The organism is Lysinibacillus sp. FSL K6-0057 (assembly GCF_038630885.1).
Taxonomy (GTDB): domain Bacteria; phylum Bacillota; class Bacilli; order Bacillales_A; family Planococcaceae; genus Lysinibacillus; species Lysinibacillus fusiformis_F.
In genome coordinates this window covers 461,372-519,042 of record NZ_CP152047.1, presented here as the reverse complement: position 1 = coordinate 519,042, position 57,671 = coordinate 461,372, and the positions used below count along the sequence as shown (strand labels likewise).

Sequence of the window (57,671 nt, the reverse complement as noted above, 5' to 3'; positions counted from 1 at the left end):
CAGGCAGTTAAGAATCCTAAATGCTTGCCCGCGCAATTATGAAATAGTTTTCTCTTTTCATATCCCTGTTGAATATATTGTGTTTTAGGTTCCTCATTTAATGGATAGGATGCTGCACATATTAAATCATTTTCATTAATAGGGAGTTTTTCCAGCAAAGAGACTAATGCCTCTTGATGATAAATTTCGCCTCTTTGTGAAGCCAGAAATAATGCACTTTCATTTGAAGTAATCCCGTATTTTTCTATAAAATCAGTCATAAAAATGGGAATGGCTTGAAATGGTTTTGCTGCAGAACGAAAATACACAGGCTCATAATCTTGACCTACAGAGACGAATTCTTCCTTCGTTAGATTCACAGCACTCATTTGTCCATAATGCACATTTTCCATTAATCCTGAACGATACTCCTTTAAAAATTCTGAGTAAGCCACGAATCAACCAACCTTTCTTTAAACAGACAGCAACTGCTTTTGTGCTTGTAATGCCGCTCCTTTAACAACCCCTTCTTTTAATTGATTTGAAAACTGCAAATCAAAGTAGGGTTGTAATTCCTTCCATATATACTGTTTACACTTTTCACTAAGTAGTTTTTGAAATGACACATTATGCTCAATAATTTCCCCACTGACGATGACAGCCTCTGGTTCGTATAAACAAACTAGATTATTGATAGCAATAGCTAGAAAAGTAGCTACATCTTGTTGAATATCGATCGCCCATTGCTCTCCTTGATCAACACACTGCAAAATCTCTTCTATTGATTGAATATTAAGATTTTTAGGTGTTCTTTTTAACAGCGTAACTTCAGAAACATACATCGATAAGCATCCTCTTTTACCACAGTGACACATTTCACCAAAGGGATTAATCGTTATATGACTTATTTCTCCAGCTTTATTTTGAATGCCACGATACACTTCTCCATTTAATAATATGGATGCTCCTATTCCCGTTCCAATTCCGACTAAAATACAATTTGAATATAGTGGCGTATAGATATCACCAATTTCAGCAATGATTTGCATTTTTAATTCATTATCTACGATGACCTCACAACCAAAAACACCATTTAAATCTTCTCTTATATGGCAGTTTTCCCACTTCAATTGCTCAGAGGAAACGATAATTCCTTCCTCGTTATTGATTACTCCTGGAATCCCTATCCCAATGCCTAGTAATTTATCCTGAGCAATCTGATATTCTGTCATGATATTTTCTATAGATCGTTTTAGTAGATGTATGGCTTCTTCGTATTGATGCTTGATACTACATTTGACTTCCTGAAAGGCAATAAGCTTCCCCAAGAAATCTAGTATACCTATTCGAATAGTAAAACAGTCAATTTCTATCCCAATCGTATATAATGCATCTTCGCGCATATGAATTAACGTAGGACGTCTACCAATGGCTGTTTCTTCCGATACCCCTTCAAGAATAAAGCCTTCCGCTTCTAGCTCCTGCACAATACGAGTAATGGTCGTAGGGCTCATTTTTGTATATTTTGATAATTGAATTCTTGAAATTGGCGCCATCTGCCTTATTGCGTCAAGCACAATATATTTATTTTGTCTTCTCATTTGTACTTGATCTTGCTTTTTCAAATTAGATTCAACCCCTATTTAAACTTTTCTATGAATTGTACAGCTTCTTTGATGTCTTTTTCGGGATTTGATCTCACTTCTCGTTCAATAGTTAAATAGCCATTGTATCCGATTTCTTGTAAAGCTGAAAAGTAAAGCTCGAAATTGACATCTCCATGACCTAATGGAAGTTCTCTGAAAAACTCTCCATTTTCCACCATTTCTTCTATTTTATCATGAGATGTTCCAGAATCGTATCCTAAGTACCCGTACACATCTTTAGGATTCGTTGGCTGCAGTTGAATACCATCCTTTACATGTGTATGTACAATATACTTCTTTAATCGTTTGACTCCAGCTACAGGATCATCTTTTGTTACCATCACCATATTGGCAGGGTCAAAATTAACCGATACACCATTCGTTGAAAGCTTATCTAAAAATCCTTTTAATGTTTTACTTGTTTCTGGCCCTGTTTCAATTGCAAAATAAGCATCTAATGATGTAGCATATTGCCCTAATTCTTCGCAGGCTTCCAGCATTGTTTGATAGATTGGATCATTTTCATCTTCAGGAATAATACCAATATGGGTTGTAACGATGGATGTTCCCAGGTCCTTGGCTAATTGCAGTATTTCTTTTGATTTTTTTATTTTCCAGGCATTTTCTGTTTTGTCTTGAAAGCCATGCCCACCTAAATCTCCACATAATGCGGAAATCTCTAGACCTAACTCTGAAATGTACTGCTTCAATTCTGCTCTTTGGGCAGTATTTAAATTATCTGGGTCCAACTCACCTGAAACGGCATACATCTGTACCCCTTGTGCACCAACTTCTTTCGCTTTTAATAAACCTTCACGAATAGGCAATCGAAAGCTGTCTACTATCACGCCAATTTTATTGTCCAATTTCACCATCTTAATAAACAACTTCCTTTCCTTCAGTTGCAGAAATATAAATGCCTTCTAAGATTTTCATAATTTCTACCCCATCCTCTACAGGTGCAACAGAATCATAATGATGGAGGCAACAATCAACAAATGAATTGATTTCATTTTGAAAGGCTGTCGCAAAATCAAATGTTAAATCGTTAATTTGAGGATGAATATTTAAAATCGTATCATGCTCTTCACTTACAATTTTTAATTCAGGCTCTAGCTCTGCTCCACCATTCGTGCCATAAAGCTTAATACTTATTTCATCTTTAATGGCATGTAGTGTATAGGAAACGTCTACCATTAGCGACGCCCCATTCTCGAATGTAATGAGAGCATTTGCTAAGTCTTCTACTGTATTTTTAGTAGCATCATAGTCTGCAGCCTTGTAAAAGGATAAATTTTCAATATGGTTTCGATTTCCTAATTGATTGTAGGTATGACCTGTTATCCGCTTCACCTTTGGTCTACCCATTAAATACCAGCAAATATCAATCACATGTACGCCTAGATCAATTAAAGGCCCGCCACCAGACTTATCGATTTCTGCAAACCAGCCGCCTGGATTCCCTAATCTTCTAAGACAGGAAGCTTTGGCATAATAAATATCGCCCAATTTGTTATCGTCGATGAACCTTTTCAGTACTTTAGTATTTGTTGCAAACCGTCTTACATAGCCCACTTGAAATACTTTCTGATGCTTTTCTGCAATCTGTTGGATTTTTAGGGCCTCTGCATAAGTCATGGATAGCGGCTTTTCTATTAGAACATGTAAGTCATTTTCCAAAGCAAGAATGGCCAATTCTGCATGCGTATTATTCCATGTACAAATACTTACAGCATCCACATTTTTGTCTGCGAATAGCTCTTCTTTCGAAGAAAAAACATGCGTTGCTCCAAATTGTGCTGCTTTTGCTTTGCCTCGTTCGATGGAAGCATCATACACGCCATATAATTCAACAAATGGATTATTCTTATAGGAACCTAAGTGATAATCTGAAATAGAACCTGTGCCAATTACACAAACCTTTAACTTGTTCATGTGCTTTCCCCCTTTAGAGCTTGCATTCGTCCCATAAACGACGTACATTATCCATTCCTATTTTTGAACCAACTTGACAATCTTCCATCCCTTCAAACTCCACTGTAAGATAGCCATCATATCCACTGCCTTTTACGAGCTTAATAATTTCGCGAATATTTATATCGCCATGTCCGACAATAGCTCCTCTGATGTAATTGTTATGAACTGTACGGAACCATTCGCCCTCACCAGGATTTTCATAATAAGGACGAATATAAAAATCTTTGAAATGCACTGTAGCAGCATAAGGAATGTTTTTCATAACACCAATTAAAGGTTCTTCATCAATACATAAAAAATTCCCGACATCTAAAGTTGTTTTAAAGTTGTCTCTGTTTACCGCATGAATTAATTGTTGTACACGATCACTTGTTTGAACATTAAAGCCATGATTTTCAATCGTTGTTGTAATATTAAATTGCTTCGCGTAATCTGCAATCAACTGACAGCCTCTCACCATTTCTTCAAAGTGCTCATTGTAATAATGAATGGTTGTCTGCTCCTTTGGTAAAGTAAAGAGAGTAACATCATGGCGCATAATATTAATGCCCATATGATGTACTACATTAACATGTTTCTTTAAGCGTTCAACTTCTTCTAGAAAAGCTTCCTCCGTATCCTGAATAAAGTTAGCTGGTAACGAATAGGCCGATAGCTCTAATCCTAGCTCTGCTGCTTTTTCTTTAATTTGTGTTGCAAGTTCATAGTTATCTACAACAGTAAATTCATAGGGCACTAATTCTACATGCTGCCCTCCATTGTCTGCTACCCATTGCAAAACATCCAGAACATTCATTTCCCCCTGTCTCATTTTTTTGACCATACTATATGTGCTTAACCCTATTTTCATTTATATACACCCTCTCGATTAGTTGACAAAGTGACATGCGACACTTTGCTCTTCGTTAATTTTTTTCATTTCCGGAATAGCTTGCTTACATATATCTGATGCAAAGGGGCACCTTGTGTGGAAGGTACAACCACTTGGCGGATTTTTAGGATTCGGAATATCACCAGTTAAAACGATCTTCTTTTTTCGTAATGTTGGATCTGCTATCGGCACGGAAGCAATAAGCGCCTGTGTATAAGGGTGCTTTGGTTCATTAAATATGGTTTCTTTCCGCCCGATTTCTACAATGGAACCTAAATACATGACACCTATATAATGGCTAATATGTTCTACAACACTTAAATCGTGAGAAATAAAGAGATAAGATATTTTATATTCTTGCTGCAATTGCTTTAATAGATTCAATATTTGCGATTGTATAGATACATCCAACGCAGACACAGGCTCATCAGCAATAATTAATTTTGGTTTTGTTATTAAAGCACGTGCAATACCTAAACGCTGTCTTTGTCCACCACTGAACTCATGCGCATAGCGATCGGCATGTTCAGCATTTAATCCAACGACTTCCAGCATTTCAAGCACTAGTTTTTCACGCTCAGCTTTCGAAAGTTTTGTATGAATTTCTAAAGGCTCACCAACAAGCTCCTTTACCTTCATTCTCGGATTCAATGAGGCATATGGGTCTTGAAAAATCATTTGAACATTTTGCCTTAAATGCTTTAATTCAGATTGCTTTGCAGTTGCAACTTCTTTTCCATCCACAACGATACTTCCATTTGTTGGTGCTATTAATCTAGTGATTAACCGGCCAGTAGTAGATTTGCCACAACCACTTTCGCCAACTAAACTAAATGTCGTACCTTCTTCTATTTCAAAGGAAACATCTATGACCGCATTAACATATTGCTTTTTTTGAAATAACCCACCCGCTATTTGAAAGCTTTTTTTTAAGTTTTCCACTTTTAAAATACTGTTAGGCATTTACTTCCACATCCTTTTTCGCATATAGCCAGCAGCTACATTGCCGTGTAGCTGAAATTTTCACTGTCGGTGGACTCTCCTGATGGCATATAGACATCGCTTGATTACATCGTGGAGCAAATTTACAACCATTCGGCATATTTTGCGGGGATGGCACTTGACCATTGATAGAATCTAATACTTCTTTGTTATCACCAATTTTCGGTACAGATGCAATTAAACCTTTTGTATAGGGATGCTTTGGGCTAGCAAATAACTCAAAGACATCTGCTTCCTCTACAACCTGCCCTGCATACATCACAACTACCCTATCGCACATTTCAGCAACAACACCTAAATCATGTGTGATTAATAAAATAGCTGTCTCATTTTCTTCCTTTAGCTTTTTCATTAGCTCTAAAATTTGAGCTTGTATCGTGACATCAAGCGCAGTGGTTGGTTCGTCAGCAATGAGTAAATTAGGATGGCAGGCCATAGCCATGGCAATCATTACTCGCTGACGCATTCCTCCTGATAGCTGATGTGGATATTCATAAATGATTTCCTCGGCTCTTCCTATGCCCACACTTTTTAACATTTGGATTGCATGATGCTTACTTTCGTTCTTCGGCAGCTTCAAATGCATCTCAATTGCTTCCATTAATTGCTTGCCTATTTTTAAGACAGGATTTAAAGAAGTCATAGGTTCTTGAAAAATCATGGCCATTTGCTTGCCACGAATCTTCCGAATTTCTGATTCGGGCATTTTCGTCAAGTCATCTCCATTAAAATGTATAGAGCCATTGACGATTTTGCCTGTAGTGCCATGGAATAATTGCATGATGGATAGTGATGTTAAGCTTTTTCCACTACCCGATTCTCCCACTAAGCCTAATATCTCTCCTTTACGGATGGAAAAATTGACACCTCTTAAAATCTTGATTTCCTTTTTATCACGCGTAAAGGACGTTTCTAAGTCACTTACTCGCAATACATGTTCTGGCATAGGCATTCTCCTTAATTATTTTTTATTTTTGGATCTAATACATCTCGTAATCCATCACCTATTAAGTTAAATGCTAGTACGGTTAAAAATATTGCAATGCCTGGCATGATGACTACGTGCGAAGATGTTCCTAAATAGTCACGCCCACTACTTAGCATTACTCCCCACTCAGGCATTTCAGGGCTTGCACCTAAGCCTAAAAAACTTAAACCAGAAGCTGCTAAAATGGCTGTTCCTATACGCATTGTGACAAAGATGATTAATTCACTAATGGTTTCAGGGAAAATATGTTTCCACAGCACTCTAACATGCGAAGCTCCCATTGATTGTGCTGCCTCTACGTATACATTCTCTTTCGCATTCAATGTAGCACCTCTGACTAAACGTGCAAAAGATGGCACACTAAAGATCATCACAGCAATGATGACATTATTAATACCAGGACCCAATAAGGCTACAATGGCAATCGCTAACAATAAATCAGGGAATGAAAACAGTACATCACAGCTACGCATGATGATTTTGTCAATCCACCCACCAAAGTAACCGCTAATTAAACCTAAAATAGTTCCTAGTATTAGGCCTAAAAATACGGCACTGAAACTCACCATCAAGGATATTTTTGCGCCTACTATCAAACGACTAAAAATGTCTCGACCATACTCGTCCGTTCCTGCCAAATGACTTGCACTTGGTCCCTCTAATAAAGCATCATAATTGGGTTCAAAAGGATCGTACGGTGCGATATAAGGTCCAATAAAAGCGACTACAATTAACAATCCTATAAAGATACTTGCTACCAAAGCAGCCTTTTGTTTTTTAAAAGACTTCCAAAATTCTTTAAGAGGAGAGTATTTTTTTTGTGTATTTTGCACTTGGCTATTTTGCACAGTAGTTGGTGAAGTCATTTTGTTCCCTCCCTTAAGAATTTAATTGGATTTTTGGATTTAACACGGTATAAAGCACATCAACAATTAAATTGACTAAAATAAATTCAAATGCAAATAACAGCAGTGCAGACTGAATGACGGGATAATCTCGAAATGCGATCGAATCGATTAGAAGTCGTCCCATTCCTGGAAAACTAAAGACTGTCTCCACTACCACTGATCCTCCTAAGAGAAATCCAAATTGTAAGCCTGCTACTGTTACCACAGAAATCAAGGAATTTCTTAAAGCATGGGTCACAATAACGGAGTGTTCTTTCAGTCCTTTTGCTCTCCCTGTTCTTATAAAATCTGCTTGTAACGTTTCAAGCATGGAAGAACGAGTAAATCGAGCGATCATTGACATAATGCCAGCTCCTAAGGTCAAGGAGGGTAAAATATAACTAGAAAAGCCGTCTAATCCACCTGTCGGAAATAACCCTAGCTGCACTGAAAATAATTGAATCAATAATAAGCCCAGCCAAAATCCTGGAATCGAAATGCCAGAAACAGCCGTTACCATTCCAAAATAATCAGGCCATTTGTTTTTATTGATGGCAGAAAGAACACCAATCACCAAACCCATTAATGTAGCCCAAAACATGGAAAGGAAAGTAAGATGAAGAGAAGGCATAAACCTTGTTTTAAACATATCAATGACAGGTAGTCCTGTTGTTAAAGATGTGCCAAGCTCACCCGTCATAAGATTTTTCATATAATCCACGTATTGTTTAAGAATGGGTTTATCTAAACCCAACTCATGCCGTACATTTTCAACATCTTCTAGCGTGGCATCTTTACCAGCTACTAATCGTGCAGGGTCACCTGGTATGAAATGAATGAATAAGAATGTTAATATGGAAATGACAATTAATATCGGTATCATTTCAACGGTTCTTCTTGCTATATATTTCCACACGCCGCCTTCCTCCTTTCTATTTTGTAGAAAAGGAATTGACTAGCATCAATTCCTTTTATTGTGTTTTACTCCACTTTTGCATTTTTCACATCTAGTCCACCTGTCGGGTTTACTAGTACACCGCTGACATTTGAACGTACACCATATACAACCTCATCTACCCCTAAGAAAATCCAAGGTGTATCTTGATAAACGACTTCCTGTAATTTTTCATATAGTTCAGCTTGGCGATCTACATCTGAAATGGAATTAGCTTCATCCATTAATTGATCTGCCTCCGTATTATGATAGTAAGCTGTATTTGCACCATTTGGTGGGAATGATACGCTATGGAAAAGAGGCTTTGTCGCATTCGTTATATCCGAAGCATAGGCTGACCAACTCACATACCACATTTGTAATTTCGCATCATCTGGTGTTTGTGCACCATAGATTTCGTCTGATAAAGTGCCTTCTTCCATTGATTTAATTTCTACTTTTACACCGATTTGACCTAACTGTTGTTGAATAAACTGCATGCCTTTCATCGTATCCGAGTTTGTGTTCCCCCAGATTTCAATATCGAAGCCATCAGGATAGCCTGCCTCAGCTAACAATTCCTTTGCCTTTTCAATATTGTGTTCATACATTTTTTGTTGCTTATAATAAACGGTTTTGGAAGGAATAATGGAGTCTAATGGTACACCCAGCCCTGCATTCACCACTTTTAAATAAGCATCCTTGTCCACCGCATAGTTAAAGGCTTGTCGAACTTTAATATCATCCAAAGGTTTTTTATAGGTATTTAAGGAAACATAGTGTGCAATTGTAGAAGGAACCTTATTAACTTCTACATCTTTACTATTAGAAAGCTCATCAATATTTTGAGCTGGCACTGGATAGATAACCTGTGCATCACCCGCTTTTAGCATCGCTACGCGAGATCCGTTTTCTGGCACTGGTTTATAGGTGATTTTAGCAACACGTTCTCCACCATCCCAATAGCCATCAAAGTTTTCAATTGTTAAATGGTCTCCTTGTACCCATTCCACAAATTTATAAGGACCTGTACCAACAGGTTTTTTAGGTATATCTGCTGAATTTTCTTTAATCATTTTTGGACTAATCATTTTGGCAACTCCGAATCGAGTAATCATTGGTCCATATGGTTCTTTTAAAGTAACTTTAATTTCATAGTCGCCTAGAATTTCAACATTGCTGATTAAGCTAAAGCCACGAGAATATAAGCGTAAGCTTTCATCATTCATGATTCGTTCAATATTGGCCTTTACAGCCTCAGCATTAAACTGTTCCCCGTCATGGAAGGTAACCCCTTCTTTAAGTTTGAACGTATAGACAAGAGCGTCTTCACTAATTGAATAATCATCTGCTAAAACCTTAATAATTTGTCCATCTGCATCGAAGCCTAGCAAACCTTCTAGCATTGTCTCCTGTACAGAACTCGAATTAGTATCCCCTGTGTTATGCGGATCCATTGAAATAAAATTTTCATTTACAGCGATGACAAGTTCATTTTTAGAACTAGCTGTACCTGATTCTGTAGTAGACTTATCCCCAGTATTTGATGCGTTAGAATTGTCTTTCTCTGCGCATGCTGCTAAAAGCAACGTACATAGAATTACAAAAACCAATTTTTTAACATAATTCATCTCATCTACTCCCTTTGTAAAAATATATAAAAATATTTCTTATAATTTAATTTAAGAAATATAATTACCAAAAAACATTTATTTTCTCCACTGCTGAAAATAAGTAGGTAAAAAATTAACTATATTTTCTTATGATTAGACAATTCAATTCAGGCAAGACATCGCTTCCTCAACTATCACAATTGCTTTTAATCAGAAAGTATAGTTCAAATTACAAGATGTATTTATTCCACTGCTGAAAATAAGTGATTAAAAAAATATACCCTATCAGGACATTTCTTAAAATTTTTATCAGAAAATTAATTATTTTTTAACAACTATAAACTATGAAATCTAATATTTCCAGTATTATTTTAATAAATTTCTGAATTTTATAATTATTTTTATTGAGCTATAATAAATATCCCTATAGCTCATTTATGCTCCAAAGTACTACAATAAAAGCTCTAAAAGCCTTTATTACCCGGCTTTTAGAACTTTTATGAATAGTCACTATAGCGTATTTAAACTATTCACAACCACATTTAGTATACGGTCAAGATCTTCTTGTGCAATATTAAGTGGTGGTGATAACGTTAAGACATTATTAAACCCTGCTACGGTAGCTCCATTTTTCCCAATGATGACCCCTTGCCCTTTACATGCTGCAATGACAGCATTCACTTTCTCCACTGGTAAAGGTTCTTTCGAAACTTTATCTACTACTAATTCAATTCCAATCAATAAACCTTTGCCTCGTACATCCCCTACATTTGGGTGATGCTGTAATTCTTGTTGCAATGTTTCAAGTGTTGCAGCACCAATTTCCTTAGAACGGTCAAATAACGCCTCTTGCTCAAGAATCTCAATATTTTTTAATGCGACTGCACATGCCACTGGTGAGCCACCAAATGTATTTACATGGCGGAAATAGCCGTATGCATCTGAGCCTGTAAATGCCTCATATATTTCTCGCTTTACCGCTGTAGCTGATAGTGGTAAATAAGCACTTGTAATTCCTTTCGCCATCGTAATAATATCAGGCTTTACACCATAATTCATAAATCCAAAGGGCTTACCTGTTCGACCAAAACCACAAATAACCTCATCCACAATCATTAAAGCGCCGTGTTTTTTACATACTTCCTCAATACCTTTTAAATAGTTTTCTGGAGGCATAATGACACCACCACCTGTAATAATAGGCTCTAAAATCATCGCTGCAATCGTGTCGCTCAGTTCCCATGTCATGGTTTTATCTACAGCCTTTACACTTGCTAAATCTAATGGCGCGCTCGTATCACTTTCATGTTCACGATATTGATCAGGTGGTGCAACATGGATAAAACCTGGTGACAGTGGCTCATATTTATATTTACGTTCTGCCTGCCCTGTTGCCGCTAATGCCCCAAAGGAGTTACCATGATACGCACGGTAACGAGAGACAACTTTATAGCGAGAACTTTGCCCTTTTTGCTGATGATATTGTCGCGCTATTTTAAATGCTGTTTCATTTGCCTCTGACCCACTATTAGAGAAGAAAATAACGTAATCGCCACCAAGCATTTCATTTAGCTTTTCAGCTAATTCTACTGCAGGCAAATGTCCCTGAGATAAAGGTGCATATGCATTTTTCATCATTTGTTCATGTGCCGCATCCGCTAATTCTTTACGACCATAACCAACGTTGACACACCATAGCCCAGCCATCGCATCAATATATTCTACACCATCTGTATCAATGATTCTTGCACCATCAGATTTCTCCACCACATACGTAGCCTGCGGATTATAAGGTTTCATGGAATGCCATACATATTGCTCATCCTTTGCTAATACATCACTTTTAAGATTAATCTGCGTCATCGCCAAACACCCCTTACTATTATTTTTCTTACATTAGTTTTTCGCATCGTCATTACTTGGGAACGCAAAGGAGCTTGCTGTATCCTCTGTCTCATCGGGCCAACGTTCAGAAATCGTTTTTGCCTTTGTAAAGAATCTCGCCTGATCGGGGCCAAACATATGCCCTTCACCAAACTTAGATCGTTTCCATCCACCAAAGTTGTGATAGCCAACTGGGATTGGGATTGGCACATTAACCCCTACCATGCCCACTTCTATTTCTTCTTGGAATTTACGCGCCGCCGCTCCACTGCTTGTAAACATTGTGACACCATTACCAAGCTCATGATCATTTATTAAATCGATAGCCTTTTGTAGAGAGTCCACCCCCACTACAATACGTGCTGGACCAAAGACCTCCTCTTTGAAGATCGTCATTTCTGGTGTGACATGATTAAGTAAAGTGGGACCAAGATAAAAACCATTAGACGTTTCACATACTTTTGGATTTCTTCCGTCGATGACAAGATTTGCCCCTTCACTGACTGCCCCATCGATATAGCGTATAATTGTATCCTTGGACTGTTTAGTGATGACTGGACCAAAATCGACGTCTTGCTCTGTATAAGGCCCAACCTTTAGTTGAGAAATTTTATTTTTCAATATTTCCGTAAAACGTTGCTCCGTATCCTTGCCTACAACAAGTGCACCGGAAATAGCCATACAGCGCTGAGATGCTGCGCCATATGCTGCTCCTAAAAAGGCATTTGCTGTTTGTTCTAAATTGGCGTCTGGCATAACAATCATGAAATTCTTCCCACCACCAAATGCTGCCACACGTTTATTGTGCTTTGTCCCAGTTTGATAAATATATTCAGCAACAGGCGTGGAACCAACAAATGAGATAGCTTGAATCTCTTTGTTTTCTAGCAATTCATCCACTGCCTCTTTGTCACCATTGACAACTGTCCAAATACCGTCTGGCAGACCTGCCTCTTTCCATAATTGGCTCAAGTATAATGCTGAGATAGGTACACGTTCAGATGGCTTTAGAATAACGGCATTCCCCACTGCAACAGCCATACTTGTAATTGCGAGAGGTACCATAACAGGGAAATTAAATGGTGCGATCGTAGCCACTACGCCAAGTGGCGACTTGGCAGAAAAGGCATTAATATTACCACCCACATTAACGGAGTACTCCCCTTTTAGCATTTGTGGGGCACTGATTGCCATATCCACTGATTCAATCCCCCGAACAATTTCACCCTTCGCGTCTTCCTTTGTTTTCCCACTTTCCTGGCAAATCACAGCGATAAGCTCTTCCTGCTTTTCTACTAACAGCTGACGGAATCGATGTAATACTTCTACCCGCTTACCAATGGATGTTTTTTTCCATGCTGGAAAGACTTCTTTTGCAAGCCGAATAGCATGCTTTACCTCGTCTCTAGAAGCAAGCGGTACTCTTGCAATGACCTCACCTGTTGATGGATTATATACTTCTGAGAATCTGTTACTTGTACCTGCTACCTCTTCTCCTTTGATAAAATGTGTTAGCGTTTTCATTTCTTGTTGAACTGTCATAATGGATCACTCCTTCATCGTCTTATTGTTCAAAATCAAACTCGTCTTTTGTGAAAAGGGAACTTGATTCATCGGCTTGTTTAATCACCTTTTTCTTTTGAGTAAGCATATAGAAAATCATCACAATGGCCACAATAACACATGTAAATAAAATTTGTGAGCGCATTGACTCTATAAAGAACATCGCAATGAGTAATGCTGTTGTTGCTAGTATTGTGAAATACGTTAAATACGGGAATAGCCACATCTTCACCTTTAATAGCTCTGGATTTTCTTGTTCAATCTTTCGTCGCATTCTTAATTGTGAAAAGGCAATGATTAAATAAAGAATTAACGTAATAGCACTACAAGAACTTAATAAAAACATAAATACTTTATCTGGCGAAACATAATTCATTATGACCGCAATATACGAGAAAAATGTTGCGGCAAGTATGGCATTGACAGGTGCACCATTTTTGTTTAATTTTAAAAACGCTTTTGGTGCTTCTCCTTTTTCCGCTAAAGAAAACACCATTCGTGATGTAGCATAAAGTGCTGAATTTAGGCACGATAATACTGCAGTTAAAACAACAAAATTCATAATTTGTGCAGCAGCAGGAATACCAATATAGTCAAGTACCGCTACATAAGGACTTGTTAAAATATCTGAGGAATGCCAAGGTAATAGCGTCACAACAACTGCTATAGAACCCACATAGAAAATTAAAATACGCCAAGTAATAGAATTGGTAGCTTTCGTAACAGCTGCTAAAGGTTCATCCGATTCACCAGCAGCAATGGCCACGATCTCTGTCCCCATAAAAGAAAAGATAACTATGACGACACCCATTAGAACAGCGCCAAAACCGTTTGGTAAAAAACCTCCCTGTTCAACTAAGTTGGTCATACCTACAGCATTAAAGTTGGGGGCGATACCAAAAATAATAAATGCACCAAGACCAAGAAAAACGACTATACTTGCAACCTTAATAAGAGAGAACCAATACTCAAACTCACCAAAAGCTTTGACAGAAAGAACATTTGTTAAAGTAAGTGCTACGGTTAATAACAGACTTACTAGCCATAAAGGAATCCCGTCATACCAATATTGAATAATGGCTGCTGCCGCTGTTGCCTCTAAAGCAATCGCAATCACCCAGAAAAACCAGTACAGCCATCCAATCATAAAACCTGCCCACGGACCAATGGCTTCATGTGCATAGTGTGCAAACGACCCACTCGTTGGATTGACAGCCGCCATCTCACCTAACATACGCATAACTAATACAACGATAATTCCTGCAAATATATACGATAAAATTGCCCCTGGGCCAGCTAAGTTTATGACCGAGCCACTTCCCATAAATAGACCAGCACCGATTACTCCGGCAATCGCAATCATCGTCATATGCCGCTTTTTTAATCCTCTTTGCAAATGCGTTTGTTGCCCCATATCTGTCACCTCTTTTAGTAAATTGCTTGATCGCTTACAAAAATCTTACATCTTTCATAACGTTGAAGTAATAGACAAACTGTAAAATTCTATACTTTTGTTTTATACATAATGTAAAATAGACTAAATATTCTTAAAATAATTTAAAAACGATTTTCTAAGATAATTTGTAGCACTAAGCAGAAATAATCAAATTTAACCTAAAGGTAAGTATGTCGAAAGGAGGGGCAAAATTGAGCCCATTTCAACTAAAAGTACTAGATGTTTTGAACAATAAATATTTTCAAAAGGCAGAGGTAGTAGCAGGTCATGAGGGATTAACAAGAATCGTCAAATGGGCACATGTTCTAGAAATCATACATGTTGATAATTTTTTAGTTGGTGAAGAGTTAGTATTAACAACGGGGATAAGTCTCCAACATAGCATTGAGGACTTTACTGCATTTATAGAAGCCATTATTCAAAAAAATTGTGCCGCTCTTTGTATTGAATATGGCTCCTCTATTCAAGCAGTTCCTGAAGCAATATTGGCACTAGCTAACCGTCATCAGTTTCCTATTATCGTTTTTCATGAAGCGGTTCCTTTTGTTCGTATTACACAGGATTTACATAGCCAAATTATCAATCAGCAATATCTATTGATCTCTTCGCTAGAATCTTACTCACAAGCTTTGAACAAAAATGCAGTCTTAGGACAAAATACAGAGGATATTTTACAAAATATGTATAATGAGTTGAAAACACAAATCATGTTTTCCATTAAGGGACGGGCGCCTATCTTTTTTCCGATTATGGCACACAAAAAGCGTCAGCAATTACTAGCATTGCACAAGTCTACTCAGCAGTTTAAACATGAGCCTATTTTTATTTTTGATCAACATTATGCCGATTTAACACTTTATCGAGAAGATGGGCTTTTCTCAGAGTTTGAGTTATTAATATTGGATCGTACAGCAACAGCGTTAGCACAGCTTTTAATGCGAGAGTTTTATATTGAGGAAAAAAAGAATATTGAGGATGCTTCGATTTTAGCCGATTGGATTGATCAAAAACTATCTAAGGAGGAAATCTATAAATTTATCGTTACACATTACGCTAACTACACACAATCTAGTGGTGCTGTCTTTATTTTAGCCTCTCCTCATACTTTGACAAAGACACAAGAGGATATTGTCTATAGTAAGCTTTATTATCGTAATCTCTTTGAGCAGCATGGTTTTATTCCGTTTTTATTTGAAAGAAAGAGCTATGTTATTTTTATTTTACTTCATACAAAAGATAGTAAAGCCACTCGTGATATGTTAAATAACCTGTTTTCCTCCTTACCCAAAACTGAATTTTATAAAAAGCAGCAAACACAGGGTTATCAGATAGCCGTTGGGAAAGTGGTTTGTGATGTTGATGAAATTCCTAAAAGCTATCAAACTGCCCTAGAAACCTTATATATTTGTCGAAAGGTACAAACGTCCTCGTTCTTTTATGATGATCTGCATTTATATCATTTAATCTATAAATTACAAATGCAAGTAAATTTACAGGAAGTGATATACGACTATTTACAGCCCGTTATTGAATACGATGAAAAAAACAATAGCAAGCTCCTCGAAACATTACAGGTGTATTTACAAACAAACGGCTCTAAACAGCAAACAGCGAACCAATTGTTTATTGTGCGTCAAACACTCTATCACCGCTTAAAAAAGCTTGAAAGTTTACTAGGAAAAAATTTTATGAAGGGGCATAACCGCATTACACTTGAATTTATGCTACTAGCCAATTCATTGATCGAGGATAAGAGCTAGAAAAAAAGTTGGCACGCTCAAAAGGGGATCTCCCCTCCTATGCGTGCCCCTTTATTACCCTTTCACAACTACATCCTGATACAGTCCAGGTCTGCGATCATCGTAAACAGGGATTCTTCCACGTACTTCATCGACAATCGAAAAGTCTACATCGATCACCGCTACTTCCTCGTCCTCAGCACCAACCCAAAGTACTTCTCCCCAAGGCTGAATAATCATAGATTGCCCATTAAAGTTTTCTACCTTTTTCGAAATACGATTAACTGCTATCACAAAGCATTGATTTTCAATTGCACGAGCCTGCAGCAATGTTTTCCAATGGTCAATCCTTGGAGTTGGCCACTGCGCTGGTACAAATAATACCTTTGCTCCTTGTAATGCATGGGCACGTAACCATTCTGGGAAGCGAATATCATAGCAAATAACACCAGCAGCTTCAATGTCACCTAGAGCAAAACGATTCATTTCATTCCCTGCCTCTAAGTAAAGATGCTCGTCCATTAAACGGAAAAGATGTGCCTTGCTATATTCCCCTACAAGCTCTCCATTACGATCAAAGGTATACATCGTATTATAAAATTTGTCGCCTTTCTTTGTTGAAACAGAGCCACCTACAATATGTACATCTAGTTCCTTAGCTAGTTTAGCTAAAAAGGCTTTTGTCCGCCCCCCATCGCTATCCGCTAGCTCAGGCAGTTTTTCCAAAGCATAGCCTGTATTCCACATTTCAGGTAACACAATGATTTCTGCCCCTTGTTTTGCAGCTTCTCGAATCTTATCCTCAGCACGTGCAAAATTTTCTTCAACTTTGCCAAAGCCTACATTTAATTGAATACAACCGATTTTCATATCTATTCCTCCTCTAGACAATTAACAGAAAAAGTAATACTATTTGCTTCATATTCTTCAATAATAATTATTATATTCTGAAAAAGGTGATTATGCATGGAATTCTCTAAAAAACTACAGCAACTACCCACTCAATTTTTTGCAGCACTCGTTCAAAAAGTAAACACGGCCTTAGAAGAAGGACGTGATGTCATTAACCTTGGGCAAGGAAATCCCGACCAACCCACGCCTCCTCACATCATTCAAGCATTACAGGAGGCGGCTGAAAACCCACAAAACCATAAATATTCACCGTTTCGAGGTATCGCTGAATTACGCCAAGCAGCTGCCGACTTTTATCAACGTGAATATCATGTGGAACTAAATCCTGACACAGAGGTAGCGATTCTTGGTGGGACAAAAATCGGTCTAGTTGAACTACCTTTAGCTGTGTTAAACCCTGGCGACACGATGCTCTTACCAGACCCTGGCTATCCAGATTACTTATCAGGTGTCGTATTAGGGGATGTTAATTTTGAAGTGATGCCGCTTTTTGCTGAAAATGATTTCTTACCTGATTATGATGCATTATCTGATGAAGTGAAAGAAAAGGCAAAGCTACTTTACCTAAATTACCCGAACAATCCTACAGGTGGTACAGCAACACTTGCGTTTTTTGAAGAAACCGTTCGTTTTGCGAAGGAGCACAATATTATCGTATCACATGATTTTGCTTATGGAGCAATAGGATTTGACGGGAATAAACCAATTAGCTTCCTACAAGCAGAGGGTGCAAAAGAAGTTGGGATTGAAATGTATACCCTATCGAAAACCTATAATATGGCAGGCTGGCGTATAGGCTTCGCCGTTGGGAATGCGGAGATTATTGCTGCTATTAATCTTATTCAGGATCATCTGTTTTGTAGTCAATTCCCTGCTATTCAACAAGCAGCAGCAGTAGCACTGACAGCTTCCCAACAATGTGCGGATGAACTACGAGCTACTTATGAGCGTCGCCGAAATGTACTCATTGAAGAAGCTCAAAGAATCGGCTGGCATGTTACGGCTCCAAAAGGCTCCTTCTTCGCATGGCTTCCTGTACCACTAGGCTATACAAGCGAACAATTTGCCGATCTATTGCTTGAAAAAACTGATATTGCTGTGGCAGCTGGCAATGGTTTCGGTCAATATGGCGAAGGCTACGTCCGTATCGGTTTGCTGGTAAGCGAAGAACGTTTACGTGAAGCAATCCATAGAATCGAGCAATTACAATTATTTAACAAATGACAATACCATCAATAGAATATTTGTGAAAGGTGAAAAGGCCTTCCACCCCAATCCATAAAAGTGTTATCGTCTTAACAAAGGTTGTACAAATAAAATGAAGGTGTACACTACTCATTTTTATTGAGGGTTGTTGTGACTAATCATCTCTCCACATTGAAAATAAGAGCCTATCCTCTCTCTAATCATACAAATAATGAGTTATTTTGTTCACTACTACTAGTATGAAAGAGGGAAAGACATTTTTACAGAATGGTTGATTGGAGTGGAGCCAGCGTCACTCCTAGGGGGATTTAGCGTCACAGAGGAGACCCTGGAGCGAACGGAAGTGAGTGAAGCGGCTCATCGGACGCCCCCTGGAAAGGACGCTGGCGGAACGGAAATCAACCCCTCACCTTGCTAAAAGGTCTATTTCTGCTAGTGACATGATCTTTTTTCCACAACATGTGTCCTGTAGCTAACTCTAGCTACAGGATCATTATTTTTCGATTTTCCTTGGCTGCCCTAAACCATTTTCTAATGGATAAAATTGAACATGACCTGTTTCATCATCCAATTTTCGAATATGTTGAATACCTTGTACCTCAGCCAGCACGATGTCAGCAGTAATAACAGGATTTCCCCCTTTTATTAAATGCCCACCTGACACAACACCCCATTGATCGCTCATAGAACCATGGAAATGTGTTTCATATCCCCCGTCACGCTTACACACCACACCAGAGCCTTGAATAAATTCAAGTGGTCCATCTTTTTCAACCACATCACTAAAACGAACTTGAATCTGAGCTGTTGCATCTGGCACTAAATATACAAAGCTACTTTTTTGAAAGCTACCAATACAGCTAACAATCGTTGCTGACTCAATATGATTCTCTTCACAGAGCGCCTCAATTCCCTCAATGATATCTGTCCCTGTTAGAAGACGAGCACTAATAACCTTACCAAATGAACCTATACCATAATTAACTCTCACAGACATTGTTATCCCTCTTTCACGTCGAAATATTATAATTATATAAAAATTTTAAAAATTAATTATTGACTTACTATACCCTATAAATTATATTAGTTCTATCGGAATTACAAAAAAATATTATAAATCTCTTATCAAGAGTAGCTGAGGGACTGGCCCTATGAAGCTCGGCAACCTCCTTTTTAAAGGAAGGTGCTAAATCCTGCAAACGATCTTCGTTTGATAGATAAGAGAGGACATCTTTTCATGAGCCTCTCTTAGTTTGTAAGAGAGTTTTTTTATTTTCAAAAAACCGATAAAAACAATCTTGGAGGTAGTTTTCATGAAAAAGAAAAATAAATTTTTAGTAGGTTTAGCAAGTTTAACATTAGTAGCAGCGCTAGCAGGCTGTGGCTCTAAAGAAGATAGTAAAGGCCAAGCTGAGGCAATTGATGAAAAGAAAATCGTCGTAGGTGTCACTTCTGGTCCACATGAGCAAATTGCAGAAGTAGCAGCTAAAGTAGCAAAAGAAAAAGGGCTAGAAGTAGAGCTAAAATCATTTTCTGACTATGTTTTACCTAATACTTCCTTAGCTGAAGGTGATCTTGATGCGAACAGCTATCAACACGAACCTTTCCTCGATACATTTAATAAAGATCATGATACAGATTTAGTCCCAGTGGGCAAAACGATTTTGAATCCAATGGGTATCTACTCTGAAAAATATAAATCCTTTGATGACATTCCGGATGGTGCAACGTTTGGCCTACCAAATGACCCAACGAATGGAGCACGTGCCCTCTTTGTTTTACAAGAAGCTGGCTATATTAAGCTAAAAGATGGCGCAGACTTAACAGCTTCGATCCGTGATGTAGAAGAAAACAAAAAGAATTTAAAATTCATTGAATTAGAGGCAGCTCAAATTCCTAAACAGCTTAGTGAAGTAGATGTAGCAGCTATAAATACAAACTTCGCATTAGAAGCTGGCATTAACCCTAAAGACGACTCTATTTTATTGGAATCTACTGACTCTCCATACGTGAACTACATTGTCGTACGCGCTGAAAATGAAAATGACCCAACAATTAAAAAGTTCGTTGAGGCTTACCAATCTGATGAAGTACGTCAATTCATCGAAGAAGAATTCAAAGGTTCAGTAATCCCTAGCTGGTAATACATTCAGGAAGCTTCTATAAGCCGAAGAATCTGCCGAAATTCCTCTATGGGAAGACGAGCAGATTCTTGCTTTTTAGAAGGTTGAGAAAGGAGCAAACAATCGCATGATTCAATTACAAAATATCTCAAAAGAATTCAAGTCGAAAAAAGGCATCATTAAAGCTGTGGATGGGATCAATCTTCATGTAAAAAAGGGACAAATTCATGGTGTGATCGGCTATAGTGGTGCTGGTAAAAGTACACTCATTCGTTGTGTTAATCTACTAGAACGTCCTACAGCAGGAAAAGTAGTGATAGACAATGTAGACATTACGACCCTTTCTCTTCATGAATTACGTCAAACACGCCAAAAAATCGGGATGATTTTCCAACACTTTAATCTATTAAAAACAGCAACAGTTTACAATAATATTGCTGTTCCCTTAAAACTACTAGGCTATAAAGAGACGGAAGTAAAAAACCGGGTAGCTAAATATGCTGAAATTGTAGGCTTAACAGATAAACTAGATAGTTACCCAAATCAACTTTCAGGTGGTCAAAAACAACGTGTGGCTATTGCACGTGCCTTGGCACAGGAGCCAGAGATTTTGCTTAGTGACGAAGCAACAAGTGCACTTGACCCTGAGACAACGGAAGCCATTCTTGAATTGTTGTTAAAAATTAACCGTGAATTAGGCATTACGATTCTGCTCATTACACATGAAATGAATGTGATTCAAAAAATTTGCGATGAGGTTTCTGTTCTAGAATCAGGGAAAGTTGTGGAATTCGGCACAGCTATAGAACTTTTTGCAAAACCGAAGCACCCTACAACGCGAAAGTTTTTAAATACAATTTCACAACGTAATTTATCCCCTTCTCTTATTGAGCAATTAAATGTTTCAGGTAGTGTAATCCGTTTAACATTCCTTGGTGAAAGTACTGGTAAGCCATTATTAGCAGAAGTCACTAAGGTATACGATGTGCAACCAAATATTTTAACGGCTAATATTATTGAATTAAAAAACGGCATTGTCGGCAATATTGTGGTGCATCTACATGGCGAGACGCAGATTGTCCAAAAGGCGCTAACTTATTTTTCGGAAAATGGCGTGGCAGTGGAAGAATTAGGAGGTGCGTTCAATGAGTAGTATCCAAAGTTTCTTTACAGATTGGTCAGATGTTATTGGCAAAGCAATTATCGAAACATTTCAAATGGTCGGAATTTCATTGTTTTTCTCCATTCTAATTGGTATTCCATTAGGGCTATTAATCGTTTTAACACGACCAGGACAATCCTTTGAAAATAAATTTTTCTATCAGTTTTTTAATCTATTCATCAATATTGTCCGCTCTGTGCCATTTATCATTTTATTATTCTTCATCTTACCTTTTACCAAGTTAATTGTTGGTACAACAATTGGTGTTAAAGGTGTAATCGTTCCGTTAGTTGTTTACACAGCTCCTTATATTGCACGATTGATGGAATCTGCGCTTTTAGAAGTGGATTCAGGAGTGGTAGAAGCTTACACAGCCATGGGTATTAAACGTCGTCATATTATTTGGCATGTACTATTACGTGAAGCTCGTCCATCGATTATTTTAGGCTTAACGATTGCCACAATTGGATTAATTGGTGCAACGGCAATGGCAGGAATGGTTGGTGCTGGCGGATTAGGTGACCTTGCCTATCGTTATGGTCATTTACGCTATGAGGTTGATGTGATGTATGCAACTGTCTTTATCTTAATCATCCTTGTGCAAAGCATTCAATCTATCGGTAACCGCTTCGCTGCGAAATTGAAAAAAGATTAAGAGGAGAATGAAGATGACAAAGGAAATTTATGTAGAGAAAAATGGCTATATTGCAACGTTAGTATTAAATCGCCCTGATAAACGAAATTCTTTATCAAGGGCAATGTTTCAAGCTATAGTAGACCATCTTGAACAGCTACGTGTAGATTCTTCTATCAAGCTCTTAATTGTCCGTGGTGTCAATGAAGTAGCCTTTTCATCTGGTGCAGATATTAGCGAGTTTTTAGATATTCGTTATGCTGCAGACAATGCCAAAGCCTATAATGATTTGGCTTTAAAGGCAATCGATGCCCTCTATAAATTTCCGCATCCTACAATTGCTATGATTCAGGGCTTAGCAATTGGCGGTGGCTTAGAGTTAGCAAATGCTTGTGATTTTAGAATAGCAACACCTAAGAGTAAGCTAGGCATCACCGCTGCAAACATTGGTATTGTCTATAATTTAGAAAGCACGAAACGTCTCATCAATATTGTTGGTGTCGCTAAGGCAAAGGAAATTTTATACACAGCCAACATTTTTACAGCTGAAGAAGGCAAAAATATTGGTTTAATCACGGCCCTACATGAGCCAGAGGATATTGAAGATGCCACACTGCAATTCGCTGAACATCTATTAAGTAAATCATCCATTGCAAACGCAGGCATCAAAAAAATTATCCAGGCGATTGTAGATGGTGAAAATGAAGAAAGCGATGAGCTGGCACAGTTAGTTTTGGATTCATTTAGTTCAGACGATTATAACGAAGGTATTCAAGCCTTTTTAAATAAAAGAAAGCCTATTTTCAATAAATAAGTGAGGTAGTAACGATGACAAACACAACTGATGGCGATCTACTCTTAAAAAATATCACTGCACAAGCCCCCTTCCCCATTTGCTTTGCAGATTTAGAAAAGGCCGTAGCGGAAAAAATCGAAGCTGGACCTTTTGGCTACATCCGTTCAGGTGCTGGTGGTGAACAAACACTGCGCAATAATCGTGCAGCTTTTGAGAAGTATTCCATTGTTCCCCGCTTTTTAAATGATGTGTCAAACGTTGATACATCAATTCATTTGTTTGGTAAAACATATCCAACCCCTTTGCTCTTTGCTCCTGTTGGCATGAACGGAATGGTTCACGATGAAGGTGAGCTTGCCGTTGCACGTGCCGCCCAGAATTTAAATATCCCTTATATTCAAAGCACTGTTTCCACTTATGCTCTTGAAGAAGTTGCCCAAGCTGCTCCTTCTGCAACAAAGTGGTTTCAATTATATTGGTCTACTAATGAAGATATTGCTTTTAGTATGGCTGCACGTGCGGAGGCAGCGGGATTTGAAGCAATCGTTTTAACTGTCGATACCGTAATGCTTGGCTGGCGCGAAGAAGATGTCCGCAATCAATTTTCACCATTGAAGCTAGGCTATGCACGAGGCAATTATATGAATGATCCCGTTTTTACTGCCACTTTACCTGATGATTCATTTGAGTCCTATGTACAAGGTGTCTTGCAAAATGTCTTCCACCCAACACTTAATTGGGCGCATGTACGAGAATTAAAAAAGCGTACAAACCTTCCTATACTATTGAAGGGAATATTACATCCTGAAGATGCGAAGCTAGCTATCGACAATGGTATTGATGGCATTATTGTATCAAACCACGGTGGCCGTCAATTAGATGGCGTTATTGGTTCACTTGATGCCCTTCCTGCTATTGCAAAAGCTGTGAATGGACAAATTCCTATTATATTAGATAGTGGTGTATATCGTGGCATGGATGCCTTAAAAGCACTTGCTTTAGGAGCGGATGCCGTTGCAATTGGACGTCCTTTCGTTTATGGGCTAGCTCTTGAAGGTCAACAAGGTGTCGAAAAGGTGATGACCAATCTTTATGATGAATTAAAGGTTTCCATCGCATTAGCAGGTGCCACCTCTGTCAATGGATTACGCAACATCACATTAGTCAAACAGGATGGGACTGAGGTTAAATGAAACAAGCATTACAAGGATTAAAGGTTGTTGATTTATCACAAGTCTTAGCAGGCCCTTATTGCACTATGGTGTTAGCAGATATGGGTGCAGAAGTTATTAAAATTGAAAAATACCCAAATGGAGACGATACCCGTACAATGGGTCCTTTCGTTAATGAAGAAAGTCATATGTACATGATGGTTAATCGTAATAAAAAAGGTGTCTGCATCAATTTAAAAACTGCTGAGGGACTGGCTTTATTTAAAGAACTGATTCAATCTGTCGATGTATTGGTTGAAAATTATCGACCAGGTGTCACGAAAAAGCTGGGTATTGATTATGACACATTAAAAACCATCAATCCTGGCCTTATTTACTGCTCTATTTCAGGCTATGGTCAAACAGGTCCTTATAGTCAAAAGGGTGGCTATGATATTATGGCACAGGGTCTGAGCGGCTTAATGCATATGACAGGTGAAGCAGATGGCCGACCTGTAAAAGTTGGCTTTGCGGTGAATGATATTGCTGCTGCTCAAACAGCTTTACAGTCCATTTTAATGGCCTATATTTATAAGCTTCGTAGTGGCGAAGGACAATATATTGATGTTTCCTTAGTGGAGTCGGGTCTTGCATGGACTGTTTGGGAGGCTGCTGCTTATTTCGGACAAGGTGAGCTACCTGAGCGAACAGGAACAGCCCATCGTGTATCCGCGCCCTATCAAGGTTTCAAAACACAGGATGACTATATTCTAGTAGGTGCTGGCAATCAAAAGCTATGGGAGATTTTCGCGGCTAAGGTTGTCAATCGACCTGATTGGTTAGATAATCCCCTCTTTGCTACCAACTATTCACGTGCCCAACATGTGAAGGAGCTGGAAGCAGAAATTGAAAGCGAGCTAATCAAACATAAGGCTACCTACTGGCTCGAACTTTTAGATAAACACGGCGTACCATCTAGCCCAATCTATTCCTACGATCAAACATTGAATGATCCACATATTCTAGAGCGTGGCATGGTACTGTCCTATGAGCACCCAACTGCTGGACCAATGCGAACACTAGGCTTCCCAGCCAAATTCTCGCAAACACCTGGACAGCTAACAAGTGCAGCTCCTACTTTAGGGCAACATAATGAGGAAGTTTTACAGGCATTAAATATTTCGGATCCAGATATTCAACAGCTCAAGGCAGCCAAAATTATTGGCTCAAAATAAAGCGATTATCTAGTTTTAGATCGCTATCAGTTACATTTCAGCTTCTATCAGTCACTTTTTTGATTCTATCCTGCACTTTTTCATTTCTATCACGCAAAAAAGGCTTCCCCATCTATGAGGAAGCCTTTTTCTTATTGAATAACGCCTAATTCGCGACCAACCTTCTCGTAAATCGCAATTGCATTATCAAGCATTTCTTTTGTATGTGCCGCTGTTGGCATATTCCGAACGCGACCTGTACCCTTTGGAACTGTTGGGAAGACAATCGATTTTGCATAAACGCCTTCTTCAAATAAACGTTTTGAAAATTCCTGTGTCAACTTCTCATCCCCAATGATACATGGTGTAATTGGTGTCTCAGACGCACCAATATTAAAGCCAAGCTTCTCAAGTCCCGCTTTTAAATAGTTTCCATTATCCCACAGCTTATCGTGTAGCTCTGTTGAATCAATCAGCATTTGCACAGCTGCTGTAATAGCGGCAACATCACCTGGCGGTAACGCTGTTGAGAATAGGAATGGGCGTGAGCGAACTTTTAGCCAATCAATTAAATTTTTCTTACCTGCTACATAGCCACCTACTACACCAATGGCTTTTGATAATGTACCAATTTGGAAATCAATTTCTTTTTCTAATCCAAAATGCTTCACAGTTCCTTTTCCTTTACCTGTTACACCTGAACCATGTGCATCATCCACATACGTTATTAAATCAAACTCTTTAGCAATTTCCACAATTTCAGGTAATTTAGCAATATCACCATCCATTGAGAACACACCATCTGTGATAACCATGATTTTATTGTATAAGCCTGATTCCTTTGCCGCCTTTGCCTTAGCACGTAAATCATCCATATCGGAGTGATTAAACGCAATGATTTTCGCCTTTGATAAACGACAGCCGTCAATAATAGAGGCATGGTTCAATTGATCAGATAGAATGGCATCATTTTTATCCATTACAGCCGAAATAGCAGCCATATTACAATTAAAGCCAGATTGATAAGAAATAGCCGCTTCTGTTCCTTTAAATTCCGCAAGCTTTTCTTCTAATTTAACGTGCAAGTCAAGTGTGCCATTGATTGTACGAACAGCACCTGCTCCAACACCGTATTTATCAATTGTCTCTTTGGCAATACGCTTTAATTCTTCATTTGTTGCTAAACCAAGATAGTTGTTAGAGGATAAGTTAACAAGATTTTTGCCACGGACCTGAATAATCGGCCCATTTGCTCCCTCTACTGGATCGATTTCATTGTATAAGCCTTGTTCATGTAGGGCTTGTAGGTTTTCATCTAAAAATGCATTCAATACTTTAGACAAGCGTATCATCCTTTCCTAGGAAAACTGTTCTCGCTCCTAGTTTAGCACATGCAAGCCATTAGCTACATTACTTTGTTAATCTTTCGAATAGTGGCGCTGTTTTTTCTCGCCATAAAGAGGCAGATAGACAATGATCTAATAAACGCCGAACGGTATATTCAGCTTCTGCATATCGTTTGGAATGACCCATCGCATCCTGTATAGCTTCTTTGTATTGTGCTCGGACTGCCTCAATCGCAGTCTCTGCTTCCTCTGAAAGCGCACAATGTTGCCCAATATCAAAAATCTTATCCCCTAACCTACCATCCTCTGGATCAAAGATATGGGGCTCTGTGCTATCAAAGATACAGAAATTGAGCTCTGGGATAATGACCATATCCACAGATCCCGCATCTAAGCCACACCAAATAATTTGTGCATCAAGCCCTCTTGCATTTGCCTCATCCGCTAAGCTTTTCATTAATGAAGATTTACCTGTACCTGGCTTGCCTTTAATCATGAAGCGAGTCGTGATACTTTTGGTGATACTATCCACTGTATTTTCCGCACCTCTAGGAGTTAACGTTCCAAGTAAACGATGTGTCCGCATGCCCGTTTTATTCAAAACAATGGATTGGAACACTTCCGTCTTTAAATTTTCCACCTGTTCATTTAATGCCTGCCAGTTCATACAGCTTTGTGTGACAACCTCCCAGTCATCATGAAGCTTGATTGCTTGATCCAGTTTCGCTATGCATTTTTCACGCCAAGTTACCCGCTCCTGCATCGCCTCTGCAAGCTGTTCTCCAACCTTTTCAAGCTGTATGTCCTCTAAACAATCGTAAAAGGACATAACTCGATGCTTTGTACCGAGTAAAGTTGGCTCGATATTCCACTCAGAAGCCCATACAAAAAGTCTGTTACAGCCTTTTACATAAACGGCTTCTACAACCTCTTCTAATAAAGCATGCTTAAACCACTCAACAGCAAAGCCCTGTTTCACATAAAAATATCCTAGTTCTTTTAACAGTTCTGAACCTTTAAAGGTAGCGGGCCCTTGCAAAAAATAAACGAGAGCCGCTTCTTCCATCATTTCTTTATATAAATTTTTCACACCTTGCCCAGTCAATGCGTGTCCAAAATAATACGTTACATTTCCGTTCAAATGTCGTTCCTCCTTTAGCTTCTGCCCTGCATTATATGAAGGAACGCTAAAAAAAATGAAAAGCTACTTCTATCCTTTACAGATCTAAGTAGCTTCATGATTTAATAAAATGGCTTCATGCCTTCAATATGCCCAATACATTTCATTAATATTTTACGACAATACGGTAATGAATATTGCACAATATAGCCTGAAGTTAAGGCGATTAATACTGTCCCTACTCCAACTGGTCCTCCTAGTAGCCAGCCAACAATGGTTACGAGTACTTCAATTCCCATTCTTGCTGTTTTAATAGATCCGCCAAACTTTTCGACAAGTATCATCATTAAGGTATCCCTTGGTCCTGCGCCCATATTCGGTGCGATATACATCCCACAGCCAAAGCTCAAAACAAATAAACCAATAATAAAATATGTAATTTGTAAGCCATATACATCCGTTGAGGGCAACATCCAGTTAAATACATCAATGAATGAGCCGATTAGTAGCATATTGAGCCAAGTGCCTATCTTTGGCCATTGACGCAACACAATGGATGTTGAAGCAACTATAAAGAGTCCTGTTACAATAGACCAAGTACCAATACTTAAACCAAAATTTTGGAATAGACCCACATGTAAAACATCCCACGGGCTTGTCCCAACAATTTTTCCTTTTATCGACATCGTGATGCCAAGTGACATCACAATTAAGCCACCAATAAAAAAGGTCCAACGCCACCCCATTATTCTACGCATTCCTTATCCTTCTCTCTATGAATATATTGCTATTACTGTATCATACTTTCAACAAAAATTAAGCTATAGTGCTTGAACTAAACCGTTCATCTTACCACATAAAAAACTACCCATTTTCTCACTCATGGGTAGTTGTAATTGAGGCAAGTTGTGCCTTTGTTATAGTCTTCAGATCTTCTACTTGAACATGAATTTGCATACCAATTTTCCCAGCACTAACGATTATGCTTCCTTGATCTTGAGCAGATGCATCAATGACCGTTGGATATAACTTCTTCATCCCTACTGGTGAACATCCACCACGAACATAACCAGTATGGCCCAGTAGATCTTTTACCGCTAACATTTCAATTTTCTTTTCCCCAACTACCTTTGCAGCTGCTTTTAAGTCCAGCTCCTCGGCTACAGGAATGACAAATACAAATAACTTTTGTGCACTTGCTTTTGCTACTAATGTTTTAAATACCCGAGCAACTGGCTGACCAATTTTCTCAGCTACAGAAACACCATCAACTTGACCATCCCCGGTTTCGTATTCAATCACATCAAAATGAATTTTTTGTTGTTCTAATAATCGAATTGCATTCGTTTTCGCATGCTTTGCCTTTGCCATTTCAACAATCTCCTATCTACAGCATCAGGCTATCAAAGAGAACATAGAATCCTTGTCTGGGCGATAGCCATTTTTCGTCATTTGAACGTGAGCCGCATATCTTTCCGATGCCTGTTTGAATGCTCTTAACCTGAATGCAGTCTCATAGTTCTTACCGAAAATTGTATCTGCAAATGGGTCCAATTTCAATTCCTTCGAGAAACGTTCAGGAACCTTCACTTCAATAATGTCACGTACAAAAGATGGTTCGCCTTCGTTAGTGGTAACATCGTCAAAACTTGAATCATTTAACATATACTGTATTTGAGCATCAACGCTTTGTGCCACACGTAAATCTTGTGGAGAAGGCTCTGCTGATGACAATGCTGCATTACGTACCTGCTCTAAAATATGCAGTGTGTCATTTAGCTCTGAATCGGATATATCCGAGGAATCAGCGTTATCATTCATTCCTACTTTATAAGCTTGCTCATGGGCACGTACATTCTTTTCTGTTTGCTGCAAATCTTCCATAATGGCTTGCTGTTGAGGCGTTACTTCTTTCGACTCTACTTGTTGCTGTTCATATAAATCCTGGTCAGTACGTCCTAACAGTAGATTTTCCAGTTCAATCAATAATGGGTTTTTCTTTGGCTGGAAATACATCGCATTTTTTCTATATGCATCTCCCGCCTCTTTACGTTGCAATATCTTTTTACGATTATGCTGCGATGAAATTCTTTCTTGTTCCATTAAATTTGATATTTTCATAGTTTTCACCTCGCCCTTCTATCTTCATATGCTAATTAGATAATAGATATGAACATACTTACACTCTATCTATACCATTTGAATAGTTTCTGTATACTCATTATCGGAATTTTCACTATTAAATTCAAGCACTAATTACTACTAACCTCCTAAAGAGATACTAACTATTTTCGAAATTAGGTATAAAGACTCTTATAAAGTCAATATTTTTCACATACATTTATTAACTCCATACTATTTTCAATAAAATTTATTACCATATACACTAATCAAACAGTGTTAATCGACGTAAAAAAACAGCCCCCTCATTCTGGACTGTCTTTCTCATTTTTTGGGTCTAATCAATATACCTTTATAAGCTAAGTAACCAAGCCATGCACCAATTGTATTTAAAATTAAATCATCAATATCCGCAGAGCCGACGGTAAAAATAAATTGAACGGTTTCGACAGCAAGACTAGAAAAAAAGCCTAAACAAATAATAACCCACGCTTTTCGGAATTTCTTCGATAGTAATGGCAGTAAAAAGCCCATTGGCGTAAAAATTAATAAGTTGCCAAGTAAGTTAACGATTATAATTTCCCAATTAAAATATTGAGAGTAGTTTATATAACGGAGAATCGTTTCGAAGGGAATGAAATTAGTAGTTAATCGCCAACTACTATAATCAAACAATCCTAAGTCACCTATCGAGTAATCTCCTTTAAATAAAACGACGACTACATCTACTAAGCGATCAATAACCAATTTATAAAAAGCCATAAATGAATAGATACTAAATAAAATCCAACCTGCGATCTTTAGCGGCAAATAATATGTATCAATGACATCCCGATATGGTAATGGGAGCTTGGCATTATTCTGAACATCCGCTATGTTGTTTTTAGACAAGCTTAACACCCACTTCCCTTTATTCCTTCCCATATTTTAATATGCTCAACTATAGCTTGCAAGTAGCTGAAAAAAATTATCATCCAAAAAGGCTGTCTCCTAGCAGCAGAGACAGCCTTGCAATAAGTATGTTTAAACTGGGTTTACCCCATGCTTACGTTGTGAGAATAATAAGTATTTTGACATATAAAGCTCTAAGCGATTTTCTAGTACCTTGCGTAGCTCATTAGGTTCAATCACATCATCAATGATAAGCTCTGAAGCTAAACGATACACATCAATTTCCTCTTGGTATTCTTTACGTTTCTCGGCAATGAAGCTTGCTTGTTCTTCTCTTGGAAGTTCTGCAATTTTATTGGCATAGACGGCATTGACAGCAGCTTCTGGTCCCATTACGGCAATTTGTGCATTTGATAATGCAATACAGCAGTCTGGTTCAAATGCAGGGCCAGCCATTGCATATAATCCTGCACCATATGCTTTACGCACAATGACCGTTAGCTTAGGAACAGTTGCCTCACTCATGGCAAAAATCATTTTAGCACCATGACGGATGATTCCTGCTTTTTCTACCTGAGTACCAATCATAAAACCTGGAACGTCTGCTAGGAATAACAGCGGTATATTGAATGCATCACAAAGGGAAATAAATTTCGCCGCTTTATCAGCAGAATCATGGAATAGCACGCCTCCCTTGACACGTGGTTGGTTAGCGATAATGCCAACTGATTGTCCATTAATTCGTGCAAGGCCTGTAATTAATTCGGGTGCAAATAATTTCTTGACCTCACAAAACGAATCTTCATCGATAATACGATCAATTAGCTTATACATATCAAATGGAACATTTTGGTTTTGAGGAATTAATTCTTCAATAGATTTATCAAATGTAGCTGGTGGTTTAGGTGCCTCTACCTTGCTGCGTTCTGCATAGTTATTCGGGAAGTATCCCAAATATTTACGCGCATAAGTAATGGCCTCCTGTTCTGTTTTAACAAGCACATCTCCACAACCAGAAACGGAACAGTGCATTTTTGCGCCACCCATTGTTTCTAAATCCACTTTCTCACCGATAACCATTTCGGCCATACGAGGAGATCCTAAATACATGGAAGCATTCCCTTCTACCATCACAACGATATCGCAAAATGCAGGGATATAGGCACCACCTGCTGCGGAAGGACCGAATAATAAGCAGATTTGCGGAACTTTTCCTGACAGCTTGACTTGGTTGTAGAAAATGCGTCCTGCACCTCTACGTCCTGGGAACATTTCTAGCTGATCCGTAATACGCGCACCTGCTGAATCTACTAAATAGAGTAATGGACAATTCAACTTTTCAGCAGTTTCTTGAATGCGAATCATTTTTTCAACTGTGCGTTTTCCCCAAGAACCTGCTTTAATCGTTGAATCATTCGCTAGCACACAAACCGTGCGACCATGAATTTTACCAATACCAGTGACAACACCATCTGCAGGTAAATCTCCTGCTAAACAGTTCGCATAGAGCCCATCCTCTGATTGAAGACCATCATCTAGTAATAGTTCAAGACGCTCACGTACAAATAGCTTACCTTGTTGTGCATTTTTGTCATGATATTTTGGTAATCCACCTGCTAAAATTTTATCTTTCATTGTAGGTGGCGTATTTTCTGTCGAGATATTGCTCATGTTTATTTCCTCCCTTTGCCCAATCGATTACACCAAAATTATTTCTTGGCGTTTTATTTCCCTGAATATTGTGGCGCTCGCTTCTCTTGAAAGGCAAGTAAGCCCTCTAATCGGTCTTCTGTTGGGATCAGTGCACTATATGCAAGTGATTCAATTTTTAACCCGGTAGCTAAATCTACCTCAACACCTTGATTGATCGCAACTTTGGCTTGCACTAAAGAGAGTGGTGCGTTTTTGGCCATTTCCAGTGCAAGCTGTTGTGCCTTCTCTAATACCTCATGTCCTTCATAAACATACTCGATAATGCCATAATGTTTAGCTTCTTCGGCATTCAGCCTACGTGCTGTATAAATTAATTCCTTTGCTTTGCCAAGACCAATTAGACGCGGAAGTCGTTGTGTTCCCCCAGCTCCTGGAATAATACCGAGCGATGTTTCTGTTAGACCTAGCTTTACATGTGTACCCGCAATGCGTAAATCACAAGCTAGTGCCAACTCCAAGCCTCCGCCAAAGGCTACGCCATTTAGGACAGCAATGACAGGCTGTGCAAGCGTTTCAACTTTTGCCACAGTGGCACCAATCAGCTGCACAATCTGCTTCACTTGTCGATCAGACATTCCTTTACGTTCCTTTAAATCAGCACCTGCACAAAATGCCTTTTCGCCTGCACCTGTTAGAAGGACTACGCGCACTGCTGGATCTCCATTGATTTGATCAAGCGTGTCAGACAGCTCATGAAGTAATTGAACCGACATAGCGTTAGCGGCTTCTGGTCTTGAAAGAGTAATAAGTCCAATACTACCCTCTAGTAATTCAAAACGAACGAGTTGTGTCATCGTTGATTTGCACTCCTTTCATTGCGGACAATAGCCATTTGCTTTGATGCAACAGCTTTGCCTAATTTCTCTTCAATAAAGAGTGCCGCCTCTAGCACCTTTTGTCGATCTACTCCTGTTTCAATGCCCATCTCATCGAATAAATACAATAAATCTTCTGTGGCTACATTGCCTGAGGCACCCTTAGCATATGGACAACCCCCTAGCCCACCAAGCGCACTATCAAACTTAGAAATACCCATTTCTAAGGATTTCATAATATTAGCTAGTGCTGTTCCACGCGTATCATGAAAATGCATGGCAAATCTTTCAGCAGGATATCTTTTTAGTAATTCCTCTAAAAGAAATTCAACCTGCGTCGGTACACCAACACCAATTGTGTCGCCAAGCGATATTTCAGTCACACCCATCTCCAATAATTTTTCCGTTACTCGTCGTACCTTATCAGGATGGATATACCCCTCATAAGGACAACCAATAACCGTTGAGATATAGCCTCGAACATGTTTCTTTGCAGCCTTAGCTCCTACCACAACTTCCTCTAATATGGGAAATGTATCTTCTATCGTTTTATTAATATTACTTTGGTTATGACTTTCACTAGCAGACATAAAAATACTTACTTCATCTACTTCAGCCTGTAATGCACGTTCTAAGCCACGCATATTGGGTACAAGTGCTGCATAGGTAATATCCTTATGTCTTTTAATGGCTTGCAGAACCTCGACTGCATCTGCCAATTGAGGAATCCATTTCGGATGCACAAACGATGTCACTTCAATATAATTTAATCCTGTTTGACTTAATAAATTAACTAATTGTACTTTATCAGCTGTTGAAATATGCGTTTTTTCATTTTGTAAGCCATCACGGGGACCAACTTCTTTGATTATGACTTGCTTAGGTAGCTGCATAAAGAAGCCTCCTCTTATTCAATTTCTAAAATATCATCATCAACGTTAATGAAGTCTCCCTCATTGGCAATGATTTTCGTCACGACGCCATCCTCTTCTGCTGCAATTGGAATTTCCATTTTCATCGATTCTAAAATGGCTACATCTTGACCTGCTGTCACTTTCTCGCCCTCTGCTACGACGATTTTCCATACTGTTCCTGCCATGCTTGCTTTTACTGTTGCCATAATCATTCACTCCTATTTTTTTAATCATGCATTCGTCCTTCTATGGAAGCACGAATACATGAAAATTGTTATTTGGTTTCTGCTAATTGCGGTAAATAATATTGCTCTACAAATTTAGTCGTTGTATAGCCTTTTAAAAATTGCTCATGAGTGACGGTTTTTAACAACATCGGAATATTCGTTTGAATACCCTCGACTTTATACGCCTTTAGTGCTTGCGTTAATCTCTCACAGGCAATCGCTCTCGTTTCTCCCCACACCACCAATTTACTAATCATTGGATCATAGAATGGTGTGACCACTGAACCAGACTCTACACCACATTCATGTCGCACTCCTTCACCTGTCGGTAATTCAAGAGTCGTAATGGTACCTGGAGAAGGGAAGAATGTCGAAGGATTTTCAGCGTATATCCGCACTTCAATCGCATGCCCTTCTTTAGTCATACTTTCTCTAGTAAATGCAAGCGGTTGTTTTGCCGCAATTTTTAATTGCTCTTCTACTAAATCAAGCTTCGTAATTTCCTCTGTTACGGGATGCTCTACCTGTAATCTTGTATTCATCTCTAAGAAATAAAAGTTTTGATTTTCATCAACCAAATACTCAATTGTTCCAGCATTGACATAACCAATATGCTTCGCCGCCTTTACCGACGCTTCTAGCATTTTTTCTCTTGTCTCTTGTGAAATAAACGGTGATGGTGCTTCTTCTACTACTTTTTGATTTCTTCGTTGAATAGAGCATTCACGTTCAAATAACGGAACAACATTGCCCTGATGATCTGCAATAATCTGCACTTCGACATGGTGAGGGTTAGCAATGAATCGCTCCATATACATCGTGCCATCACCAAAGAATGATTGTGCACGCTTTTGATTGCCCTCAAAAGCTTTGGCCAGTTCCTCGGCATTTTCAACTAGCTGCATACCGATACCGCCCCCGCCTGCTGATGCCTTTAACATAATGGGATAGCCTAAACGCTCCGCTATGTCAGTGGCTTCTTCCACATCTTTCACAGGCGCTTCTACACCCTCTACAATAGGCACGCCAGCAGCTTTCATTGTTTTACGTGCCTCTAGTTTACTGCCCATTGAAGCGATCACATCTGCACTTGGCCCGATAAACACTAAACCTACCTCTGTACAACGTTTCGCAAAATTTGCATTCTCTGATAGTAAACCATAGCCAGGATGAACAGCCTCTGCGCCACTTTCTAGTGCAATTTCAAGAATGCGGTCGATGTTTAAATAGCTCTGTGCAACAGGTGGCTTCCCTACACAGAAAGCCTCATCTGCATCTTTCACATGTAGGCTTTCAGCATCTGCCTCTGAATAGATAGCAACCGTATGAATATTTAGGCGCTTGCATGTTCTGATCACACGTCTAGCAATCTCCCCACGATTTGCAATTAATACCTTGTTGAACATATCCACTGTCCCTCCTTACTTTACGGTCATAACAAAATCTTCTCGTAATTTATATTTTTGAACTTTTCCTGATGCAGTCATTGGATAGTTATCAATAAAGAAGATATGGCGAGGAATTTTATGTCTAGAAATTTTATCCCGACAATAATCTCGGATTTCTTCCTCTGTTGCCTGTTCTCCTTCTTTTAACACAATCCAAGCTGCCGCTTCCTCACCATAGACAGGGTCAGGGACACCTGCAACCTGAACATCTGAAATTTTCGGATGTGTATAAAGGAACTCCTCAATTTCACGAGGATATAGGTTTTCGCCACCACGAATGATCATATCCTTCAAACGACCTGTTACACGGATAAAACCAGCTTCATCCATTGTTGCTAAATCACCTGTGTGCAACCAACCATCCTCGTCAATCGCAAGATCTGTTTCCTCTTGGTTTTTATAGTAGCCCTTCATCACATGATAGCCCCTCGTACATAGCTCTCCCTGTTCATTCGTCGATGCTTCCTCAGTTGTACCAGGAACAACAATCTTTACTTCTAGGTTAGGTAATGCGCGGCCAACCGTCTCCACCTTCAACACTAACGGGTCCTCCGTTCTTGTTTGCGTAATAACTGGTGATGATTCTGTTTGACCATAGCAAATTGTAATATCTTTCATCCCCATCTTCTCAATGACCGCTTTCATGACCTCAATTGGACAGTTTGAGCCAGCCATGACTCCTGTGCGTAAAGTTGAAAGATTGAAAGATGCAAAATTCGGTAAATTCAGTTCACTAATGAACATCGTTGGCACACCATGTAATGCAGTACATTTCTCCTGTTGAACGGTTTTGAGTACCTCTTCAGGTGAAAATTCCTGCACTGGCACCATCGTTCCGCCACTCGTTGTAATGGCTAATGTCCCTATGACACAACCAAAGCAATGGAAAAATGGAACTGGGATACATAGACGATCCTCTGCCGTTAAACGCATACACTCTGCAATGTTGACAGCATTGTTGACTAAATTAAAATGCGTTAACATTACACCCTTAGGAAAGCCTGTTGTACCAGACGTATATTGAATATTAATGACATCATCAAAATGTAGAGAGTGCTCTCTTTGATCTAGCTGTTCCTCGGATACTTGCTCGGCAGCAGTTAAAACGTCTGACCAATTTAGTACGCCGGGGTATTTCGTTTCACCGATTAAAATAACATTTTTTAATAAAGGTAGTCGCTTTGATTGCAAATTACCTGGTTCACAATGTTCAAGCTCTGGACATAACTCTTGCAGTGTATTGATAAAAGAATGGTCTCGATAATTTTCAATTAAAAAAATCGTTTTAGCATCAGATTGCCTCAATAGATACTCCAACTCACTCGCACGGTAATTCGTATTTACCGTAACAATTGGAGCACCCATCTTCCCTGTACCAAATTGAAGCTGTACCCACTCAGGAACATTCGTCGTCCATACTGCGATATGGTCTCCCTTTTCAATTCCAAGAGCCATTAAACCTCTCGCTACGTATCGTGCTTGACGATTTAGCTGCTCATAAGTCATGCGTAAATTTCTGTCAGCGTAGACCAATGCTTCATTCTGCGGGTACTTTTTTGATTGTTCATCTAGCAATTGACCAATTGTTTGATACACAAGTTCTGCCATGAAGATCCCCCTTATTTATGCTATTTAACTTAATTGATGATGATTAACAGCCAATTAGACGAGAAATAACGAGACGTTGAATTTCAGATGTTCCTTCACCGATTTCCATTAACTTAATGTCACGTAAATGGCGTTCTACATCGTATTCTTTCATATATCCAGAACCACCATGAATTTGGATTGCTTGATTACATGTACGGAAGCCCATTTCAGAAGCAAATAGTTTAGCCATCGCAGCTTCTTTGCCAAATGGCTTCTTTTGATCTTTTAACCATGCCGCTTTATGTACTAGCGTACGAGCAAGCTCTATTTCCATCGCCATATCAGCTAATTTAAATTGGATCGCCTGTAGCTTTGAAATAGGTGCACCAAATTGCTCACGTTCCTTCGCGAATTTTAGTGCCTTTTCATAGGCAGCCTGTGCAATTCCAACAGAAAGGGCAGCGATGGAAATACGCCCACCATCAAGTGTATTTAAAAACTGGCTAAAGCCACGTTTTTCATCCCCTAATAGATTTGTTCTTGGGACACGAACATTTTCTAACACAATCTCACATGTATTGGAGCCACGTACACCCATTTTGTCATAATTACAGTTGATTGTTACACCTGGTGTGTTTGTTGGCACAATAATAGAAGAAATAATCTTTTTACCATCTTCACGTTTACCCGTTACCGCAGTTACAATAATTTGTCGAGCATATCCTGCATTGGTAATCCAGCATTTCTCTCCATTAATGATGTAGTCATCACCATCAATAACAGCTGTAGTACGTGTGCCACCAGCATCTGAACCTGCATTTGGCTCTGTTAAACCGAATGATCCTAATGTCTCACCCTTAGCTAATGGAACTAACCATTCTTGCTTTTGTTCCTCCGTACCGAAGTTGTAAATTGGTGAGGCTCCTAAGCTAACAGCAGCTGCATAGCTTAACCCCGTGCCTCCACATGCTCGACCAATTTCCTCTACAGCTAAAGCATAGGACACCGTATCACCACCTGATCCACCATATTCTTCAGGAAACGGGATACCCAATAAGCCTAGTTCTGCCATCTTCTCAAAGCTCTCTATTCTCATTGTTGATGTCTCATCAACCTCACGAGCATACGGTTTAATCTCCTTCTCAGCAAAATCACGCACCATGTCTCGAATCATTTCTTGCTCTTTTGTTAATTCAAAATTCATCCCTAATCCCCCTAATGTCTAATTTGCCATAGTAGATGTAGCTCAAGAAAGATTGCTTACAGTGAAATACCGACTAGTCGGTTTGTAAAAACAAATAATAAAACCAGTGTCTCCTACTGGCTACCCCTTTATTATAAATTGCTTCGCTTCTTCCATGGCTTGTTCTGTCACAATCGCACGTAATACCATATCGGTAAAAACATCTGTGATTTGCTCCATAGTTAATGGTCCTGATTGCTTAAACCATTTGTATGTCCAGTTAATCATCCCGACAATTGCCATAGTGACAATCGTACAAGGTAATTCAGTACGAAAAACCTTTGCTTCCTGACCCTCGGCTATCACTTTTTGTAAAATATCTCGATAGTGATCTCTCTTTTTATGGATGATGTCACTATATTCATCTGAGAGTGAACGACTTTCTTCATAAAAAATCGTAATATGTGCTTGATACATATCAAATACTTGTGTCAGTGTTTGCAGCATGGCACACAAACGTGTGATGGGTGTATCGTATTTGTCATATGCATCTTGCGATTGTTGAATAACATATGAAATAAAGACATCATGAATTTCATATAACAATTCATCTTTTGATTTAAAATTATGATAAAATCCACCCTTTGATGCTCCAATATATTCCACAATACGATCCACAGTTACATTGTGATAACCATCTTGCTGAAACAATTCAACTGAAGCGTCTACAATTCTTTGTTTTAACGTTTTCTTTACCATAGGCACCTATCATCCTTCATCTAGCTCTATACTCCATCACTCCTTATAATCAGGAAAAATCATTCAAATCCTTAAAGTATTCTATTTTTTCCTAATTATAAAAATACTATGACAACATAAATATAGCATTCTCAAAATTTGGTGTCTAGCAACAAAATAGATTTTTCATAAAATTACGAGCATAAAATTTACATGGAACAGAAATTAAAAACCTATAAACACATACATACCATATGAATTTTTTTTGCTCCTCATGACAAATTTTCTTCCCTCCCATTTCTTTGTCTAACAAATCCATTTTCCATTGCAGTTAAACTGCGAACCCACTCAACCTATGCTATATTTAAAACCATGGAACTATGAAAGGGTGTTAACAATGGCAAAGAGCGTAGTAATCGCTGAAAAACCTTCTGTAGCACGTGATATCGCACGTGTACTGAAGTGTAATAAAAAAGGAAATGGTTTCCTTGAGGGAGATAAATACATTGTTACTTGGGCGCTTGGACATCTTGTGACACTGGCTGACCCTGAAAGCTATGATGTGAAATATAAAACATGGAATCTTGAAGATCTACCCATGTTACCTGAACGACTAAAATTAACTGTTATAAAGCAAACTGGAAAGCAATTTAATGCGGTCAAAAGTCAGCTTACACGCAATGATGTCAGTGAAGTCATCATTGCTACAGATGCTGGACGTGAAGGTGAATTAGTAGCACGCTGGATACTCGATAAAGTGAAAATTAAAAAGCCTCTAAAACGCTTATGGATTTCCTCTGTTACAGATAAGGCAATTAAAGATGGCTTTGCCAATCTAAAGCCTGGCAAAGCATATGATAATCTATATGCCTCTGCTGTAGCTCGCTCAGAGGCAGACTGGTATATCGGACTCAATGCTACTCGTGCTTTAACTACCCGCTTTAACGCACAGTTGAATTGCGGACGTGTACAAACACCAACAGTAGCGATAATTGCTGCGCGTGAAGATGAAATTAAAAACTTTAAGGCACAAACTTATTATGGTATTGAAGCGCAAACAACTGACAACTTAAAGCTTACATGGCAAGACAAAAATGGTAATAGTCGTAGCTTTGATAAAGAAAAAATCGATACACTGGTGAAAAAAATAGGAAATAGCAATGCTATCGTTGCGGACATTGAAAAGAAACCTAAAAAATCATTTGCACCTGGCCTTTATGATTTAACAGAATTACAGCGTGATGCCAATAAAATCTTCAGCTACTCAGCGAAAGAAACCTTGAATATTATGCAAAAACTCTATGAGCAACATAAAGTGTTAACTTATCCACGTACGGATTCTCGCTTTATTTCTCAAGATATCGTTGCCACACTACCTGAACGCTTAAAGGCATGTGGTATTGGTGAATATCGCTCCATCGCTAATAAACTGCTTACTAAACCAATCAAGCCAACAAAGGCCTTTGTCGATGATAGTAAAGTATCAGATCATCATGCGATTATTCCAACAGAGGGCTATGTAAATTATTCTGCTTTCTCTGATAAAGAGCGTAAAATTTATGATCTTGTTGTAAAACGTTTCCTAGCTGTGCTACTGCCTGCTTTTGAATATGAACAGCTCACACTTCGTGCAAAAATTGGCGATGAAAGCTTTATTGCTCGTGGAAAAACGATTTTATCATCTGGCTGGAAGGAAGTTTATGAGCATCGCTTTGATGATGAGGATACAGTTGAAGACATCAAGGAGCAAATACTGCCCCGCATTGATAAAGGCGATATGTTAAAAGTAAAGCTTCTTGCCCAAACTTCTGGTCAAACAAAGCCACCTGCTAGATTTAACGAAGCTACTCTTTTATCAGCAATGGAAAACCCAACAAAATATATGGCTACGAATGATAAAAAATTAGCCGACACATTAAAATCTACAGGTGGTCTTGGTACAGTCGCAACACGTGCAGATATTATTGAAAAGCTTTTCAATTCCTTCTTAATAGAAAAGCGTGGTGGCAAAGATATATATATTACCTCTAAAGGTCGTCAACTACTCGACCTAGTGCCAGAGGAATTAAAATCCCCTGCCCTGACAGCAGATTGGGAGCAAAAACTTGAGCTTATTGCAAAGGGCAAGCTAAAAAAAGATATATTTATTAGCGAGATGAAAAATTACACAAAGGAAATTGTTACAGAGATTAAGGGTAGTGACAAAAAGTATAAGCATGATAATATCTCTACCAAATCATGTCCTGATTGCGGAAAACCGATGCTTGAAGTGAATGGCAAGAAAGGAAAAATGCTTGTCTGCCAAGATCGCGAATGTGGGCATCGTAAAAATGTCTCACGCACTACAAATGCACGTTGTCCACAATGTCATAAAAAATTAGAGCTTCGTGGAGAAGGCGATGGTCAAATTTTTGTTTGTAAATGTGGCTATCGCGAAAAATTATCAGCCTTTGAAGCAAGACGTAAAAAAGATGGCGGAGGCAAGGTCGACAAGCGCTCTGTACAAAAGTACTTAAAGCAACAAAACAACGAGGAGCCTGTGAACAATGCCCTTGCTGAAGCATTAAAGGGGTTAAAGTTCGATTAAACGAAAAGAGCAAATTCACATTTAGAGTGAATTTGCTCTTTCATTATGCATACTCATCCCTTCAAAACATATCTTGAATTGACTGAACATTCTATAAGGGAGGTTTTTAATGGACGCGAAAACTTTTAGACCACGCAATGTGATTTTTATGACGGTCGTTGTAGGTGTCTCTGTGTTAATTGGCCAAGCTATTTATGTCTTGTTTATTGATGTACCTTTCCCATAAGAAAGATTTATATCTTTAATTGACTAAGTAAATATTTTTCATTATTAATTATTTCCTGATGATGCGGTTTCCATTTTTGTGCCTCTAGATTATGCTGATAGGCATTTTCAAATAACCGTAACTCCCTATATAGCAGACTTAATTGTAAATGAGGAATCCATGTTGAATAAGCCCGCTTTTGGATAGTCATTGTGTCGACAGGAGCTTGTTGCAAGGCTTGAGAGTACCAGTAAATAGCCTCTTTATGTTTTAATTGCTCCATAAAAAATTGGCCCATTCGGCAACATGCTTCTGGCTTTGGTCGATCATATAGGAAGGATTGCAGAATAGCTTGCTGTGCTTGTTGATCATCATGTAAACGTCGATAGCATTCCCCTACATGTAGACAAGCCTCAATGCGATCATCTGTAGTGCCTAAGTTGCTATCCAAAAATAGATGGTATTGATTAATAGCTTCTAGGTAACGTTGATGTAATTTTAGTTCATTCGCATAATGAAATGTTTCTCTTGCTGAAAGAGATTGCCCATCCTTTATTAATCCCTCATAAATACGAATATTGCGATGAATATCTTGTGTTAACGGTAAATGGGTGACAGCGATATCACTATGATAGAACTGCCCGGACACCCTTAAATTTTCATGGACAGCACCCTCCCATTGAAAATGATTCGCCCTTTTTACTAGACGATACTTTCGTTCACTACACTCCACTTCTCCATCACAATCAAGCGTCAAATAATAATCCATTGTTACAGCATCAATAGAAGGATATAACGATTGCCTTAGTTGACTGAACTTGTGTTGATCTTCCTTTGTCATGGCATCATCAGCATCGAGCCATAAAATATAGTCTTTTGTTGCCTGCTGAAAGGAAAAGTTTCGTGCTTTAGCAAAATGATCGCACCAGGGAAAGTCATAAATGCGAGAGGTAAAATTTTGGACAATATCTTTCGTACGATCAGTTGAACCCGTATCAATGATGTTGATCTCATCTACTAGGTGCTGAACCGAATCTAAGCATCTTTCAATCGTACATTGTGCATTTCTAACAATCATACATAAACTAATCGTTAACATCTGTCCCCTCCTTAACAATGTTGTAATATGTGCTAATGCAATATTTTATCGAAAAATTTTTTCGATTATCACCTAACTTTGTAAATTTATCGTGTAAAACAAAAAAAACGAACGCGACACACGTTCGTTTTTGTTCTAGTATTTGAACTCCTGCTAAATCAAGACAAATATTGCTCACGCCATGTTAACTGTTCTTTGTCTGCAAGCTGTTGCTCTAAACGATGATCCCATTGATTGAGCAATGTATTCCAAACTCGTACAAATAATATATCCTGCTCCTTATCATAAAGAACAAATTCTAAACATGGGCTATCATTAATTTGTTGCGCTTCTGTTTGAACAATTTTTGCGATGATTTTTTGCGAGTTACCTTCCTCTTCTTCATCCACTTCCTGTAATGCTGCTATCACCATGGACTCCTCAAACTGTTCCTGTTGTTCAGCCTCTTTGTCAATATAACGATAGAGCTCTGGCAGTTCATCATATTCATCATTATTCGTATCGACAGTAAGAAATGCTTGATGGCAAGGACTAAAGTAAAGCGTGGAGGTTTCTTCCTCTAGTTCTTCTTCAAAAATACCTCGTCCTAGCTGCTGCTGTCCTTTTTCAGTTAGCCTATAGAAATCGTCTTCGTTCTTCACAAGATTCACTCGAAGCATTAAAGAAAGCAAGTCTTCAATAAATAACGGATCCACAAGCAATAGCTCACTCAATTCCTGTGTGTTTCCAAAATCAGCCTCCTGAATACTAAGCAGAAGCATTGTCATTAAGACATCCATTGTCGAACGGCGAACTGGCTCATAGGTCACATCGACAGTCCTAATGGGGATACACCATTCAGCCATTTTGACAATCTTAATATTGCGATTTTGTTGAAGCTCACGCATTAGTCGTTGCTGTAATTTTGACACTCTACATCACCAATCCTTCATGATTACGCAAGCCATCGTAGGATTTTACTGTCTTTAATAAATTCGTATACATCTCTCTTGTCTCTTGATGCTTTGCACGTTTTGCAAACATATCTGCACTTCCTACAAGTAGAAGTAACTCTCTAGCACGAGAAAGAGCAACATTTAAACGACGGTAATCTCTGGCAAAGCCTATGTCTCCACCCTTAGGCGTATTCCGTACCATACTCACTAAAATGACATCCATTTCCATCCCTTGGAATTTATCGACAGTCCCTGTTCTAAATTGCAGATGTGGAAGCTGTAATTCTTGCTGAAGAAGGCGATTAATTTTCTTTACCTGCTCACCATAGAAACTAATGACACCCACACTTTTCTGAGCATCGTGTGGTATACGCCCTGCTTCTTTTGCCGCCTTCACTGCCTCATTGAGATCTAATAAGATACGGCGAATCGTTTGTAATTCCCCTTCGTTATAACGACTCGTTCCACCTTTTACCTGCTCCTCTAAATAAGGTTTCTCTGTTGGAATATCAATCCATAGTAAATGGTCGTCACGTTTTACAAATCGACCCTCTAAGCCATGATCCCTTGCTGCATCTGAATCTGGCAAGCCACATTGCAAGCCATTTTCTTCTTTCGCATAAAATGGTGTGATACTTTGCATGATTTTCTCATGCATACGGTATTGTAATGCTAGCATTTGCTTATGTGTTGGAGGCAAATTATTAAATAAACGCTCAAATAATGATTCACGCAACAGATTTTTTAATTCCTGTGCACCTTCAAAGTTTGGATTTTCTTCTAGCATTGCCTTTAGTGTTTCCTCCAGTGTATCATCCCCAAGTAATGGTGGAAGCTGATGATGGTCACCTACCAAAATAACTTTTTTCCCCTTCAGCATTGGTAAGAGTAATTCTGGTGGTGTTGCCTTTGAAACTTCATCAATAATAACTACATCAAAGGTCGGATAATTTTCCATAAATTCTTTACTGGCAGAAGCTACGCATGTTGTACCAATAACGTTCGCATGACGCACATACAATTTTCGAATTTCATCTAAATCATACTCTGTTGCGTTTTGTAGTTTTTCACGCCATTGTTCTTGTAGTTTTTGGCGAAGTGGTAGCTGTTTTTCCTGACGTTGTAATGCTTCGATTGCTTGGTTTGCAGCTTGAATAGCTTCCTTCACCTCTTCAGCCGTTCGTTCTGGCGTAGATTGTAAAAGCTTTGTATAGGTAGCTAGTTGCTTCTCTTTCTTTAATCCAGCTATATTAATGTCTTTTATCTGTTCTTCCATTTGCGTTAACTGTTGCTCTACTTCCAGTAAGTTCGTTTGGACAGTCTGTAGAGAGGCTTGTTTAGGAACGAGTTGTACTTTAGCCTGTTCCACTGCCTCAAGCTGCTTTTTCGCTTGTTGAAGGGACTCACAAGCTTGTGAGGCAAGAATCTTCAAATACTCGACAGATTCTTCTGGCTCCTCAGTAATCTGAAAGGCGTTTGCTAATTGTTGTAAACGCTCAGTATGCTGTAAAAATGGTTGGAGCTGTCGCTGGTAACTTTGCACATCAAAGCTAGTTATTGCACACTCCTGATGAATTAAAGTTACTAGATTTTTACGAAAAGATTCATATTCCTGATCTTTATGCTCTTGTTGTTGCTTTAGTGCTATTCCCTTTTGCCAAACAAAATCACGTCGCATATATAGCCCGAGCAAATAACTTTCGATAACATCATTTGCTGGTGCTTGACCATCTTGAAACGTCGTGTTTAGCTGAGCGAATACCCCTGTAAGGTTTTGCAACGAAAATGATTGGACGGGCTGTAATCTACTTTTAGCAAGAGCACGTTCCTTGACTTCATGTGTAACTAAAGCCTCTAGCTTGGCAGTCGCTTTTTGAAGGCGAGCATTAATCGTTGACCATGCCTCTAAATCCTTTGCATCCTCCAAATGCTGCAAGCGCCCTATTTGCTGTGAAAGTACATGAGAGGGCCGAATTTGATAATGTTGTAAAAAACGCTGGATAAGCTCAAAAGAGATTAAGGTGTATATATACTTTTGTGCTTCCTTCATGATGACTAGACGATTACTTTCGATGTCATATTTCTGCTGTATCTCTTCAAATTGCTGTGTTAACTGGTGCTTTTGCTCTTGCAGTTCTTTATATTGAGCAGCAGCCTCTAATTGTTCCACCTTTTCTGAAGTTTCCTGAATCGCATGCTGTAGTTGCTCGACTGAAGGGTATTCAGCAAGTGTCTGTTCAAGCTGCTGTACAATCGGCTCAATTTGAGCAAGCTGTTTCTCATAATGCTCTTTTTGTGCTTCACATGTTTGTTGCTCTGTTTTAGCAGCCTTCAATTCTTTTTTTAATGCTTGAATCTCCTGCTGTAAAATAGGTTCTTCAATAGCTGCCTGCTCTTTTGCGGCTATATCCTGTGTTAATTGCTCTAGCCATTGCTCTAATTTCGCTAGCTCATCTTTTGCTTTTACAAGATTTGCTTCTAGTTCTTGCTGACGCTCTGGAAATATTGTAATTGCTTCTTCAATCGCAGCAAGTGTCTGCTCACGCCACTGAAGCGCAACATTTTCCTCTATAAACTTTTTACCCTCTTCCTCAATACTTTCCGTTCTACCATAGCGTAAAATTCGTATTTCTTGATTGGACAACAAACGTCCTAATGCATTATCCACTGCTAAATTCGACTGTGAGGCAACAAGTGTTTTTAAGCCTGCTTTAACATTTTGCTGACAAATCTCTGAAATAACAGTCGTTTTCCCCGTACCTGGTGGACCTTGAATGACATATAAATCCTCAACAGATAATGCGCCTAAAACGGCTCGTCGCTGATATTCATTTAAATTATTATGAAACTCAATATCTTCTCGTAGCTTGGATGCGCGAACTGTCGGACGTCGCTCAAACAGTATTGTTTCTAAATTAGGGTTTACTGCCTCACCCTTTTCTAGCTTTGTAAAACCATTACGTAGTCGTCGAATTTGGCTTAATGTTGCAAAATTACTAAAGCTTGCTTGTTTTGAACGAAGGTTCAGCTGATCCCTGCGAGCCAAGTCCTGTATGAAAGGTTTTAAATCAATTTCAACCGTTTGCTTTCCTGCATTCGCCTTTAAAACCTGCCCAATTTCGCCACGAACTCCTTGAATGTTTACACTTAAACCCTCTAGCTTTTTCCACTCTTTACTCTTTATGTAGGGGCATACAATGGTTAAGCGTGTGAAGTCTTCATTGAAATAGCTTTGCTTAAATTCTGTATGAATATCATCAATGGTTGCATCTCGTTCTTGAATTTTTAGATAGCCTTCCCAGCTGGCTATACGTTTTTTTACATACTCTGTACGTTCTTCTGCTATCGGTAGCTGTCTTATTTTCGTATGAAGCTCAAGTGGAATACCTGCTCCATTATTAGGCTTTGTCACAAATTGCAATGCGGCTGCTAAGCGACGATTTGTGTTGATAGGTCCACGCATATGGACAAATCGAATATTGGTTGCCAGCAATCCTTCCACCTTCAACACACAATCCATAATGACCGTTTTCTCAGCAAGAATATCGTTTAATTTATCATTGTCCTCCGCATTAAAATAGATGGATAAAAAGGTTTCACCAACTGTTTTTGCTTTTCGTTTTTCAATATAGACAGTAAAAGATCTTTGTAACGCAAAAAAGGCATGCTCGTTTGCTGAGCATTCCTCTACCGCTTCCTTCGCCTTGTTGGTCAAAATAAGATTACAGCGTTGTTTTTCTAGTAAAGCGATGTCCTGCATGAGCAGCCCTCCTTCCTGAGTCACTAAAGTTTTATTTTATCACATCCTAAAACAATACTTACAAAGAAAAATCCCCTGCACAGTGATTTCTTACCACCGTACAAGGGCTATCTTAATGTTGATCAATCGTTTCCTTCGGCAAGTTCTTGCTCATTTCACAATATTGAACAAATACACGAGCTAATTCACGTAAACGATTATGAACATCTTCATCGACAATGTTATTATCGGCATCAAAATGTGATGTATGTGTATATACATAATTTGGCGTAACAAGGGCTCTGAAGTAGTCTAAAATAGGTTTTAGTTGATTTTCGACTACAAGATGATGCTGGTATGTGCCGCCATTTGCAACAATGGATACGGGCTTATAGCGCATCGTTTTAGGGTGTAAGAAGTCAAAAGCATTTTTCAAAACACCTGGAATGGACGCTTGGAAAATAGGCGTTGCAATAATGTAAGCGTCTGCTTCCTCGAATTGTTGAATCATTTTTTTCATATCATCATTTAATGGTGAACCATCCACAATTTGATGCTTATATTGACTAAAATGCATCATTTCTAACTCGAAACTAGCATCTAATTCTTTAATATATTGCTCCACTTGCTCTAAAATAACACCAGTTTTACGACCAAACATAGTGCCATCAACGAGTAAAATTTTCATCTTTACTTTGCCTCCACATTCATCTTCTACAATAATATTGTAACAAATGAAAAGTGGCTCGGAAAGGATTGTATGACAATCGATATAAATTCAGTCTTTAGACGGAACGACAAAATTAATCCCTAAATTCATTATCCTGATCACGATGTCGGAAATGGACTTCCTTATCAATGACCGTTTCTTCAAGCTTATATTTATCTCGATTAATAACAACATCGCGATTTACTTTCTCACCTTCATTCAGCTTATCCCAATTAAATAATATCTCTCTTGAAACGTCCTCTTCTGGTACTTCAGGATACTCTAATGTTGCCAACTCATCTGATGGATAAATAGTGACTGGCTGTTGTTTACCGTATAGGGCAATGATAATCATAGCCTTTGCTACTTGTGTGGCTTCAATTGCTCTAGAGCGTTTTAAAGGTCCAATTAATAAAGGCTGTGCAAGCTTTAATAATTTTTCTCCCGCCTTTTCCCCTAAACGAAATTCATCACGATTCCCTACTAAGAGTGAAGGTCGAATAATGGAAAGTCTTTGTAAACCTAGTTCCTCTAAATCACGCTCAAGTTTTCCTTTAACCCGATTATAGTAAAATGGAGAACTCTCATTGGCTCCCATTGCCGTAATCACAAGAAAATGAGGGATTCCCCGTTTTTTTGCTAAAGAAGCAATTGCTAATGGGTATTCAAAATCTACCTTTTCAAACATATCACGAGAGCCTGCCTTTTTGATGGTTGTACCTAAGCAACAATACAACTCATGAGCAAATCCAATATCGTTTTCTTCTATTCTATCAAAATCACGAATTTTCACTTCTAACTTTGGATGCGTAAAAGTTAGCTTTCTTCGTGCAATTACTGTTACTGAAATATACTCATCATTTTCACATAATTGTTCAACCAGAGCAGAGCCAGTTAAACCAGTCGCCCCTACAACAATCGCTGCACGCATACTCATTTTTCTCCCGTCCTTCTACATATTGATAGTGTATCAATTACGTCTCAGTCTAAAAGCATCCAGATTTTTTCGAGCTTGCTCTACAAGCTCTCCTTCCAAATCCGTGATATCCTGCGTAGGCTTTATCTTGACACATTAGATGATAAATAAAGTAAACAATCATCTCTCCTCTTTTTGCAGAGGAATTTTTCTGAATCAAGATAAAGACTTTCAAGTTTGTATGTATCTTTCCTACAATTGACCTTACTATCTATATCGACCATTTTTTGATGATTAAAACAGATTAAAGATAGCTATTTTAGAAGATTCTTCTAGATGCATTCATTATCAAATCCTAAATTTTACACATACTTGCTCTTTCTTCGCCATAATTTAAAGAGACAGAGGAAAGGATGGGATACATTTGCAAAAAGAAACACACGCAATTGAACCAAAAAAAACGATTGTTTTCATTATTGAAAGCTGTATTGATAAAGGGCTGTATCCTTTTGAACGGGTTTCAACATTAGCTAAGCTACTTACGAATGAGAAGGTTTTTATATTTGTAAAGACTCCTTCGAATGACGGAATCCAAATTTTAATGAATGAAGGAATTTCTCCTATTTTATTTGATCACTTTAACGAATTGCCTAAGCAAATCAAAGGACTTCAACCTGATTTAATTGTTAGAGATGGGCGGAATTCTGAAGGCTGGCAAGTAGAGGATTTACGACCTTTCTGCAAAACAATTATTCACTTTGATGATTTTGGTGAAGGTGGCCAAGCCTGTGATTGTGTATTACTAGCACTCTATCAAGAAGTGAAAGATTATTTACCATCGCATTATCTGGGTGGAAGCTTTGTTTTTGCCCTACCAGAAGCCTACCAACAATTTGATGACGTTCCTGATAGTAAAACACCTGAAAACCCGCCTCATATCGTCGTTGCTTTTGAGGATGGGGACGAGCATAATTTAACGTATCGAACACTTCGACACTTAACTCAACTACAAATACCACTACAAATTACAGTTATGATCGACGACAGCTATCGCCATGCAACGGATGACTTACAAATGATGGTGCTTAGTCGTCGCAATACTGCCATTCTTCGAGATAAAAATGCACTCCTCAAACTACTACCTAAAGCAGATGTCATTATTTGTAATGCTAACTATACGCCTTATAAAATTGCCTCTTACGGAGTGCCATGCATTACACTTGCACAAACTGAAGCTGAGCTTTTACATGCTTTCCCTCGGGAGCACAACGGCTTTATTCATCTAGGGCTTGGCCGTAAAATGAAGCAATCACAAATCCAAAATGCTGTTATGGAGTTTCTTTTACATGAAGCTCGCAGTGAACGAGCAGTGAGAAAACAGCGACAACTCAATCTTGCTAGTAATAATGAAACACTTCAAGCATTACTCTTAGATTTTGCTTATGACCGTCATAATATCGCTTCTACTTAGTGCTACTTCGAAGATGATTATGATACAATATATAAGAATTTTTCACTCCAACTCCTCTTATAGAAGTTGGGACATAAGTAAATTCAACCAGTACCCGATTGATTTTAATGAATAAGCGGTGGGGGATTAGCAAAACCTCCATCGCTTTTACACGCATTCACTATAAAAATATTCTCAAAAGGAGCAGTCATTATGCCAACAAAAAGTGATATTGAATACCAAATTAGAGAGTTAAAAATGGACTATATGAATTTACAAGGTGATATAGAAAAATTGGAGTCTACTGGGCATAACGATCAGGTAGCAAAAGCAGAGCAACGTCTTGCAAATATGGAAGCTCAATTGGCTGAACTTAACAAGCAGCTTGCAGAACTATAAAATGTAAACAAGAAAGACAGTTGGAGGAACAGACATGGCAATATTAACAGTAGAAAATTTAGGTCATTCTTTCGGTGATCGTACACTCTTTAAAGATGTATCGTTTCGATTAGTGGACGGTGATCATATTGGGCTTGTAGGAGCTAATGGTGTAGGTAAATCTACATTAATGGGTATCATTACAGGTCAAACGATCCACGATACAGGAAAAGTTGAATGGCTTCCTGGTACACACTATGGTTATCTAGACCAACATACAGTACTGACGGCTGGTAGAACAATGCGTGAAGTGTTACGCGATGCCTTTTTACCATTATATAAAAAAGAAGAAGAACTGAATGAAATTACAGGCAAGATGGCAGACGCAACGCCAGAAGAATTAGAAGTACTATTAGAACAAATGGCAGAAGTGCAGGATGCATTAGATGCAGGAGATTTTTATTCACTAGATATGAAAATTGAAGAGGTGGCACGTGGACTTGGCCTGGATGCCATTGGTTTAGAGCGTGATGTAGCTGCACTTTCTGGTGGACAGCGCACAAAGGTGTTACTCGCTAAGCTTTTATTAGAAAAACCAAAAGTACTTTTACTAGATGAGCCTACAAACTATCTTGATGAGGAACATATTACTTGGCTGAAAATCTATTTAAAGAACTATCCATATGCTTTCCTTCTAATTTCACATGATACAGAATTTATGAACGAAACAGTGGATGTCATCTTCCAACTGGAATTTTCAAAATTAACTCGTTATACTGCAACATACGAAAAATTCCTAGAACTTGCTGAAATCAATAAACGCCAGCATATTGAAGCCTATGAAAAGCAACAGGATTTCATCAAGAAACAAGAAGATTTTATTGCCAAAAACAAGGCACGTTACTCCACTACCGGTCGTGCAAAATCTCGTGCTAAGCAGCTTGATCGTTTAGAGCGAATTGATCGCCCAGAAACAGCTGTAAAACCAGAATTCGGTTTTAAAGAAGCACGTTCATCTAGCCGCTATGTTGTGGAGGCTGAAAACTTAGTCATTGGTTACGATAAAGACAAGCCATTGCTTCCCCCACTATCCTTTGCTATTGAACGAGGAGAGAAAATTGCTTTAGTCGGTATGAACGGTGTGGGTAAATCCACTTTATTAAAAACAATGTTAGGTAAAATTAATGCGCTTGGTGGGAAAGTAATTCGAGGTGACTACCTGTATCCTTCTTACTTTGAACAGGAAGTAAAAGCAGAGAAAATCACACCGATTGATGATGTTTGGAATGCCTTCCCTTCTATGGAACAAGCCCAAGTACGTGCAGCTTTAGCAAGAGCTGGTCTAAAAACTGACCATATTACACGTCCGCTTAATTCATTATCTGGTGGCGAGCAAGCTAAAGTTCGTTTATGTAAATTAATGATGGAGGAAGCGAACTGGCTTCTATTCGACGAACCGACAAACCATTTAGATGTAGATGCAAAAAATGAATTAAAACGTGCCATGAAAGAATTTAAAGGTACCATTGTGCTAGTAAGTCACGAACCAGATTTCTATGAAGGACTCGCAACAAAAGTCTGGAATGTTCAAGATTGGTTTACATCTGGACAACAAAGCCAAGACTAATTATTTCAAGGGCAGCTCCAACATGTTATGGGGCTGCTCTTTTAATTTTTTTAAAATTTCGATGTATAATTATCCTCATTTAAACATACTATAATCAGTGGACTAACAATTTCACTCCTGCTTCCAACTAACGCTCTCCTAAGAGATAAACTCAGAATTCTAGTAGTCCCTATTAACTCATCATGAATTTTTATAGCTTAAAAAAGTCATCTCCTGTGATATCAGCAGTGTTAACATAAACTTACATCATTGTAAGCTGAATAAACGAAACTTTTTATGCTTATCTTCGTATATTTTAATATAACTGAAAAAATATTAATTCGATTGAGAAATTTTTTCAATTAACTATTGATTTATATATAGCTTACTAGTAAGATATATATATAAACTATTAACTTACTAATAAGCTATTTGTAAAATATAATCTAAAAAAGAAAGCGAGGAATGAAGAATGACAGTTACAATTTACTCACAAGCGAGCTGTTCTTCATCCAGAAAAGCACTTAAATGGTTAAAAGATCACAACATAGAATATAAAGAAAAACGTATTACATCTCACCCACTTACACTTGCAGAATTCAAAGAAATTCTAAGCATGACTGAAGATGGCACAGATGAAATCATTGCAACAAACTCAAATGACTTTAAAAACTTAAATATCGACATCGACCAACTTTCTATTCAAGAGCTATTTGCCATTATTCAAGCACACCCAAGAATGTTGCGTAGCCCTATTATAATAGATGAAAAACGTATTCAAGTTGGTTACAATGAGATGGACATCCGTCGTTTTATCCCACGTAAAGTACGTGCTTACGAATTAAATGCGATGACAAGATTGGCACAAGAAAGTTAAAACAGTTTTGGAGATGACCTTCTATGGATCAAGAAAAACAAAAAGCCATTACCTCGTTGTTTGAAGTCGTTTCATCTATTGAGCGTAAGTGGGCAAACGAGTGGAATAATCATAATGTACTCGGCTTTTCAAAATCCCATATTTTAATTTTAGACTACTTATCGCAGGAGGGCCCAAAACGCCCTTCTGCTATTGCTGAGCGGTTAAAAGTAACTACTGGTGGTGTCACTGTTTTAACAACGAAGCTGATTAATGCTGGCTTTATTGAAAAAACACAGCATGCCACAGACCGCCGAGCTTCTCAACTAATCATTACTGCTGACGGTGAAACCATATTAAAAGAATCTCGTCAACAAGTGAGTGAAATCATTAATAATATGTTTGGTATGCTTACAGCAGAGGAACTGCAAACCTTACGAACTATTTTTTCTAAATGTTTACTGGATGTTGAGACAAATCGGTCAGAATAAAGGGCATAAAATTAAGAAGATGCATTTGCAATTATTTGCGAATGCATCTTTTTTAGATTAGTCGACCGAATACTTCCGTCTAAGTACTGTGATGTGCGACCAATCTGCTTTCATTACGCTGGTAGCACAGATTCCACAATAGCTGTATCTGACATGAGCATTTCTTTTAATCGAGCCTTTGCACGGAATAAACGAGATTTCACAGTACCAATGGAAACTTTCATAATTGTAGAGATTTCTGCCAGTGAATATTGGTCTATGTAGAAATACCATAAAGTCTTTCTATAAATGGCATCTAATTGCTCCATTTTATCCTGCACTAGTTTTGTCACAATATCCTTTTCAATTTTTTCTTCTGTAGAAATTTCATTATTGGGAACCAAATCTAGAATCGGTACGTCTAATGTTTCAGGTTGGTTCATCATATATTTGCTACGTCGCACCTTTTTACGATAGCGATCTCTAAATGTATTCATTGTAATAGTTGTCAGCCAAGCTTTAATATGCTCTACTTCGGCAACGCTATCTTCATAGCGTACGACCTTCACCCAAACTTCTTGCATTAAATCTTCAGCTTCTATATTATTGCGAGTTAGTTTCAAACATAAGTGATATATATAACGATTGTATTCCTCGTATACGCCTTCTAATTTTTCATTCATTGTGTATGCCTCCGCTTCTTGTTCTTGCTTCTATACACATTCTCGCAAAATAATGTATTACACTCTATCGCATTGGCTTTCAATTTCATTACAATCGTGTAAGCTTAATCACTTTCACTTGTAATATTCGTAAAAATTGTTTTACTACTATATTGCTTTCGCTTCAAAAGAGCTTTTGATGACAATAGTTACCTATTATTTAAACTATATTTTCAATAATATTTATTATCAGAATATTATTTAGTCATTTATTGGCATTTGAAGAAAGAAAAAATGCACTCCTAGTAGAAGTGCATTGGTTTGTTAGCTTAGCAGCCCTAGACGAAAGGCTGAGGCAACGACCTGTGTTCGATTCTTTGCTTTGAGCTTTGTCATCAGACTGCTTACATAATCCCTGACCGTATGCTCGCTTAAAAATAATAAACTGGCAATTTTTTTATTATCATACCCTTCGGCAAGCAGACCAAGTATCATCGATTCCCTTTCAGTTAAATGAAGCTCTGTATTCTTTTCTACTTTCTCGCCCTTACGTGATAAAAATAGACCTAAACGCTTCCCTACTTCTTCAAGGAGTGATAATTCTTCCTTTGTACAATCAAACTCCTCACCTAGCTGATCAAATGTTAGCCATCCAAATAATTGGTCTTGTCTCATAATGGGAATAAATATAATCGAGGATAAATTAAATAATTGAATATGCTCCTCTTTCACATAGTTTTTAGGGTTTTTTAAATAAATGGGTTTTCTTGAACTAAGTATCGTGTTTTCCCCAGTCAACTCCCCTTTCATGCTTTGCACCTTAGGTAGTTCTGCCCCAATAACTCCATAAAATTGATTGGACCATGGAACATAAGCATAAAATACGCATCTTTTATAACTAAAATACTCTTCACACTTTTTTAAAATACGGGCTAAATCTTGATAGCCTGAGGAACTAATTAGCAATTTATCAAGCCTATCTAATAGCTGTAGATGCCTAAATTCCTGATTTTCTGTAGTTATGTTACTAGTTTGATTCTCTCTCTCACAGACATCGTAAAGAAATACAAGAAATGTAAATATCGATAATACATACATTAAGATGGCGTTCGTTCGACTACTCTTCTGTTGAATCATAAAAGTAATCAATGCTTTCTCAAATATTAATTGAAATAGATTAAAGCTCTTCCTATCAATAATGGACAACTGTGATTGAAGCCATGTGTTAAAAAAATACTTATCATCATTATTTAATTCATCGATGTTTGCATGTGTCATTAAACGCAAAAACGAATCCAGTATCATTGCTGCTCTTTTTCGATCTGCCTCAGCTATAGAAGGTTCTAGATTAAGGTAAATATTCGTATTCTCTTCAATTTGCTTATGATGGATTTTAATAAATAATACAAACTCTTGAAGTGTTACTTCTTCAATCGACTGAAATGGATGCGCCATAGGAAATTCTTCTCCTTCACACTAAAATACCCCTATAAATGGAGGATATTCACTCACTATATTATACAGCATCTTATAGGATAGTATTTCAAATTGAAAGGAGTAAGATGAAAGTATCGCTAAACAATGCGAATACTTTTGAATCCTAAGGTAACCATATAACCAGAAATAATGAAAGGTGCGTGCTTGAAATGAGACTAGAAAATAAAGTAGCCATTATTACAGGTGGAGGTACAGGAATCGGGAAAGAAACTGCACTATTATTTGCTAAAGAAGGAGCAAAAATAGTTATTACTGATATAAATGAACAATCTGGTAACGATACAGTCCGTGATATCCAAGCTATTGGCGGTGAGGCATTATTTATCCGTCACGATGTTAGTAATGAAGAAGACTGGAAAAAGGTTGCAGATGAATCAATAAAAACATTTAACAAAGTGGATATTCTTTTCAATAATGCAGGTATCTATATCATAAAACCACTTGCGGAAATCGAACTTTCTGACTGGAACCGCTTAATGTCTATCAATGTAACAGGTGTGTTCCTGGGTATGAAACATATTATGCCGCTTATGGCTAAACAGCATAATGGTTCTGTTATTAATGCTTCTTCTATTGCAGGCTTAACAGGTGCTGCTGGTCACGTCTTATACGGAGCGAGTAAAGGGGCTGTCCGCATTATGACAAAGGATGCTGCTATGGAATATGCTCCATATGGCGTACGTGTCAACTCCATTCATCCTGGCTATATTGATACAGGT

General features: G+C 38.3%; 51 protein-coding genes and 1 riboswitch (2 of these 52 running past the window's edge). Of the genes, 15 read left to right on the top strand and 36 right to left on the bottom strand.

The genetic code is table 11. The features are described from left to right. From MHB40_RS02445 to MHB40_RS02385, 13 genes are all read right to left on the bottom strand, one after another. Positions 1-434, bottom strand: partial view of an asparaginase gene (locus MHB40_RS02445; protein WP_342442390.1) — the beginning only. It extends 568 nt beyond the left edge of the window; 434 of the gene's 1,002 nt are visible here — the first part of the coding sequence; it begins with the start codon at positions 432-434; its stop codon lies beyond the left edge, outside the window. Between the two features lie 18 nt (positions 435-452). Next, on the bottom strand, positions 453-1,604 hold the full coding sequence (locus MHB40_RS02440; RefSeq protein WP_342442389.1) for an ROK family transcriptional regulator: 1,152 nt from the start codon (positions 1,602-1,604) through the stop codon (positions 453-455). A 14-nt stretch (positions 1,605-1,618) separates the two neighbouring features. After that, entirely contained in the window at positions 1,619-2,500 is an 882-nt protein-coding gene (locus MHB40_RS02435) for a sugar phosphate isomerase/epimerase family protein (protein ID WP_342443690.1), read from the bottom strand. A 1-nt stretch (position 2,501) separates the two neighbouring features. Beyond that, on the bottom strand, positions 2,502-3,560 hold the full coding sequence (locus tag MHB40_RS02430) for a Gfo/Idh/MocA family oxidoreductase (RefSeq protein ID WP_342442388.1): 1,059 nt from the start codon (positions 3,558-3,560) through the stop codon (positions 2,502-2,504). A gap of 13 nt (positions 3,561-3,573) precedes the next feature. Further along, positions 3,574-4,452 carry a sugar phosphate isomerase/epimerase gene (locus tag MHB40_RS02425; RefSeq protein ID WP_342442387.1) on the bottom strand — a complete coding sequence of 293 codons (879 nt, stop codon included), beginning with the start codon at positions 4,450-4,452 and terminating at the stop codon, positions 3,574-3,576. An 18-nt stretch (positions 4,453-4,470) separates the two neighbouring features. Continuing rightward, complete coding sequence (locus tag MHB40_RS02420) at positions 4,471-5,436, bottom strand: dipeptide ABC transporter ATP-binding protein (RefSeq protein WP_205446717.1); 966 nt, start codon at positions 5,434-5,436, stop codon at positions 4,471-4,473. Beyond that, positions 5,429-6,421, bottom strand: a complete 993-nt coding sequence (locus MHB40_RS02415) for an ABC transporter ATP-binding protein (protein WP_205446716.1) — start codon at positions 6,419-6,421, stop codon at positions 5,429-5,431. Before MHB40_RS02415 ends, MHB40_RS02420 begins: the two co-directional genes overlap by 8 nt. 11 nt (positions 6,422-6,432) lie before the next feature. Then, entirely contained in the window at positions 6,433-7,329 is an 897-nt protein-coding gene (locus MHB40_RS02410; protein ID WP_342442386.1) for an ABC transporter permease subunit, read from the bottom strand. Between the two features lie 13 nt (positions 7,330-7,342). After that, positions 7,343-8,266, bottom strand: a complete 924-nt coding sequence (locus tag MHB40_RS02405) for an ABC transporter permease subunit (RefSeq protein WP_205446714.1) — start codon at positions 8,264-8,266, stop codon at positions 7,343-7,345. Positions 8,267-8,331: 65 nt separating this feature from the next. Next, on the bottom strand, positions 8,332-9,915 hold the full coding sequence (locus tag MHB40_RS02400) for a glutathione ABC transporter substrate-binding protein (RefSeq protein ID WP_342442385.1): 1,584 nt from the start codon (positions 9,913-9,915) through the stop codon (positions 8,332-8,334). 492 nt (positions 9,916-10,407) lie between these two features. Beyond that, a complete protein-coding gene (locus MHB40_RS02395) occupies positions 10,408-11,760 on the bottom strand; it encodes an aspartate aminotransferase family protein (protein WP_342442384.1) in 1,353 nt (450 codons plus the stop codon). 33 nt (positions 11,761-11,793) lie between these two features. After that, positions 11,794-13,323 carry a CoA-acylating methylmalonate-semialdehyde dehydrogenase gene (locus MHB40_RS02390; protein ID WP_342533827.1) on the bottom strand — a complete coding sequence of 510 codons (1,530 nt, stop codon included), beginning with the start codon at positions 13,321-13,323 and terminating at the stop codon, positions 11,794-11,796. Between the two features lie 22 nt (positions 13,324-13,345). Beyond that, positions 13,346-14,758 (bottom strand): amino acid permease, encoded by a 1,413-nt coding sequence (locus MHB40_RS02385; RefSeq protein ID WP_342533826.1) that lies wholly within the window; start codon positions 14,756-14,758, stop codon positions 13,346-13,348. Between the two features lie 233 nt (positions 14,759-14,991). On the opposite strand from MHB40_RS02385, the gene MHB40_RS02380 reads away from it, so the two are divergent. Then, on the top strand, positions 14,992-16,560 hold the full coding sequence (locus MHB40_RS02380; protein ID WP_342533825.1) for a PucR family transcriptional regulator ligand-binding domain-containing protein: 1,569 nt from the start codon (positions 14,992-14,994) through the stop codon (positions 16,558-16,560). Between the two features lie 54 nt (positions 16,561-16,614). On the opposite strand, the gene MHB40_RS02375 is transcribed toward MHB40_RS02380, so the two are convergent. Beyond that, positions 16,615-17,409: a carbon-nitrogen family hydrolase gene (locus MHB40_RS02375; protein ID WP_342533824.1), complete on the bottom strand. Its 795-nt coding sequence runs from the start codon at positions 17,407-17,409 to the stop codon at positions 16,615-16,617. A 96-nt stretch (positions 17,410-17,505) separates the two neighbouring features. Here MHB40_RS02375 and MHB40_RS02370 point away from each other — a divergent pair, with 96 nt between their 5' ends. Further along, positions 17,506-18,675: a pyridoxal phosphate-dependent aminotransferase gene (locus MHB40_RS02370; RefSeq protein ID WP_342533823.1), complete on the top strand. Its 1,170-nt coding sequence runs from the start codon at positions 17,506-17,508 to the stop codon at positions 18,673-18,675. Positions 18,676-19,150: 475 nt separating this feature from the next. Here the strand turns inward: MHB40_RS02370 and MHB40_RS02365 are convergent, their stop codons facing one another. Beyond that, on the bottom strand, positions 19,151-19,654 hold the full coding sequence (locus MHB40_RS02365) for a PPC domain-containing DNA-binding protein (protein ID WP_342533822.1): 504 nt from the start codon (positions 19,652-19,654) through the stop codon (positions 19,151-19,153). Between the two features lie 122 nt (positions 19,655-19,776). Then, positions 19,777-19,881: riboswitch (SAM riboswitch) on the top strand. Between the two features lie 89 nt (positions 19,882-19,970). On the opposite strand from MHB40_RS02365, the gene MHB40_RS02360 reads away from it, so the two are divergent. The 6 genes from MHB40_RS02360 to MHB40_RS02335 all read left to right on the top strand — a co-directional run bounded on the left by MHB40_RS02360 (position 19,971) and on the right by MHB40_RS02335 (position 25,758). Beyond that, positions 19,971-20,801: a MetQ/NlpA family ABC transporter substrate-binding protein gene (locus MHB40_RS02360; RefSeq protein ID WP_205446706.1), complete on the top strand. Its 831-nt coding sequence runs from the start codon at positions 19,971-19,973 to the stop codon at positions 20,799-20,801. A gap of 106 nt (positions 20,802-20,907) precedes the next feature. Beyond that, positions 20,908-21,933, top strand: coding sequence for an ATP-binding cassette domain-containing protein (locus MHB40_RS02355; protein ID WP_205446705.1), 1,026 nt, complete (start codon positions 20,908-20,910; stop codon positions 21,931-21,933). Continuing rightward, positions 21,926-22,597, top strand: a complete 672-nt coding sequence (locus tag MHB40_RS02350) for a methionine ABC transporter permease (protein ID WP_048393370.1) — start codon at positions 21,926-21,928, stop codon at positions 22,595-22,597. The genes MHB40_RS02355 and MHB40_RS02350 overlap by 8 nt, the downstream gene beginning before the upstream one ends. Positions 22,598-22,610: 13 nt before the next feature. Beyond that, a complete protein-coding gene (locus MHB40_RS02345; protein WP_342533821.1) occupies positions 22,611-23,390 on the top strand; it encodes an enoyl-CoA hydratase-related protein in 780 nt (259 codons plus the stop codon). 14 nt (positions 23,391-23,404) lie between these two features. After that, positions 23,405-24,565 (top strand): alpha-hydroxy acid oxidase, encoded by a 1,161-nt coding sequence (locus MHB40_RS02340; protein WP_342533819.1) that lies wholly within the window; start codon positions 23,405-23,407, stop codon positions 24,563-24,565. Then, positions 24,562-25,758 carry a CoA transferase gene (locus tag MHB40_RS02335; protein ID WP_342533818.1) on the top strand — a complete coding sequence of 399 codons (1,197 nt, stop codon included), beginning with the start codon at positions 24,562-24,564 and terminating at the stop codon, positions 25,756-25,758. The genes MHB40_RS02340 and MHB40_RS02335 overlap by 4 nt, the downstream gene beginning before the upstream one ends. Before the next feature lie 131 nt (positions 25,759-25,889). Here MHB40_RS02335 and MHB40_RS02330 read toward each other — a convergent pair whose 3' ends face one another. The 14 genes from MHB40_RS02330 to MHB40_RS02265 form a co-directional block, all read right to left on the bottom strand. Continuing rightward, complete coding sequence (locus tag MHB40_RS02330) at positions 25,890-27,089, bottom strand: glycine C-acetyltransferase (RefSeq protein WP_342442374.1); 1,200 nt, start codon at positions 27,087-27,089, stop codon at positions 25,890-25,892. Between the two features lie 58 nt (positions 27,090-27,147). Beyond that, a complete protein-coding gene (locus MHB40_RS02325; RefSeq protein WP_342533817.1) occupies positions 27,148-28,224 on the bottom strand; it encodes a nucleotide kinase in 1,077 nt (358 codons plus the stop codon). A 101-nt stretch (positions 28,225-28,325) separates the two neighbouring features. Further along, positions 28,326-28,961, bottom strand: coding sequence for a YitT family protein (locus tag MHB40_RS02320; RefSeq protein WP_205446699.1), 636 nt, complete (start codon positions 28,959-28,961; stop codon positions 28,326-28,328). 118 nt (positions 28,962-29,079) lie between these two features. Then, the gene (gene ybaK, locus MHB40_RS02315) at positions 29,080-29,574 is read right to left on the bottom strand and encodes a Cys-tRNA(Pro) deacylase (protein ID WP_342533815.1); all 495 of its coding nucleotides are present in this window, start codon (positions 29,572-29,574) and stop codon (positions 29,080-29,082) included. A 24-nt stretch (positions 29,575-29,598) separates the two neighbouring features. Beyond that, on the bottom strand, positions 29,599-30,324 hold the full coding sequence (locus MHB40_RS02310) for a hypothetical protein (protein WP_342533814.1): 726 nt from the start codon (positions 30,322-30,324) through the stop codon (positions 29,599-29,601). Between the two features lie 324 nt (positions 30,325-30,648). Continuing rightward, on the bottom strand, positions 30,649-31,224 hold the full coding sequence (locus tag MHB40_RS02305; RefSeq protein WP_243456414.1) for a VanZ family protein: 576 nt from the start codon (positions 31,222-31,224) through the stop codon (positions 30,649-30,651). 123 nt (positions 31,225-31,347) lie between these two features. Beyond that, complete coding sequence (locus tag MHB40_RS02300) at positions 31,348-32,886, bottom strand: acyl-CoA carboxylase subunit beta (RefSeq protein ID WP_342533813.1); 1,539 nt, start codon at positions 32,884-32,886, stop codon at positions 31,348-31,350. A 53-nt stretch (positions 32,887-32,939) separates the two neighbouring features. Continuing rightward, on the bottom strand, positions 32,940-33,722 hold the full coding sequence (locus MHB40_RS02295) for an enoyl-CoA hydratase (RefSeq protein WP_342533812.1): 783 nt from the start codon (positions 33,720-33,722) through the stop codon (positions 32,940-32,942). After that, positions 33,719-34,636, bottom strand: a complete 918-nt coding sequence (locus MHB40_RS02290) for a hydroxymethylglutaryl-CoA lyase (protein ID WP_342442367.1) — start codon at positions 34,634-34,636, stop codon at positions 33,719-33,721. The genes MHB40_RS02295 and MHB40_RS02290 overlap by 4 nt, the downstream gene beginning before the upstream one ends. 14 nt (positions 34,637-34,650) lie before the next feature. After that, a complete protein-coding gene (locus tag MHB40_RS02285; RefSeq protein ID WP_031418413.1) occupies positions 34,651-34,863 on the bottom strand; it encodes an acetyl-CoA carboxylase biotin carboxyl carrier protein subunit in 213 nt (70 codons plus the stop codon). Positions 34,864-34,931: 68 nt separating this feature from the next. Further along, positions 34,932-36,290, bottom strand: a complete 1,359-nt coding sequence (locus tag MHB40_RS02280) for an acetyl-CoA carboxylase biotin carboxylase subunit (RefSeq protein ID WP_342533811.1) — start codon at positions 36,288-36,290, stop codon at positions 34,932-34,934. A 15-nt stretch (positions 36,291-36,305) separates the two neighbouring features. Continuing rightward, complete coding sequence (locus MHB40_RS02275) at positions 36,306-37,940, bottom strand: AMP-binding protein (protein WP_342533810.1); 1,635 nt, start codon at positions 37,938-37,940, stop codon at positions 36,306-36,308. A 43-nt stretch (positions 37,941-37,983) separates the two neighbouring features. After that, positions 37,984-39,126, bottom strand: coding sequence for an acyl-CoA dehydrogenase (locus MHB40_RS02270; protein WP_205446691.1), 1,143 nt, complete (start codon positions 39,124-39,126; stop codon positions 37,984-37,986). Positions 39,127-39,246: 120 nt separating this feature from the next. Beyond that, a complete protein-coding gene (locus MHB40_RS02265) occupies positions 39,247-39,864 on the bottom strand; it encodes a TetR/AcrR family transcriptional regulator (protein ID WP_205446690.1) in 618 nt (205 codons plus the stop codon). A gap of 376 nt (positions 39,865-40,240) precedes the next feature. Between MHB40_RS02265 and MHB40_RS02260 the strand changes: the two genes are divergently transcribed. Next, the gene (locus MHB40_RS02260) at positions 40,241-42,430 is read left to right on the top strand and encodes a DNA topoisomerase III (protein WP_342533809.1); all 2,190 of its coding nucleotides are present in this window, start codon (positions 40,241-40,243) and stop codon (positions 42,428-42,430) included. Between the two features lie 233 nt (positions 42,431-42,663). Here the strand turns inward: MHB40_RS02260 and MHB40_RS02255 are convergent, their stop codons facing one another. The 5 genes from MHB40_RS02255 to MHB40_RS02235 all read right to left on the bottom strand — a co-directional run bounded on the left by MHB40_RS02255 (position 42,664) and on the right by MHB40_RS02235 (position 50,054). Beyond that, positions 42,664-43,734 (bottom strand): glycosyltransferase family 2 protein, encoded by a 1,071-nt coding sequence (locus MHB40_RS02255; protein ID WP_342442357.1) that lies wholly within the window; start codon positions 43,732-43,734, stop codon positions 42,664-42,666. Positions 43,735-43,892: 158 nt separating this feature from the next. Then, a complete protein-coding gene (locus tag MHB40_RS02250) occupies positions 43,893-44,645 on the bottom strand; it encodes a hypothetical protein (RefSeq protein WP_342533808.1) in 753 nt (250 codons plus the stop codon). A 1-nt stretch (position 44,646) separates the two neighbouring features. Continuing rightward, positions 44,647-48,429 carry an AAA domain-containing protein gene (locus MHB40_RS02245; protein WP_342533807.1) on the bottom strand — a complete coding sequence of 1,261 codons (3,783 nt, stop codon included), beginning with the start codon at positions 48,427-48,429 and terminating at the stop codon, positions 44,647-44,649. A 112-nt stretch (positions 48,430-48,541) separates the two neighbouring features. Further along, entirely contained in the window at positions 48,542-49,096 is a 555-nt protein-coding gene (locus MHB40_RS02240; protein WP_205446685.1) for an NADPH-dependent FMN reductase, read from the bottom strand. 115 nt (positions 49,097-49,211) lie between these two features. Beyond that, complete coding sequence (locus MHB40_RS02235; RefSeq protein ID WP_342442353.1) at positions 49,212-50,054, bottom strand: oxidoreductase; 843 nt, start codon at positions 50,052-50,054, stop codon at positions 49,212-49,214. 403 nt (positions 50,055-50,457) lie between these two features. Here MHB40_RS02235 and MHB40_RS02230 point away from each other — a divergent pair, with 403 nt between their 5' ends. The 5 genes from MHB40_RS02230 to MHB40_RS02210 all read left to right on the top strand — a co-directional run bounded on the left by MHB40_RS02230 (position 50,458) and on the right by MHB40_RS02210 (position 54,814). After that, positions 50,458-51,504: a CMP-N-acetylneuraminic acid synthetase gene (locus tag MHB40_RS02230; RefSeq protein WP_205446683.1), complete on the top strand. Its 1,047-nt coding sequence runs from the start codon at positions 50,458-50,460 to the stop codon at positions 51,502-51,504. A gap of 192 nt (positions 51,505-51,696) precedes the next feature. Next, positions 51,697-51,882: an SE1832 family protein gene (locus MHB40_RS02225; protein ID WP_004225556.1), complete on the top strand. Its 186-nt coding sequence runs from the start codon at positions 51,697-51,699 to the stop codon at positions 51,880-51,882. A 34-nt stretch (positions 51,883-51,916) separates the two neighbouring features. Beyond that, complete coding sequence (locus MHB40_RS02220; RefSeq protein ID WP_342533806.1) at positions 51,917-53,488, top strand: ABC-F family ATP-binding cassette domain-containing protein; 1,572 nt, start codon at positions 51,917-51,919, stop codon at positions 53,486-53,488. 451 nt (positions 53,489-53,939) lie between these two features. Beyond that, complete coding sequence (gene spx / locus MHB40_RS02215) at positions 53,940-54,344, top strand: transcriptional regulator Spx (protein WP_004225558.1); 405 nt, start codon at positions 53,940-53,942, stop codon at positions 54,342-54,344. A 23-nt stretch (positions 54,345-54,367) separates the two neighbouring features. Continuing rightward, the gene (locus MHB40_RS02210) at positions 54,368-54,814 is read left to right on the top strand and encodes a MarR family transcriptional regulator (RefSeq protein ID WP_342442351.1); all 447 of its coding nucleotides are present in this window, start codon (positions 54,368-54,370) and stop codon (positions 54,812-54,814) included. Positions 54,815-54,927: 113 nt separating this feature from the next. On the opposite strand, the gene MHB40_RS02205 is transcribed toward MHB40_RS02210, so the two are convergent. After that, positions 54,928-55,476 (bottom strand): RNA polymerase sigma factor, encoded by a 549-nt coding sequence (locus tag MHB40_RS02205; RefSeq protein ID WP_205446680.1) that lies wholly within the window; start codon positions 55,474-55,476, stop codon positions 54,928-54,930. 303 nt (positions 55,477-55,779) lie between these two features. Then, complete coding sequence (locus MHB40_RS02200; RefSeq protein WP_205446679.1) at positions 55,780-56,910, bottom strand: LuxR C-terminal-related transcriptional regulator; 1,131 nt, start codon at positions 56,908-56,910, stop codon at positions 55,780-55,782. Positions 56,911-57,101: 191 nt separating this feature from the next. Between MHB40_RS02200 and MHB40_RS02195 the strand changes: the two genes are divergently transcribed. Continuing rightward, positions 57,102-57,671 carry the 5' portion of a glucose 1-dehydrogenase gene (locus MHB40_RS02195; protein ID WP_342533805.1) on the top strand. 186 nt of this gene lie beyond the right edge of the window, so 570 of the gene's 756 nt are visible here — the first part of the coding sequence; it begins with the start codon at positions 57,102-57,104; its stop codon lies beyond the right edge, outside the window.

Bases quoted from the DNA above. Each gene is read 5' to 3' on its own strand.
- MHB40_RS02390 (WP_342533827.1), bottom strand. From the start codon at position 13,323: ATGACAGTTCAACAAGAAATGAAAACGCTAACACATTTTATCAAAGGA.
- MHB40_RS02260 (WP_342533809.1), top strand. From the start codon at position 40,241: ATGGCAAAGAGCGTAGTAATCGCTGAAAAACCTTCTGTAGCACGTGAT.
- MHB40_RS02310 (WP_342533814.1), bottom strand. From the start codon at position 30,324: ATGAAAATATCAAATTTAATGGAACAAGAAAGAATTTCATCGCAGCAT.
- MHB40_RS02245 (WP_342533807.1), bottom strand. From the start codon at position 48,429: ATGCAGGACATCGCTTTACTAGAAAAACAACGCTGTAATCTTATTTTG.
- MHB40_RS02240 (WP_205446685.1), bottom strand. From the start codon at position 49,096: ATGAAAATTTTACTCGTTGATGGCACTATGTTTGGTCGTAAAACTGGT.
- MHB40_RS02255 (WP_342442357.1), bottom strand. From the start codon at position 43,734: ATGTTAACGATTAGTTTATGTATGATTGTTAGAAATGCACAATGTACG.
- MHB40_RS02270 (WP_205446691.1), bottom strand. From the start codon at position 39,126: ATGAATTTTGAATTAACAAAAGAGCAAGAAATGATTCGAGACATGGTG.
- MHB40_RS02275 (WP_342533810.1), bottom strand. From the start codon at position 37,940: ATGGCAGAACTTGTGTATCAAACAATTGGTCAATTGCTAGATGAACAA.
- spx (WP_004225558.1), top strand. From the start codon at position 53,940: ATGACAGTTACAATTTACTCACAAGCGAGCTGTTCTTCATCCAGAAAA.
- MHB40_RS02430 (WP_342442388.1), bottom strand. From the start codon at position 3,560: ATGAACAAGTTAAAGGTTTGTGTAATTGGCACAGGTTCTATTTCAGAT.
- MHB40_RS02200 (WP_205446679.1), bottom strand. From the start codon at position 56,910: ATGGCGCATCCATTTCAGTCGATTGAAGAAGTAACACTTCAAGAGTTT.
- MHB40_RS02395 (WP_342442384.1), bottom strand. From the start codon at position 11,760: ATGACGCAGATTAATCTTAAAAGTGATGTATTAGCAAAGGATGAGCAA.
- MHB40_RS02400 (WP_342442385.1), bottom strand. From the start codon at position 9,915: ATGAATTATGTTAAAAAATTGGTTTTTGTAATTCTATGTACGTTGCTT.
- MHB40_RS02360 (WP_205446706.1), top strand. From the start codon at position 19,971: ATGAAAAAGAAAAATAAATTTTTAGTAGGTTTAGCAAGTTTAACATTA.
- MHB40_RS02435 (WP_342443690.1), bottom strand. From the start codon at position 2,500: ATGGTGAAATTGGACAATAAAATTGGCGTGATAGTAGACAGCTTTCGA.
- ybaK (WP_342533815.1), bottom strand. From the start codon at position 29,574: ATGGCAAAGGCAAAGCATGCGAAAACGAATGCAATTCGATTATTAGAA.
- MHB40_RS02420 (WP_205446717.1), bottom strand. From the start codon at position 5,436: ATGCCTAACAGTATTTTAAAAGTGGAAAACTTAAAAAAAAGCTTTCAA.
- MHB40_RS02410 (WP_342442386.1), bottom strand. From the start codon at position 7,329: ATGACTTCACCAACTACTGTGCAAAATAGCCAAGTGCAAAATACACAA.
- MHB40_RS02265 (WP_205446690.1), bottom strand. From the start codon at position 39,864: ATGGTAAAGAAAACGTTAAAACAAAGAATTGTAGACGCTTCAGTTGAA.
- MHB40_RS02295 (WP_342533812.1), bottom strand. From the start codon at position 33,722: ATGACACAACTCGTTCGTTTTGAATTACTAGAGGGTAGTATTGGACTT.
- MHB40_RS02210 (WP_342442351.1), top strand. From the start codon at position 54,368: ATGGATCAAGAAAAACAAAAAGCCATTACCTCGTTGTTTGAAGTCGTT.
- MHB40_RS02205 (WP_205446680.1), bottom strand. From the start codon at position 55,476: ATGAATGAAAAATTAGAAGGCGTATACGAGGAATACAATCGTTATATA.
- MHB40_RS02425 (WP_342442387.1), bottom strand. From the start codon at position 4,452: ATGAAAATAGGGTTAAGCACATATAGTATGGTCAAAAAAATGAGACAG.
- MHB40_RS02220 (WP_342533806.1), top strand. From the start codon at position 51,917: ATGGCAATATTAACAGTAGAAAATTTAGGTCATTCTTTCGGTGATCGT.
- MHB40_RS02335 (WP_342533818.1), top strand. From the start codon at position 24,562: ATGAAACAAGCATTACAAGGATTAAAGGTTGTTGATTTATCACAAGTC.
- MHB40_RS02350 (WP_048393370.1), top strand. From the start codon at position 21,926: ATGAGTAGTATCCAAAGTTTCTTTACAGATTGGTCAGATGTTATTGGC.
- MHB40_RS02355 (WP_205446705.1), top strand. From the start codon at position 20,908: ATGATTCAATTACAAAATATCTCAAAAGAATTCAAGTCGAAAAAAGGC.
- MHB40_RS02225 (WP_004225556.1), top strand. From the start codon at position 51,697: ATGCCAACAAAAAGTGATATTGAATACCAAATTAGAGAGTTAAAAATG.
- MHB40_RS02365 (WP_342533822.1), bottom strand. From the start codon at position 19,654: ATGTCTGTGAGAGTTAATTATGGTATAGGTTCATTTGGTAAGGTTATT.
- MHB40_RS02290 (WP_342442367.1), bottom strand. From the start codon at position 34,636: ATGCAGCTACCTAAGCAAGTCATAATCAAAGAAGTTGGTCCCCGTGAT.
- MHB40_RS02375 (WP_342533824.1), bottom strand. From the start codon at position 17,409: ATGAAAATCGGTTGTATTCAATTAAATGTAGGCTTTGGCAAAGTTGAA.
- MHB40_RS02330 (WP_342442374.1), bottom strand. From the start codon at position 27,089: ATGATACGCTTGTCTAAAGTATTGAATGCATTTTTAGATGAAAACCTA.
- MHB40_RS02385 (WP_342533826.1), bottom strand. From the start codon at position 14,758: ATGGGGCAACAAACGCATTTGCAAAGAGGATTAAAAAAGCGGCATATG.
- MHB40_RS02415 (WP_205446716.1), bottom strand. From the start codon at position 6,421: ATGCCAGAACATGTATTGCGAGTAAGTGACTTAGAAACGTCCTTTACG.
- MHB40_RS02300 (WP_342533813.1), bottom strand. From the start codon at position 32,886: ATGAGCAATATCTCGACAGAAAATACGCCACCTACAATGAAAGATAAA.
- MHB40_RS02235 (WP_342442353.1), bottom strand. From the start codon at position 50,054: ATGAGTATGCGTGCAGCGATTGTTGTAGGGGCGACTGGTTTAACTGGC.
- MHB40_RS02320 (WP_205446699.1), bottom strand. From the start codon at position 28,961: ATGCGTAGAATAATGGGGTGGCGTTGGACCTTTTTTATTGGTGGCTTA.
- MHB40_RS02340 (WP_342533819.1), top strand. From the start codon at position 23,405: ATGACAAACACAACTGATGGCGATCTACTCTTAAAAAATATCACTGCA.
- MHB40_RS02345 (WP_342533821.1), top strand. From the start codon at position 22,611: ATGACAAAGGAAATTTATGTAGAGAAAAATGGCTATATTGCAACGTTA.
- MHB40_RS02370 (WP_342533823.1), top strand. From the start codon at position 17,506: ATGGAATTCTCTAAAAAACTACAGCAACTACCCACTCAATTTTTTGCA.
- MHB40_RS02280 (WP_342533811.1), bottom strand. From the start codon at position 36,290: ATGTTCAACAAGGTATTAATTGCAAATCGTGGGGAGATTGCTAGACGT.
- MHB40_RS02285 (WP_031418413.1), bottom strand. From the start codon at position 34,863: ATGGCAACAGTAAAAGCAAGCATGGCAGGAACAGTATGGAAAATCGTC.